The sequence below is a fragment of the Occallatibacter sp. genome (assembly GCF_036502485.1).
Classification (GTDB): Bacteria; Acidobacteriota; Terriglobia; order Terriglobales; family Acidobacteriaceae; genus Telmatobacter.
In genome coordinates this window covers 1-57,671 of sequence record NZ_DASXYM010000128.1, presented here as the reverse complement: position 1 = coordinate 57,671, position 57,671 = coordinate 1, and the positions used below count along the sequence as shown (strand labels likewise).

The 57,671-nt window shown below is 59.4% G+C and carries 32 protein-coding genes (1 of these 32 running past the window's edge); 13 read left to right on the top strand and 19 right to left on the bottom strand.

The window, feature by feature from the left end; all coding sequences use genetic code 11:
• Both VGL22_RS16815 and VGL22_RS16810 read left to right on the top strand, forming a co-directional pair.
• On the top strand, positions 1-220 hold the 3' end of the coding sequence (locus VGL22_RS16815) for an efflux RND transporter periplasmic adaptor subunit (RefSeq protein WP_465268108.1). Its footprint begins 1,073 nt before the window's first position; the window shows 220 of its 1,293 coding nt (coding positions 1,074-1,293); its start codon lies off the left edge, out of view; its stop codon occupies positions 218-220.
• Positions 220-3,318 carry an efflux RND transporter permease subunit gene (locus tag VGL22_RS16810; protein WP_465268100.1) on the top strand — a complete coding sequence of 1,033 codons (3,099 nt, stop codon included), beginning with the start codon at positions 220-222 and terminating at the stop codon, positions 3,316-3,318. Before VGL22_RS16815 ends, VGL22_RS16810 begins: the two co-directional genes overlap by 1 nt.
• A 161-nt stretch (positions 3,319-3,479) precedes the next feature.
• On the opposite strand, the gene VGL22_RS16805 is transcribed toward VGL22_RS16810, so the two are convergent.
• The 9 genes from VGL22_RS16805 to VGL22_RS16765 all read right to left on the bottom strand — a co-directional run bounded on the left by VGL22_RS16805 (position 3,480) and on the right by VGL22_RS16765 (position 12,292).
• Entirely contained in the window at positions 3,480-4,841 is a 1,362-nt protein-coding gene (locus VGL22_RS16805; RefSeq protein ID WP_465268099.1) for a mandelate racemase/muconate lactonizing enzyme family protein, read from the bottom strand.
• Between the two features lie 207 nt (positions 4,842-5,048).
• Positions 5,049-5,999, bottom strand: coding sequence for an RraA family protein (locus tag VGL22_RS16800; RefSeq protein ID WP_465268098.1), 951 nt, complete (start codon positions 5,997-5,999; stop codon positions 5,049-5,051).
• A 178-nt stretch (positions 6,000-6,177) separates the two neighbouring features.
• Positions 6,178-7,098: a hydroxypyruvate isomerase family protein gene (locus VGL22_RS16795; RefSeq protein ID WP_465268097.1), complete on the bottom strand. Its 921-nt coding sequence runs from the start codon at positions 7,096-7,098 to the stop codon at positions 6,178-6,180.
• 144 nt (positions 7,099-7,242) lie between these two features.
• Complete coding sequence (gene rpmB / locus VGL22_RS16790) at positions 7,243-7,431, bottom strand: 50S ribosomal protein L28 (RefSeq protein WP_465268096.1); 189 nt, start codon at positions 7,429-7,431, stop codon at positions 7,243-7,245.
• A 334-nt stretch (positions 7,432-7,765) separates the two neighbouring features.
• Entirely contained in the window at positions 7,766-8,122 is a 357-nt protein-coding gene (locus tag VGL22_RS16785; protein WP_465268095.1) for a hypothetical protein, read from the bottom strand.
• Positions 8,123-8,273: 151 nt separating this feature from the next.
• Positions 8,274-9,587, bottom strand: a complete 1,314-nt coding sequence (locus VGL22_RS16780) for an ATP-binding protein (protein ID WP_465268094.1) — start codon at positions 9,585-9,587, stop codon at positions 8,274-8,276.
• A gap of 3 nt (positions 9,588-9,590) precedes the next feature.
• Positions 9,591-10,292 carry a response regulator transcription factor gene (locus tag VGL22_RS16775; RefSeq protein ID WP_465268093.1) on the bottom strand — a complete coding sequence of 234 codons (702 nt, stop codon included), beginning with the start codon at positions 10,290-10,292 and terminating at the stop codon, positions 9,591-9,593.
• A gap of 199 nt (positions 10,293-10,491) precedes the next feature.
• A complete protein-coding gene (locus VGL22_RS16770) occupies positions 10,492-11,253 on the bottom strand; it encodes a LytR/AlgR family response regulator transcription factor (protein ID WP_465268092.1) in 762 nt (253 codons plus the stop codon).
• Positions 11,228-12,292, bottom strand: a complete 1,065-nt coding sequence (locus VGL22_RS16765) for a sensor histidine kinase (protein ID WP_465268091.1) — start codon at positions 12,290-12,292, stop codon at positions 11,228-11,230. The genes VGL22_RS16770 and VGL22_RS16765 overlap by 26 nt, the downstream gene beginning before the upstream one ends.
• Positions 12,293-12,706: 414 nt before the next feature.
• On the opposite strand from VGL22_RS16765, the gene VGL22_RS16760 reads away from it, so the two are divergent.
• Positions 12,707-15,139, top strand: coding sequence for an ABC transporter permease (locus VGL22_RS16760; protein WP_465268090.1), 2,433 nt, complete (start codon positions 12,707-12,709; stop codon positions 15,137-15,139).
• A gap of 32 nt (positions 15,140-15,171) precedes the next feature.
• On the opposite strand, the gene VGL22_RS16755 is transcribed toward VGL22_RS16760, so the two are convergent.
• The 5 genes from VGL22_RS16755 to VGL22_RS16735 form a co-directional block, all read right to left on the bottom strand.
• Positions 15,172-16,236 (bottom strand): SEL1-like repeat protein, encoded by a 1,065-nt coding sequence (locus tag VGL22_RS16755; RefSeq protein ID WP_465268089.1) that lies wholly within the window; start codon positions 16,234-16,236, stop codon positions 15,172-15,174.
• Positions 16,237-16,523: 287 nt separating this feature from the next.
• Entirely contained in the window at positions 16,524-17,045 is a 522-nt protein-coding gene (locus tag VGL22_RS16750; protein ID WP_465268107.1) for an SRPBCC domain-containing protein, read from the bottom strand.
• 109 nt (positions 17,046-17,154) lie between these two features.
• Positions 17,155-20,598, bottom strand: coding sequence for a TonB-dependent receptor (locus VGL22_RS16745; protein ID WP_465268088.1), 3,444 nt, complete (start codon positions 20,596-20,598; stop codon positions 17,155-17,157).
• Positions 20,599-21,032: 434 nt separating this feature from the next.
• The gene (locus VGL22_RS16740) at positions 21,033-22,625 is read right to left on the bottom strand and encodes a hypothetical protein (RefSeq protein ID WP_465268087.1); all 1,593 of its coding nucleotides are present in this window, start codon (positions 22,623-22,625) and stop codon (positions 21,033-21,035) included.
• Positions 22,626-23,443: 818 nt separating this feature from the next.
• Positions 23,444-24,232 (bottom strand): hypothetical protein, encoded by a 789-nt coding sequence (locus VGL22_RS16735; protein WP_465268086.1) that lies wholly within the window; start codon positions 24,230-24,232, stop codon positions 23,444-23,446.
• A 521-nt stretch (positions 24,233-24,753) separates the two neighbouring features.
• On the opposite strand from VGL22_RS16735, the gene VGL22_RS16730 reads away from it, so the two are divergent.
• Positions 24,754-26,700, top strand: coding sequence for a hypothetical protein (locus tag VGL22_RS16730; protein ID WP_465268085.1), 1,947 nt, complete (start codon positions 24,754-24,756; stop codon positions 26,698-26,700).
• A gap of 73 nt (positions 26,701-26,773) precedes the next feature.
• Here VGL22_RS16730 and VGL22_RS16725 read toward each other — a convergent pair whose 3' ends face one another.
• From VGL22_RS16725 to VGL22_RS16715, 3 genes are all read right to left on the bottom strand, one after another.
• The gene (locus tag VGL22_RS16725; RefSeq protein ID WP_465268084.1) at positions 26,774-28,984 is read right to left on the bottom strand and encodes a PP2C family protein-serine/threonine phosphatase; all 2,211 of its coding nucleotides are present in this window, start codon (positions 28,982-28,984) and stop codon (positions 26,774-26,776) included.
• A 10-nt stretch (positions 28,985-28,994) separates the two neighbouring features.
• The gene (locus tag VGL22_RS16720; protein WP_465268083.1) at positions 28,995-31,490 is read right to left on the bottom strand and encodes a glycogen/starch/alpha-glucan phosphorylase; all 2,496 of its coding nucleotides are present in this window, start codon (positions 31,488-31,490) and stop codon (positions 28,995-28,997) included.
• A gap of 385 nt (positions 31,491-31,875) precedes the next feature.
• Complete coding sequence (locus VGL22_RS16715) at positions 31,876-34,803, bottom strand: sensor histidine kinase (RefSeq protein WP_465268082.1); 2,928 nt, start codon at positions 34,801-34,803, stop codon at positions 31,876-31,878.
• A gap of 271 nt (positions 34,804-35,074) precedes the next feature.
• Between VGL22_RS16715 and VGL22_RS16710 the strand changes: the two genes are divergently transcribed.
• The 4 genes from VGL22_RS16710 (at position 35,075) to VGL22_RS16695 (ending at position 43,149) form a co-directional block, all read left to right on the top strand.
• Positions 35,075-37,597 carry a beta-galactosidase gene (locus VGL22_RS16710; protein ID WP_465268081.1) on the top strand — a complete coding sequence of 841 codons (2,523 nt, stop codon included), beginning with the start codon at positions 35,075-35,077 and terminating at the stop codon, positions 37,595-37,597.
• Between the two features lie 281 nt (positions 37,598-37,878).
• A complete protein-coding gene (locus VGL22_RS16705; protein WP_465268080.1) occupies positions 37,879-41,304 on the top strand; it encodes an outer membrane beta-barrel protein in 3,426 nt (1,141 codons plus the stop codon).
• A 93-nt stretch (positions 41,305-41,397) separates the two neighbouring features.
• Positions 41,398-42,450 (top strand): glycoside hydrolase family 53 protein, encoded by a 1,053-nt coding sequence (locus tag VGL22_RS16700; protein WP_465268079.1) that lies wholly within the window; start codon positions 41,398-41,400, stop codon positions 42,448-42,450.
• Positions 42,451-42,507: 57 nt separating this feature from the next.
• Positions 42,508-43,149, top strand: a complete 642-nt coding sequence (locus VGL22_RS16695) for a response regulator (protein ID WP_465268078.1) — start codon at positions 42,508-42,510, stop codon at positions 43,147-43,149.
• A gap of 15 nt (positions 43,150-43,164) precedes the next feature.
• On the opposite strand, the gene VGL22_RS16690 is transcribed toward VGL22_RS16695, so the two are convergent.
• Complete coding sequence (locus VGL22_RS16690; RefSeq protein ID WP_465268077.1) at positions 43,165-45,276, bottom strand: glycoside hydrolase family 2 protein; 2,112 nt, start codon at positions 45,274-45,276, stop codon at positions 43,165-43,167.
• A 106-nt stretch (positions 45,277-45,382) separates the two neighbouring features.
• Between VGL22_RS16690 and VGL22_RS16685 the strand changes: the two genes are divergently transcribed.
• The 3 genes from VGL22_RS16685 to VGL22_RS16675 all read left to right on the top strand — a co-directional run bounded on the left by VGL22_RS16685 (position 45,383) and on the right by VGL22_RS16675 (position 51,392).
• Positions 45,383-46,480 carry a LacI family DNA-binding transcriptional regulator gene (locus VGL22_RS16685; protein ID WP_465268076.1) on the top strand — a complete coding sequence of 366 codons (1,098 nt, stop codon included), beginning with the start codon at positions 45,383-45,385 and terminating at the stop codon, positions 46,478-46,480.
• A 72-nt stretch (positions 46,481-46,552) separates the two neighbouring features.
• Complete coding sequence (locus VGL22_RS16680) at positions 46,553-49,963, top strand: DUF5107 domain-containing protein (RefSeq protein WP_465268075.1); 3,411 nt, start codon at positions 46,553-46,555, stop codon at positions 49,961-49,963.
• 1 nt (position 49,964) lies between these two features.
• Positions 49,965-51,392, top strand: coding sequence for a sugar porter family MFS transporter (locus VGL22_RS16675; protein WP_465268074.1), 1,428 nt, complete (start codon positions 49,965-49,967; stop codon positions 51,390-51,392).
• A gap of 489 nt (positions 51,393-51,881) precedes the next feature.
• On the opposite strand, the gene VGL22_RS16670 is transcribed toward VGL22_RS16675, so the two are convergent.
• Positions 51,882-52,604: a GntR family transcriptional regulator gene (locus tag VGL22_RS16670; protein ID WP_465268073.1), complete on the bottom strand. Its 723-nt coding sequence runs from the start codon at positions 52,602-52,604 to the stop codon at positions 51,882-51,884.
• Positions 52,605-52,988: 384 nt separating this feature from the next.
• On the opposite strand from VGL22_RS16670, the gene VGL22_RS16665 reads away from it, so the two are divergent.
• Both VGL22_RS16665 and VGL22_RS16660 read left to right on the top strand, forming a co-directional pair.
• Positions 52,989-56,420, top strand: coding sequence for a TonB-dependent receptor (locus VGL22_RS16665; RefSeq protein ID WP_465268072.1), 3,432 nt, complete (start codon positions 52,989-52,991; stop codon positions 56,418-56,420).
• 267 nt (positions 56,421-56,687) lie between these two features.
• Positions 56,688-57,449, top strand: a complete 762-nt coding sequence (locus VGL22_RS16660; RefSeq protein WP_465268071.1) for a tetratricopeptide repeat protein — start codon at positions 56,688-56,690, stop codon at positions 57,447-57,449.
• Positions 57,450-57,671: the final 222 nt, after the last annotated feature.

Below are 57,671 nucleotides of genomic sequence, written 5' to 3'. Positions count from 1 at the left end.
CAAGTCAGTGATGGTTGTGGGAACCGATGCGGCGGCGCACAAGAAGGCGGTGACGCTGGGTATCAGCGATGGCGGCGATGTGCAGGTGCTGAGCGGGGTTGCGCCGGGCGATATGGTGATCACGGGCGGCGCTTACGGCCTGGATGAGGGAACGAAGGTGAAGGTCGGCAAAGCGGACGCGGATGACGATGCGAAGCCGAAGGCCGGAGGCGACAACTGATGTCGACGGTGACGACGGAGAAGCCGGCGGCAGACGAATCATTCTGGCTGGCGCGCAGTACGCGGACAATCTTTTTCTTTGCGGCGGTGCTGACGCTGGCGGGAATCTATCTTGCGACGCAGGTACCGATCTCGGTATTTCCTGAGACGAGTTTTCCGCGCGTGGTGATCGGCGTGGACAACGGCGTGATGCCGGTTGAGCAGATGGAAGTGACGATCACGCGTCCTATTGAGGATGCGGTGAATTCTGTGCCGGGCCTCGAGACGGTTCGTTCGATCACCAGCCGCGGGTCGGCTGAGGTGAGCCTGTTCTTCGACTGGAACGAGGACATGGTGCGGCAGCTGCAACTTGTGGACGCGGCGCTCAGCAAGGTGCGTCAGTCGCTGCCCTCGACTGCGGTGATTACGACCAATCGCCTGACGTTTGCGACGTTTCCCATCCTGGGTTACAGCCTGACCTCCGATACGGTTTCGCAGACGCAGTTGTGGGAGATTGCGACGTATGAGCTGAAGCCGCCGCTCAACCGGGTGGCCGGCGTAAGCACCGTAATTGTGCAGGGCGGACAGGTGCCGGAGTACCAGGTGCTGCCGAATCTTGCGCAACTGGCGCAGACGGGGATCACGGTCACGGATCTGGTGAACGCGATTCAAGCTTCGAACATTGTGGATTCGCCGGGCTTGTATGAGGCGAATCACCAGCTGATCCTGGGGCTGGTGGGCGCGCAGGTCCACGACGAGGATCAGTTACGGCAGTTGGTGGTGAAGACGACCGCAGCGGGTGCGCCGGTGCGCGTGGCAGACGTGGCCGCGGTGCAGAAGGCGACGCAGCCTGTGTATACGGCAGTCACGGCGAACGGCAAGGACGCGGTGCTGATCAACATTGCGCGCCAGCCATCGAGCAACACGGTGACCGTGGCGGACGGGGTAGCAGCGGAGGTGGCGCAACTCAAGAAGGCGCTGCCGCCGGCTGTGAAGCTGGAGCCGTTCTACGATCAGTCGCAACTGGTGCGGGACTCAATTTCGAGCGTGCGTGACGCCATCTTCATCGGGCTGATTCTGGCGTGCATCATCCTGTTCCTCTTCCTGCGCGACTGGTCGTCTTCGTTGATCGCGGGACTGGTGATTCCAGTAACGGTGGCGGCGACGGTGCTGGTGCTGTTTGTGCTGGGGCAGAGCTTTAACCTGATGACGCTGGGGGGGCTGGCCGCCGCCATCGGCCTGGTGATCGACGACGCGATTGTGGTTGTTGAGAACATCGTGATGCATCGCGACAACGGCGAAACGCGGGTGGAAGCGGTGCGCAAGGCGCTGCACGAGATCACGGTGCCGCTGGTGGGGTCGACGATTACACCGGTGGTTGTGTTTCTTCCGCTGATTGGAACGACGGGCGTAACGGGCAGCTTTTTCCGCGCACTGGCGATCACGATGGCCTCGTCGCTGCTGACGTCTCTGCTGCTGGCGCTGACGTGGACACCGGGGCTAAGCATGGTGCTGCTGCATCAGCGGCGCAATACGAACCACGATCACGGCGCGGGCAAGTTTCTGCAGAAGGTGCTCGATGTGCACAGGCGGGTGCTGGACTGGTCGCTGGCGAAGCCGATGTGGCTAGGGGTGATCTGCCTGCTGTTGGTGGCGGCCACGTGGTTTGGATACACGAAGCTAGGATCGGACCTGCTGCCGGAGATGGATGAGGGCGGATTCGTGCTGGACTACATCATGCCGGCGGGTAGTTCGCTTACGGAGACCAATCGCGTGCTCCAGCATGTGGAGCGGATTCTGCGATCGATGCCCGAGGTGGAGAGCACGTCACGGCGCACCGGCCTGCAGATGGGACTCGCGGCTGTCACCGAGGCAAACACCGGTGATTTCACGGTGAAGTTGAAAGGCGGGCACCGGCGCCCGATCGACGATGTGATGTCCGATGTGCGCGCGGAGATCAAGCGCAGGGAGCCTGAGCTCGACATCGAAATGATCCAGGTGCTGCAGGACATGATCGGCGATCTCTCCAACGCGCCGGAGCCCATCCAGATCAAGATTTTTTCGCCGGACGAGAAGCTGTTGACGGAGCTGGGGCCTCGGGTAGGCGACGCGATCGGCAAGATCGAGGGCGTGGTGGATGTCGAGAACGGCATCGAGAACACCATCAGCGGTCCGGCAACGAACTTCCAGGTGAATCCGACGATCGCGGCGCGGTTCGGATTTACGCCGACGGAAGTGGCTGAGGATGCGACGTCGATTCTGGACGGATTGCCGACAACGGATCCGCTGATTGCAAACGGGCGGCCGTATACGATTCGGGTGCGGCTGAGCGATGAGCACCGCGCGTCACTGGACGCGATCGAGAACACGGTGTTCACCAGCGGTTCAGGACACACGGCTTCCCTGGGGTCGTTGGCGGCGATTGAGCAACTGCCGCCGCAGAATGAGATTCGCCGCGAGAATCTGCAGCGCATGGTGGCGGTCACCGGCAGGCTGGAAGGATCGGATCTGGGCACGGCAATGGCGAAGGTGAGGCAGACGGTGGACTCGCTGCATTTGCCGCCCAGCGTGCGCGTGACCTATGGCGGCACCTACGAGGAGCAGCAGAAATCGTTTCACGATTTACTCAAGGTGCTGTTGCTGGCGCTGGCGCTGGTGTTTGGCGTACTGCTGACGGAGTTCCGGAACTTCCCTGCGCCTGCGGCGATTCTTACATCGTCGATATTATCGATTTCGGGCGTGATCCTGGCGCTGGGGATCACGAGAACCACATTCAATGTGGCGTCGTTCATGGGGATCATCATGGTCATCGGCATCGTGGCCAAGAATGGGATTCTGCTGCTGGATGCGGATGAGCGCTATCGCGCCGAGGGCATGGCGGCTGCGGACGCGATGATCCATGCGGCGCAGCGCCGGCTGCGGCCGATTGTGATGACGGCGATTGCGGCGGTGTGCGGGATGCTGCCGCTGGCGTTCGCGCTGGGAGCGGGATCGCAGATGCTGCAGCCGCTGGCGATTGCGGTGATCGGCGGGCTGATGATCTCGATGGTGCTGAGCCTGGTGGTGACGCCGGTGGTTTATTTTCTGTTGACGAAGAACCGGGCGGAGGCGGCGGGTTAACAGGTTCGGGTTCGCGGGAGCCCAGGTCTCCAACAACGGGAGACCCTTCGGCGCCCGCGCATGAACGGGGTCCTTCGCTGCGCTCAGGATGGCAAACCTGCGGGCGAGGGGAAAAGCAGATTCCCTTCGGGAATGACAGACCAGAAAAGCGACTGCAAGACCTAGCTGAATACCGCATCATCCCACGATTGCGCCTCGTCCCACCGCGGTGTGGGGGCGAAGTATTCGGTGCCGGGCCTGAGGTGTTTTTTGCACTCATCGTCGTTGAGGGTGACGCCGAGGCCGGGCGCGTCAGGCACTTTGATGTAGCCCTGGTTGACGATGGGCTTTTCGGGGCCGGTGACGAGGTCCTGCCACCAGGGGACATCGAGGGAGTGGTTTTCCAGCGCGAGGAAGTTGCGTGTGGCGGCGGCGCAGTGCACGTTGGCCATGCAACTGACGGGCGTGCCGGCGAAGTGCATGGCCATGGGAACGCCATATTTGAAGGCCATGTCGCCGATGCGGTGGGTTTGGAGGATGCCGCCTGAAGTAGCAAGGTCGGGATGGATTTTATCGACGGCGTGCTCGCGGCAGAGGGTCTCGAAGTCCTCAAAGCGGTAGATGTCTTCGCCGGTAAGCGTGGGCGTGGGGCTCTCCTGCGTGATCTCCTTCAGAAGATCGGTGTAGAACCAGGGGATGACGTCTTCCATCCATTCGAGATTGAACTTTTCGTAGGCTTTGCCGAGGCGGATGGCGGATTTGACGCCGACGTGGCCGAGGTGATCCATGGACAGGGGCATGTCATAGCCGATGTTTTCGCGCACCGCAGCGACGTACTCGCAGAGGCGGTCGATGCCTTTGTCGGTGACCTCGATGGCGGTGAAGGGGTGCGGCTGTTCGCGCTGCTCCCACTTGCTCATGCCGGAGGGATGCATGACGGCGCCGGGAATGTTGTCGAGCACATTGATGCCGAGGTCCATCTTCATCCAGGTGAGGCCCATGGCTTTGCGCTCTTTGGCGCGGCGGCCGTATTCGGCGGGGTCGTCGGACTCCGTCGTGTCCGCGTAGATGCGGATGGTGTCGCGCCACTTGCCGCCGAGCATCTGGTAGACGGGGATGTTGTAGACCTTGCCGGCGATGTCCCAGAGGGCCATTTCAACGGCGCAGACGCCGCCCGCCTGGCGCGCGTCGCCGCCGAACTGCTGGATTTTCTGGAAGAGATAGTCGATGCGGAGGGGATTCTCCCCCAGCAGGCGGCTCTTGAGCACCATGGCATATTGCGGGCCGGCGACGTCGCGCACTTCGCCGAGGCCGTAGACGCCCTGGTTGGTGTCAATGCGGATGAGCACGCAGGGGCTGGGACCGGGTTTGACGATGACGGCGTAGCGCATGTCCGTGATCTTGAGTGTGGAGGGGCTGGATGCCGTGTTGACGTTCTTGATTTCGGCTTCGAGGGGCGCTGCGGAGGCGAGTGCGCCGCCGGCGAGAAGCGCGGCGGAGGATTTGAGGAGGTTGCGGCGATTCAGAGGGCGAGAGTCGGACATTTAATTTGGTCCCCGGAGTTGGAGTTAGCGGGTTAGCGGGTTGGCGTGCGACGGTTCGTGGTTTCCCACCCTGTTGTCGCCGACAAAAGGCGACAGGATGGGGCACGGGAGGTTCGTGGCGGATGCTCAGCGGGGGGTTGGGGTTGGTGGTTTCCCGGGTCTCAGAATCGAGACCTGGGGCACCCGCAGAGTTGGCGAGGCCGAGTTTCATTTCTCGGCGCGTTGTTTGGCTTTGGTTAGCAGATCGTCGAATTCGGTGCGCGCCATTTTGAGTTTGTCCGGGTGGTCGTCGATCCATTTGGCGAAGGCGTCGTACTTGGCGGTGGTCCAGCCGCCTTCGAATTGCGCGCCGTTTTTGCCCTGCTTGTTGAGCTCGAAGTTGAAGTCGTCGGTGAGGGCGGTGAACTCGGCGTGGGCGACGGCTTCTTCCGCGAGGATGGCGGGGATGAAGAGCACGCCTTCGGGCTTGGCGAGGACCAGGTCACCGGGGAGCACCACGGCGCGGCCGATGCGCAGGGGGACGTTAATGCCGGTCATTGTCATGTCGGCCCAGGCGGAGGGGTCGTAGCCGCGGTATAAGCCGTTGAAGTTGGGGATTTCGCGATTCTCGGCCTGGTCGCGGATGCCGGCGTCGAAGACGAAGCCGGTGTGGGTGTGGGCGGCAACGGCGTTGCCGAGATTGGAGCCGATGAGGGTGCCCTCGATGATTTTGCCGAAGCCGTCGGCCACGTAGACGTCGCCGCTCTGGAGCTCGGCGATAGGCCAGGAGTTGGTGTCGCCCACGCGGCCCTCCTGCTTGCCTTCCGCGAGAATGGCCTGCCGCATGTCAGGGCGGGTGGGCATGTACTGCGCGGTGAGAGCGCGGCCGGCGAAGGGCTTATCGGCGTGGAGAGCCTGCCAGCCGGCCTCGAACTGGTTGCGGTAGCCATGCTCGCGGAGGTATTCCCATACGTCCTCGACGGTCATGTCGACAGCGCGCTGCAGCAGCGAGTCAGGGAGTTTGGGACGGCCGTCCGGGAAGCGATCGCCCGTCCACTGTGACGTGTAGAAGAGGACCTGGTCGCGGGTCATTTTGACTTGCGCGTGGATGGGGATGGTGAGGAGGGTGGCAAATGCGAGCAGCGCGGGTGCAAGCAGGATGGCGAGGGACTTGCGCAACGGGGCCTCCGGTTGGTGAGCCGGGAAATGGGATTTCGAAGAGCAGGGAAATTGTAGTACGTGGGGCAGCGGAGATAGCGGAGTCAGGGCGGGCGGGGATTGTGGTTTCCCATCCTGTCGCCAGAAAGAAGGCAACAGGATGGGGCACGGGAGAGTCGTGGGGGATGCTCAGCGGGTGTCAGGCACGGATAGAGGAAAGGACCTCTTCTCGGGCGGTGCGGAGGGCGGCGACCGGGTCACCGTTGGGCTTGAATTCCATCGCTACCACGCCCTTGTAATGAAGCTCGGCGAGCTTGCGGTAAACGCTGGCGAAATTGATTTCGCCGGTGCCGGGCTGGTGGCGGCCGGGGACGTCGGCAATGTGGAGAAGATCGATATAGTCGATGTTCTTCTCGAGCTTTTCGATGAGATTGCCCTCGGCGATCTGCTCGTGGAAGAGGTCGTAAAGGAAGCGGACCTGGGGATGGTTGACGGCGCGGACAATCTCAAGGGCTTCAGCCGCGGAGGTGAGGAAGTATTTGGGATTCTCTTCGGGGTCAATGCATTCGAGGAGCAGCTTCACGGGCTTGCCGTCGATCTGGCGGCCCTCGACCATGGCGGCGGCGCGCTTGAGGCCGTCGATGCAGGATTGGTGCTGCGCTTCGCGGGAGAGGCCGGGGACCACGTTGCCGGAGAGGACGATCATGGCCGGGCAGGCGAGGGTCTGCATGGGAGTAAGGGCCTCCTTGAAGCCGGCGAGCAAGGCGTCCCGGTCGGCAGGATTGCCGAGGCCGTGGCGGAGGCCGGCAGTGGCGTCGAAGCTGATGCCGAGGCGCTTGCGGGCGGCGTTGGCGCGGTCGAAATCGGCCGGGGACCACTTGGCGTACTCGCCCACCAGCTCCACATTGGTGTAGCCGGCCTCGGTGATCTTCTCCAGGCGCTGCTCGAAGGGCAGATCGTTGAAGACGGTCCAGAGCATGACGGAGAGCGGGAAGGGAGCACTGCCTGAGGAGGGGGCGGGCGAGTGGACGGGGGGCTGGGCAGCGGAGCGGAGCGGGGAGCCTGCGGCCGCGGTGATTGCGGAAGCAGCGAACGCCTGGGCGAAGGTGCGGCGGTTCATGGGGAACTCCTTCAGAGAATCTCCGCCATGCTAAATGGTCGCCTGCCGGCATAACAAAACCCCGCCTGTGGGGGCGGGGTTTTGGTGGATCGGGGAGCCGGGAGTTGAAGCGGGGCCCGTACGAGACCTGAGGGGGCTGTGCGCCTAGCCCTTGGTGACTTTGCCGCTCTTGATGCAGCTGGTGCAGACGCGAATGCGCTTGGACGCTCCGTTGACGAGGGCCTTGACGCCCTGCAGGTTCGGGTTCCAGCGGCGGCGGGTCACGTTGTGGGCGTGAGAAATGTTGTTACCGAACTGCGGACCCTTGCCGCAAATGTCGCATACCTGTGCCATATCGTTGCTCCAAATCTCAGATTTTCCTGGTCGCCGCGGCCTGAACCAAAGAGGATGCGAGTCACTCGCGGGTTCGAGGAGATGCCAGTCCGCCTCCAATCAAGAGGCCTGTTCTGCAGAGGCGCGCACACGTGCGCAATCCCCACGGCTTGCCGAATTCTCAGTATACCTGAGCCGCGGGTTTCAGCCAAGCCGGCGGCAACTCCCGGTGGTGTTGAAGAGGCCAACTCACGGCGGCGGAGCAAAAAAAGAACCCCTTCCACGAAGGAAGGGGATGGAAGGTACACAGTCAATGAACAGGAGAGGTCCAGAAAGGGAGCCGGCCGGGCAGCGATTACTGGCCGGAAGCAGGTGTGCTGGTGAAGGTCAGGGTGGCGTCCTTCAGCTGAACAGCCTCGAGGGTATTGGCGCCAGCATTGCTGGTGGTGGTGAGCTGCGTACGGTCGTGCTTCTCCGAGATGAACTTGGCGGGAGCTGTGACGGTGACAGGCTTGCCGGCGTTCTTCTGCTCGAGCGTGACCTGAACATCGGGAGCGGTGCCGGTCCATGTGAGCTTGTATTCACCGGCGGGCAGCTTGGTGTTGCCTACCGTGGTGGTTTCAGCCAGGGTGATGTTCTGAGAGCTCTTGGCTGCAAACGAAGGGATGGACAACGCGGAAAGGATAAGGGCAAGGCCGAAGAAACGCTTCATGTATGCACATTCCCAGTGCCCCAGGAATTCTCTTGCGAGAGAGGCACAACTCGATTACACGCCTTTGGAGATGATTTCGACCTTAAGAAGTGTTAACTGCTCTGCTGGGTCCGGTAATCAGGAATGTATTGCAGGGAAACTCACGCGGCCTTTAGGGATTGACTTCGGGGACGAGCGGAATGACGATGCGCACGCGCAAGCCGGGCGAAGCATTCTCAGCGGAGATGGAGCCGTGGTGGGCCTGCACCGCGCGTTTGGCGATGGAGAGGCCGAGTCCGGAGCCGCCGCCGTTGACATTGCGTGCTTCTTCCACACGGAAAAACGGATCGAAGAGGCGGGTGAAGGTGTCTTCCGGGACGCCCGGGCCGTGGTCGCGCACCACGATGATGGCGTTCGTCTCCTCACGTTCAAGCGACACCTGGATGGTGGATTTATCGGGAGAGTAGCGGATCGCATTGCGCAGCACGTTCTCAACCGCGCGGCGCAACAATTCGCGACTGCCGAGAGCCTCGCCGTCGAGCTTTTCTGTCACCTCAATCCGGCAGCAACGCGCCTCTGCTTCCACCGTGCAGTCACACACCACGTTGCGCACCACTTGTGTGATGGGCACGGCTTCGGCTCCGCGCAGAGCGGGATCGCCTTCAACGAAGGTGATTTCGACAATGTCGGAGACCAGCGAGGCGATGCGATTCACGTCGCGCTCGATGCGATCGAGAGCGGCGTTGCTGTCTTCTGAGGTGCGGGCCAGTTTGATGGCGAATTTGAGCCTCGCCAGTGGGGAGCGCAGTTCGTGGGATATATCGCCAAGCAGGCGGCGCTCACTGACGATGAGGCGCTCCAGGCGCTCCGCCATCACATTGAACGATCGCCCCAGCTGGCCTATTTCGTCGGGCCGCCGGGTGCTGATGCGCACGGACAGATCGCCGTGGCCGAACTGCGCAATGCTCGCCGCGACGCGGCGGATGGGCAGGATTACGCCCACAGCCGCAATCCAGAAGATGACAGCGATGGTTCCGATGACGAGGAAGTAATAGGGGAGGAAATCCCACACGTGGAGCCGGCCGAGGGGTCCAACGGCGGCGAACCAGTATTTGCCGTCGGGGGCGCGGTGCGCGATTGTCCAGTAACCCTGATGGCGAATGCGCGCGATGGTTTCAGGGGGCTTTGGCAGGAACCCGGATCGGTCGTCACCGGTCACCAGGTCAATTCCGCGGGAGTCGAGCAGGTAATGCGAGCCGTGGAACGTATGGTCAAGGCGCCCCATGTAGTCCTGCAGCGCCTGCCTGCCGTGTTGCTCGTATTCTTCCCGCGCGCTGTCGAGCTGGAGCTGATCGAAGCGATTGAAGGTGGGATCGATGGTGAGCCTCTGCATGCGGTCGGAGATGGCGCGGAAGACGAGGAACGAGACCCCGAGTATGCAGAGCATGGAGAGCAGAGTGGCGATGAAGAGGGACTTGAGCCGCACGGATCAGTTGCCCCCCGTGAACATGTAGCCAACGCCGCGGATGGTCCGAATGAGACGAGGGCCGCCGTCGAGCTTTTTGCGGAGATGGCTGATATGAACGTCGAGAAACCGATCGTAGGGCGTGGCTTCGCGCTCAAACAGCGCGGCGGTGATCTCATCGCGGGAGACGATGCGCCCGGCGGAGCGAATGAGCATCTCCAGCAAATCAAATTCAGTGGAAGTGAGATCGATGGGACGGTCGCCGCTAAAGGCCTCGCGCGTGGATGGGTTCACGCGGACTGAGGCGACAACGATGGATTCTGCCAGGGGCTGAAGATTCAATTCGGTACGGCGCAGCACGGCGCGGACGCGCGCCAGGAGCTCGTCGGGATCGAAGGGCTTGGGCAGATAGTCGTCCGCGCCCGCGTCGAGGCCCTGGATCCGATCCTGCTGCTGCACGCGGGCGGTGAGCATGATGACGGGAGTCTGCCTGCGGCGGCGTAACTGACGAAGGACCTCAAAGCCGTCGAGGACCGGGAGCATGACATCGAGGATGACCAGATCGAAGGCGCCGTTGAGTGCGGACGCCAGGCCTTCGCGGCCGTTGTGGAGACACTCGAGGCGATGGCCGGCCTGGGCGAAGAATTCGCGCATCATGCCGCAGAGTTCGGCGTCGTCGTCAACCAGAAGCAGTGACAGGGATTTCGATCTCTCCTGAGGGTCCATGATGCGTTTAATTCGTGCTCCGGTCCCAAGTCTCGCATACTCTGCGGGGGCGGTTCTCTATTTAACAAAACTTAAGGTGGGCGCGCGCGAGGTCAAAGGAGCGCGAGCGCGGGCGGAAGCGGCCACGAAAGAGGAAATTCCGTGCGGCGGCGGCAGACTCGCTGCGCCGAAGGCCGTGCGGTTCCCGGGGCGTGCCGACTTAGAGCTCGCCCACCAGTGCTGTAAGCCTTGGCCTGTAGGTACGGCTCATCACAACCGCGTGTCCATCGCGCAGTATCAACTGATAATTGCCGCTGAGGCTGGGGCGAATTTCGCGAATGCGGGCAATGTTCACAATCGTGCAGCGGTGAACGCGAACAAACGCCTGCTGATCGAGTCTCTGTTCGAAGTCCGACATCGTCTCGCGGATCATGTAGCCGTCTTTTCCGGCATGAACCTTGACGTAGTTGCCGGCTGATTCGATCCAGTCGATCTCCGCCTGGCGAATGAGCAGCGCATTTCCATCCACCTTAAGCATGATGGGCCGGGTGCGTTCCACCTGCCCCTTGATGGAGCGCACCAGCTCGGCAATCTGGGGATCGATCTGTCCTGTCCTATGCGCGAGTTTGCGACGCACGCGGTTGAGAGCCAAATCGAGGCGATCGGAACTGAAAGGTTTGAGAAGGTAGTCAACCGCGTGTACATCGAATGCTTTCAGCGCAAACTGGTCGTAGGCGGTGACAAAGATGATTTCCGGTACGTCTTGCTCGCCCAGCCTGCCCACCACGGCGAACCCATCCTGCTCAGGCATCTGCACATCGAGAAAGACGAGGTCAGGCTTCCTTGTCTGGATAGCGTGGACCGCCTCGTCGCCGTTGGCACACTCTGCGATGATCTCTATGTCCGGGTGACGGCTCAACTGGCGAACAAGCCTTTTGCGCGCCAGTTCCATATCGTCAACGATAACTGCACGAAGGTCCATCCGTTAGTACCTCCCGGTAGGGGATAACTATAGAGACGATGAAACCGGCATCAGGATAGGCGGTGATGCGCATGGAGTGATCTCCTGCGTATAACTGGTTCAACCGGGCGCGCAGGTTGTTCAATCCAATTCCGCCTGATGCGCTGAGTTCCGCGACCTGTCGGCCAGTGCCATCCCGGGCCGCGCCTTTCCCGTTGTCCTTGATGATGATCTCCACGTAATCGTTATCGCGCCGCGCATACACTGAAACTTTTCCGCCCTCGGTCCGATTTCCTATTCCATGTTTGATCGCATTTTCAACCAGCGGCTGAATCAGCATGGAGGGGACCATCGCAGGGAGCGCCTCCGGATCAACGTCGTAACTGACCTGAAGCCGGTCCTTCAGCAGTTCCTTCTGGATGTCGACATAGTGGCGGACGAACTTGAGATCGTCGGCCAGGCAGGCTGTAGGCGAGTCCTGGCGGAGTGAACTGCGCAGCAACTCGCTCAGATTTGTCAGCACACGGTCGGCGGCCTCGGGCCTGTCATAGACCAGCTCCGTGACGGCGTTGAGGGTATTGAAGAGGAAATGCGGCTGCAGTTGCCCCTTGAGCATCTGCAGTTGCGCCTCGGTGAGCCGATGCTCCTGTTCTTCGGCCTCGCGGAAGTACCGGATTCCCTGCCCGACGCCCACGATGGACCAGTACACCAGCAGATCGAAGCAACCCGCGAATGCGAGGGTCAGATAGAACGGCGCAAGTTCCTTGGCCAGGCCGGACCATAGATAGAGTGCGCGAAGCAGAATGACTTCAAGCACCGCAATCGGCAGGCTCGCAACCAGGTGAATGGCAAGGTTGCGCGGCCAGAGATTGCGCGTGAAGGGATACCGCTTGCATAGCCACAGGACCAGCGGCGAGATCAGGATCCAGGGATAAAACGCCAGGACATTCTCGATGAAGGCCTGGGGGATAGTGATGTGCCGGCGGGGTGAAGAAAAGTAAGTCTGAGGAATGAAGACGACCGCGAAGAATGTCCAGACGATGAGTTGCAACAAGGCCATCCGCCAAAAGTCAGTCGCCTGCCGAGCTTTGAAGATGCCGCGGGGAGGGGCGCTGGTACGGTCGAGAGCCGGGACGGACGCTAGCATGACTGGGACCGATTCTACAGAGGCAGGGACCGATTGCGGCGGGAGAATCGACGCCTCAAGGACGGCGGCGCACTGCCAGTCCTGTGGCGCAATGCGTTCGTCCCTTTTTCGCGTTGTTTCGTCACAAGTTTCCCTCGCCGGCAATTACAAGCGCAAGAATGACAGAACCAGAGCGCGGCCGCCGCTTCCGGCTCCTTTTGGGAGCCTGTGATGGAATTATGCGTTCCAGCATTGCTGCTGATAGATTTACCTCACTCTGCTCCTGTGGGAGCTCACGCTTGATTGAAAGCAGCTCCAACCCAAGGACCAAGCCGCCAGGCTCAGGACATGATGACCAACTTAGGACGCGATCTCAGGTATTCTCTGCGCCAGTTGCTGCGCGCGCGGGTATTCACATTGGTGGCTGTACTTACCTTATGCCTTGGAATCGGATGTAATACGGCTATCTTCAGTGTGGTTTATGCGGTCCTGATCAGGCCGCTTCCCTTTCGCAACGCGGACCGCCTGGTGTTCATCTCCGAACGCGCGGCCAAACTGGGCGCCTTGTCTGTATCCTTCCAGAATTATCGCGACTGGAAAGCGCAGAGCACGTCCTTCCAGGAATTCGGCGCGGTGCGACCCGTCACCATGTCTCTGACCGGCATGGGGGACGCGGAACAGATTCCCGGCGAGATGGTGAGCGGAGATCTGCTGCATCTTCTTGGAGTGAACGTAATTGCCGGACGAAGCATCTCCGCGGGAGACGATACACCAGGGTCGGCCCAGGTGGCGCTGCTCGGATACGGAATGTGGCAGCGGAAGTTTGGATCGTCGCCGGGCGTGGTGGGGCAAACCGTCATGCTCGACGGGAAGAGCTACACCATCATCGGTGTGCTTCCCAAAGAGTATGAAATGTTGCAGCAGCGTCCGGATGCTGTGATCGCCATGGCGCCGTGGGCTACGACGCTGCCGGATGATCGCTCGTGGCATCCGGGCATTTACCCGGTAGCACGTCTGCGCGATGGTGTTTCGATTCAGGCCGCGCAGGCCGAGATGACCAGCATCGCCAAACGCTTATTGAAGCAATACCCGGACACGGAAATCGCGCTGGATGCAGTGGTAACCGGAATGCATGAGCAACTGGTCAGCTCGTCGCGCGCCGTGCTGCTGATGCTTTCCGTAGCGGTGGGGTTTGTGCTCCTGATCGCCTGCGGGAATGTGGCCAACCTGTTGCTCACGCGCGCCACGGCGCGGCGGCGTGAGATCTCCATCCGCCGATCGCTGGGTGCAACCACGTGGGCCATTGTGCGCCAGCTCATGGTGGAAGGAGTTCTGCTGTCAGGCCTGGGCGCTATCGCGGGAGTTGCACTTGCATACCTCCTGCTGCCGTGGCTCATTCGACAGGCCGCGAGCGCGTTGCCTCCGAATGCCCACGTTCAGATCAGTGTCCCTGTGCTGATCTGCACGGCTGCGGTTTCCATGCTCGCGGGGATACTGTTCGGCCTCGCCCCTGCGGGGCAGATACAAGGCGCGGACCTTCGCACGGTGTTGAACGAAACCGACCGAGGCGCGGTGAGCCCCGGCGCCAAGGCGCTGCGTGACGCCCTCGTGATTGCCGAGATCTCAATGGCGCTGCTGTTGTTGATGGGCGCCGGGCTGTTTCTGCGGACGCTGTCGCGGCTTTCCGATGTGAGCCTCGGATTCTCAGAGGATCACCTGCTCGTCGCAGATCTCCCGGTCACGTCGCAGTTGACGGCCGGACCCGCACAGACGGTCAACTTCTACGAGAACACCCTTCGCCAGCTTGGGTCGGTTCCCGGCGTAACTGCCGTGGGAGCTGCATCGTTTCTGCCGGTAAGTGGCAATGGATCGATGCTGCACTTCAACATCCATGGGCGGCCGCCGCATAACTCGTCGGAATACATTCTTGCGAACTATCGCGCGGTGAGTGCCGGATATCGCGAGGCGCTGCGCATACCCCTGATCGAGGGTCGCTGGATCAGCGATGATGATCGCGAAGGAACCCAGCCGGTATTGGTGATCAACCAGGCGATGGCGCATGCATTTTTCCCCAACGAGGATGCGGTGGGCAAGACCATGCAGGTGGGTGCGATTCCGGATGACTCCGTGCCCTGGATGACGATTGTGGGCGTGGTGGGCGACATGAAGCAATCGCTCGTGTCCGACTCAACCAGCGAAATGTATGTTCCGTTTCGGCAGGCCAATGTGGTGCTTCCAGTACGCGCCATGAGCGTGGTCCTGCGCACGGCGTACGATCCGCATGCGGTTGCCCAGGCGCTCACAGAGGCTGTGCATCGCGTCAATCGCAACCAGCCGGTGGTGCGGGTGAGGACCATGGAAGAGAACGTGGCGCAGAATTATGCGCAGCCGAAGTTCCGCAGCCTGTTGCTGACGATCTTTGCGGGAATTGCTCTCGTCATCGCCGCGGTGGGAATCTATGGCGTGATGGCGTATTCCACGGTTCAGCGCTCCACAGAAATGGCGATCCGCATGGCACTCGGATGCAGCACGCACCGCATCTTTCTGATCGTGATAAAGGACGGCATGCGGAAGATTGCGTATGGCCTGGGGATAGGACTTGCTCTTGGCCTCTTACTCGCGCGGTCGGTCAAGTCGCTGCTGTTCGGCGTCTCGTCTGCGGACCCGGCAACGCTGGCGTTATCGGCTGCGGTGATTGTCGCGGTGGGCCTGCTGGCGTGCATCGTGCCCGCTGTCCGTGCAGCCAGCCTCCCGATTGTGGAGACAATCCGCGAGAACTGATCACACCCAACCAACGCGCCGGAGGAAAGCCTTCAAACCCTGGGCGGGTGACCACCAGCCGGCTGGGGCGCGGCAGCTTCGGGCGAGTCCGGGTTGCCGAGAGAGCCGCCGATCGTCATGTCTCCCGTTGCGCTGTTCACTATAAGGAAGAGCGGTGGGTGACTCTTCGCCCACGCAACCGCGGTATCTGCGATCTGACCCGCTCTCTCCGGAGATATCCTGGCAGCAAGCACCTTCAGGTCCGGCCCGAGCAGCTTCAGTGCACTGTCTCCGCCTTGCGCGACGGCCAGCCTGAAGTAATAGAGCGCCTTCTCCGGATCTTTGGCTACACCGTCTCCATCACGGCTCAGAATCCCGAGTACCGCGTCCGCTTTCCAAAAGCCGGCCTCTGAGGCGGCGTCAAGCCATGTGCGCGCCTCGTCGGATGTTCCGAAATCCGGATGACGCGCAATGAGAAGCCCCAGACAGTATTCAGCCGGTACATAGTTCACCTTGGCCGCCTTCCGCAACATGTCCGCAGCCCTGGGCAGGTCCGGTTTGTGACCATACTCGCCCGTGTTGAGAATTCCGAGATCATAGGCGGAGACGGGGTCATGCTTCTTCATTCCCTTCGTAAACCAGTCTTCCGCCGCCTTGCGGTCGCGCGCCACACCGGTTCCCGCGAAATACATCTCGCCCAGATAGGCTGCAGCGGCACCATAGCCCATTTCGAATGCCTGGTGAAACATCTGCAGCGCCATGGCGGAATCCCGAGGAACGCCGTTGCCTCTTGCGTACAAGGTTGCCATGTTTACCTTGGCGGCCAGACCGCCGGATGCGGCGGCGAGCTGATACCAGTGCATAGCCAGACTGAAATCCCGGGAAACGCCAGTGCCCGTCTGATACATCATGCCAAGGCGCGTCTGCGCTTCCGGCACGCCTGCTTCCGCCGCTTGTTGCAAGAACTGCGCAGCGCGGACGGGATCGCGAGGCACGTTGTGGCCAGTCAGGTAATCGAGGCCCAGCTCCAGCGCCTGACTCGGGCGTACCTTCGAAGTGTGCGTTTCCCGATCGGGAACAACGGGATCAGGAGTAGCTGCGTGAGGTGCACCGTACATCGTCGTACTTACAAGCAAGCACCCGGTTGCGAAACTATGACCTAAGAGAGAACGCATGAGAGACAGCATGATTGCTCCTTTCGGCGCGGGACAAGGCGAATGTCAACCTGGAGTGCCGCGGGGAAACCGGGAGTTACATATCTCACGTAGAATGTAGCGCGATTTCAACGGGAACGCAGCTCGACGGGAGGGACTTCATCACGGCTGCGACAGGGTTTGCCCGGATATTGACGGCGCCTGCACCCCGCTGTGCGCATCTCGTCACAAAGGTAGAGATGTTATCTAAGCTAAGCGCTCGGGCTGCACCGAGCCGGGGAAGCCCCGCAATTTTTGACTCTGCAGCCTTCGACCAGGGATTTCAAGCGCATTATCGAAAGATCCCAGAGGTCTCGCAACCAGCAGTATTCGGGATCTGTCATGACTCCGGTGTGAGTGAGGATCAGTGTCGTGAAAGCAAAGTTCCCGTTAAGCTTGATGGCTACGACGCTTTGACGTGTCGAGTGGAAGCTTCCTCTGCGCCAGGTTAAGACTACTTTGTCGCGGGATGATGCCCGAAACACACCTTCAATGGTTATGGTCTTTCCGGACAAGTCGACATACTCAATTGCATAAGCGGTGCCGCATCGCATCGCAACCCGCTCACCCGCATCGGCGTCGCCATCGGCGGGTGTTATCCACGCCTCCAGGTATTCTGGGAGGGTGAGCGCGTAGAGTAATTGTCTTCTATCGGCCAGAATGTCTGCCGAAACCGAAATCACGCGCTCCCTCGATTTGCGACCCGGGTTCTCGGGGAAAGTACGGTTACACATCGAGCTAGGGACTAGAGACGCCGTCATGATTTTGCCCCCGAGTGGGATGGAGCGATGTGGAATGCCGGCCAACGCACAGTTTGTTGGCCGGCTGCTGGTATGTGGGCGCTTAGAACCGTATCTTCCCGCCTAGCTCAATGCGCCGGCGATCGATTCCGGAAAAGACTGAGTTAGTTTGTCCCGCGCCGCTGGAATTGAAGAGCGTGTTTCCAAATGTGCCGCCCGCGTCGGCGAAGTTGCCTCCATCGATGTCGGCGCCCGGAACCCCGCGGTACTGACGGTTCAGCACGTTGTAGGCTGTGCCGCGCATCTCGACAGACAGCCGATCGTTCAGCTTGAAGGTCTTCAGAATTGCAAGATTCGCGTTGTTGATGGTCTGTCCGCGCTGCTGATTCCTGCCACCGCCGGCAAAGGGTGTTCCATAGTACTGGGCGGAGACGTTGTCATTTCGGATCCAGTGGACTGAATTGGCCGCAACCGGCTGCCCGGTGTAGTAGTTCACCATGCCGCAGCCCGCGGCGCGCGGATCGGTGCATTGACCTACGGTGTCAATGGGCGCATGCCTGTTGTTGATGATGGGGCGGCAGGTGGTGGAACCGGACACCTGGGTGGGATCGCAAAGCAGATTGTCTGCTCCGGCGCTCTCGATAACCGTGTAGGGCTGTCCACTCGTGTAGCGCCACACCGGGTTGATCTGCCACCCGCCAAGCAGCCTATTCGCGAACGAGCTAGTTCCGCCGAAGCGCGGTAACTCGAAGAGTACGTAGACCGAAGCTAACTGCGGGTAATCCAGGCCGCTGGTTCCGCGCTCCCCATTCACCAGTTCGAAGGGGCTTTGCGAGTAGTTCGTTGTATTGCCGCCGGTCAGCGTTGCATAGATCTCGCTGACGTTGTCAATGTTTTTGCTCCAGGTGTAACTCACACCGGAAGTGACGCCATGCCAGTGCTCGATGCTGAGGCGCGACTGCAGTGAGTTGTAGTTCGAGAATCCTGTGTTCCCCAGGGTGGTGAGGTTCGTTCGGCTGCAGTCCGCATAGCCGGCTGTAGCGCCGGGCGCGCCGGGCGTCGTACACGGACTAAGTCCTGCGGGAATGACATTTGCGAATCCAGCGTCGATCAGCGGCTGCAGAGCAGGGTTGCCATTTCGGTTTTCCAGCAGGCCCACGCCATGATTCCCCACGTAGCGTATCTCGCTCACTACGTGAGGCGTAATTGCCTGCTGCACGCCCAGCGACCATTGCTCCGTGTAAGGGTTGTAGAGATTTGGATCCGTATTGGATTGGGCGCGGAAGCCAGGATCGCCTCCCAGCGGCAGCTGCGGGTTCACAAGCTGGCGCATCGAGGCCGCCGAGCCATCCGACGGAATGCAATTGTTGCATTGCTGCAGCTCGGCGAAATTTACCATGGGCGTGCTCTGGGCGATGTTGGCGAAGGGATTGTTGAACGTCGCGTCGTAACCGATGTGGAACCCGCCGCGAATGATAGTGCTGCTGTGGCCGTGAAACTCCGGCTGCCATGAGAATCCCGCGACCGGGCCGAAGTTTCTACGCACGATGGGCAGAGACTGCACGGTGCGGGCGCTCAGAGGGAGAGAGGTATCCCACAGAGCGGTGTCCGGATTGGACTCGCGTTTCACCGTGAAGTCGTGGAGCCCGTTGATCGGCTGGCTTTGAATTTCATATCTAAGTCCCACAGACAGGGTCAGGTGCGGTGTCGCCTTGAAATCGTCCTGGGCGTACAACGCGCCGGCCTGGTAGGTGAGCCCGTAGACGGGATCCCCATCGGCATAGACGCTGAGCGCTGGAGTTCCCTGGATGAACTGGTCAAAGCTTGTGAAGATGAACTCGCCGTTGATGTAAGGAATTCCGTAGTCCGTCTCTGGAAAATGATTGAACTCGCCGCCGAACTTAATGGTGTGCCGGCCGCGTTGCCATGTCGCGTTGTCCTGAATCTGCGAGCTCTCAATCACCCTTCCCTGAGGCCACGCCGCATTCCCTCCAATTGACAGGTTCGTGCCATCCACAAAGGCGATACGAATTGGACATCCAGTAGCGATGGCGTCCGTCGTGCAATCGGAGAAGCCGCCGCCGCCAAAGGTGATGGAAGAGTGTGAAAAGCTGTATCGCACCTGGTTGAAAAAGTGGTCGCTGAAGGTGTGCGTCCAGTCCGCGCCAATGTAGTGGCTGGGCCCGCCCACGTTAACAAAGCCTCCGGTGACCGCTTCAGCCTGCGAGAAGTAGTTGTAGTCATAGGTAAAGTTTGTCTGGTAGATATACCTCGCGAAAAAGTGGTCATGTTCGCGCGGTTGGTAGTCAACGCGTCCCATCCACTCGGCATCGTTGAACGGAGACTTGATAGTCCTGCGAGCCGTCGCGAACTCAATGGGCACACCCAGCACGTCCATCGTGGTAGGCGGGCCGAACGTCAGGTCACCAGTGTTGATGCTGGCCGGCCCAACCGCGGCAAGGGTGCCGACCGATGGATTATTGGGGAACGCACTCTGCAGTTCCGCAATGCCGTTGGCCGTAGGGGTGACCAGCGGATTCGAAAACGACGGCGCTGCGCCGGTGCGCGCATGCTCGTAGTTCGCGCTGGCAAAAAACCAAAGCTTGTCTTTCAGAACAGGTCCGCCAACCGTGCCGCCCCAACGATTATCGACATACCTTGGGAGGGTAGGCTTGATACAGCCCGAGGCGGGATCCTGGCCGGGCGTGCAGTATCCGAAGAGCGGACTCTTTTCCTGGTTAGCAAGCGAGTCGGCCCAGCTGCCGTTGTAGAACTCGTAGGCCGTTCCATGCAGGTCATTGGTGCCGGCCTTGGTGACGTAATTCACCACTGCGCCACTGTTGCGGCCGTACTCTGCGCTTTCCTGTGTGATGATCTGAACTTCGGCAATGGCGTCGGCGTTGCCAAAGAAGATGGATGGCCCGCCGATGTTGGTGTCGTTATTAGCCTGGCCATCCAACTGAAAGTTGTTATTGCGGTCACGTACGCCGTTGGATGAAAACTCCGCGCCATTGTTGTTGGTGAATTGGTTGCCGCCGGATGGAGCCACGCCCGGGGTAAGAAGCGCCACCACGTCAAACCCATTGCCAATGGGAAGGTTGGCGGTCTTCTCCGTGTCAAACTCCTGGCTGATCTGAACGGAATCGGGCTGCAGCAGTGCCGTTGCCGCTTCCACAGTCACAGCCTCGGTTGCCCCGATCTTCAAGACCAGAGTTCCCAAGGGCGTGGTCTTCCCAGCCTGGACCAGAACGTTGGTAATGGTGAGAGGAACAAACCCCGGACCCGTGATTACCACTGTGAAAGTTCCAATCGGCAGACCCGGAATGGAGAAAGTGCCATCGCCGCCGGTCGCGGCATGCGTTGTGGTGTTTGTTCCGTTCTGCGTAACGGTGACCGCAGCAGCCTGCACCACGGCCGAGCTCGTATCCTGGACGGCGCCTGCGAGGGTGCCTGTGACAATGCCCTGGCAGTAAGCTCGAGTTCCCACGGCGGCTATCAGCGCAGGTACAAGCAACAACGCAACGAGGAAGAGCTTTCCTGATCTCATGATTGGCTCCTGGTCCGGAATCGGAACGAGACTTGCCATGCAGTTAACCTGCCGTAAGCCGTTCAGGGGTCATGGATGTGACGATCCCCTGCCATCCCGGGATGAGTTGTCATGAACTGCGGATGAAGCTCGGTTGCATCCGCCACCAGCCGGAGGAGGCGCGCCGGATTCTACATGGGTCCATATCTTCGTTGCCATGTAGTATGCGAATCTGCTTCCGATGATGAAGGGCCGGCATGCGGGGTCAGATTCACCGTTTCTGGGGGTGAATTGCGGATGGAGGGGAGTTTCGCACTTTAGTTGACTTCTAAATTTTGTATATTTCCTTGAGGGGGTCGTCTGAAAGCGTCTCAACTTATGACCGGAAAACATTTAGCCGCGCCCGCGTATTGCTTGCGGGCGCGGCTAACATACATCCCTGGATGGGTAGATGGTTATGGATTGGTTGCGCAGTAGCCCTGGACTGATCCATAGCCGAATGCGGCCGCCAGCGTATCCGGTTCAAAGGCCAGCACCAGGCCATTGAAGAGGGTCTTGGAGACAGCCTGGGTTTCAAAGTAGCGCTGGAAAGTGAGGTGGGCGAGCGGCATGAACTTGGCACCGGCTGCGGGATGGTTCGACTTGCATTGTGGCAGCAGCGCATATTCGGTAACGTCGCCTTTTTTGCTCAACAGGTTGGCGGCAGTTCCGAAGTCGAGGGAGATTTCGCGATTCAGGTGGCACGAACGGCAGGTGGGGCCGACGACTTCCAGATAGAGGTGCTCCGAACCTGCCGGCGCCGTTCCATAGGGAGCTTCACGCCAACCCGGCGGGATCCACGCATCGTTTTGGGTTGTTCCGGACATGGACTGATCGTCCGAGTAGTTGCCGCCGGGCGCGTACCAGCCATGGATAAGTTGTGCAACGTGCGGCGGCCTCTTCACCTGGCCATCGCTCTCGGCTCCCTGGCTTACGGTCATCAACACGTCCTGGTTATATCTTTTGATCTGCGGCTCCTGAGCGGCCAGTGAGAGAGGGCCGTCGCCGAAGAGCATGTTGGCCGTGTCAATGGGCAGGAAGCGGAAGCCGCTGATCTTGCCGCCATTGGGATAAGCACCGGCGCTGAGCGACTTGATTGGTGCGCCGCCATGGCAGATCAGGCAGAGTCCGGGCATCGGCTTGAATCCGAGGCCGTCGAGGTTGGGTGGAAACTTATCGCCGGCCACGATGGTCGACATGGTTTTGGTGCTGTAGTCGACAATCGGCTTTCCAATTTGCGGAGGGGTGGCGTTGATGGTCTCGGTAATCCCGCTGCCATCGTGGAAGAAGACGTACGCGTAGAGCTGCCCATAACGGCTGGTGGAGGTTGGATTGGTCTCGGCAGGCGCCCACTCGAACGCCACGTCGGCGATGCGCTCAATACACATCGCGGACCCATTGCACGGGCTGGCACCATCTCCGCCCAGAACTCCCAGGGGACGGGTAATAGCGGAGGCCATTGCAGCCGCAGCTTCAGCGTCCGTGGGATAGGCGTCGCCGCCAGATCCGAAGTTGGAGCCACCCACTGCGAAAGGAGCGACTGGATAGTTTTCGAGGTACGTGTAGATGGTCGGATTCTTGGCCGAGCAACTCGGTTTACAACGGATGAACTGGTTGCGGACGAAGCCGAGGTCGGCTGCATTCAAAACGATCACGTGCGTGTCGGCATTGACGACGTTGTCGCCATACACGCCGGCTGGCTGACCGGTGACTATATTCTGCGTCCCGTTGGTGTGCCACTGGCTGGCGTCGCCGATAAATCCAGCATTGACCAGCCACTGCGGGAAGCTCGTTTTCGACCCCGAAGGGTTGATGGCCTTGTAATAGGCCGTGGCTGAAGCGGCATTTTCTCCGCTCCCGCCGGGAAATGCGAGGAAGTGCGTCTCGTGCTGAAATTCCGTCTCATTGGGGTTGAATACATTCGGAACTCCCGGCTGCGCCGTCAAGGCGATAGGCATGAGCAAGCTGGCAAGCCCCAGGGCTAACTTCGCCATTTGTTGGATTCGCATCGATCGATCTCCTGTTGACACGTACCGGCGCAATCACTTTGGGAGCTGATCTCGCGGGTACAACCGCACATTGCGGCGCTTTGGGCCGCGCGCACGCAGCCCGGTTGTTCTGGCCCCTTGTGGGCGCAGCAGGTGACTGCGACTCCTCACATGGCTTTGTGATTGAGACGCAGCTGGATGCAGTTATGCGCGCGCATGTCCGCGAAAGCAGATCGTGGTACACCTTATGGACTTGCACCACGCAAGCTGACACCTAGGTTCGGGATAAGTGGCCCTGGAGTTACCGGTTCATTGCGATGTGACCGAGGCACTAGCCACGTGTGAGAAAGGCTCAACGGCACGGTGGCTAAATTGGCGAGCCTTGCATTCCGGTCGTCCGCAGGGCGCGCAACAGCTGGACATCCTGAGCCCTCAACGGCCGGATTGGTTGGGCGGGGAAGTAAACAACCTGGATCGAGCCAGATCCAAGACCCACAGAGACGGCTGAGAGTACCTATTACCCAGCTCTACTGTCTCCTTTGCTCCGTTTGATTGCTGACGTTAGCACGCTCACGGCACAGATGCAAAACTGAATTCATCAATTCTGGTTGAGCGGAACCAAAACCGGATGTTTGTTTGCGAGTTGAATGATTGCTTGGGTCGTGGGCTGGTTGTGCCCATGTTATATGACGATTTGTTCATGCACAGCTAAGGTCGACCGTTCCTGATAAGAAACAGATCTTTAGAGGTACCTTAGTCAGAGAAACACGACTGGGCATGCGCAAACACCTCGGCGGCTTCCGTTTCGTAACTTGGTTAGTTACTCCTGGAAGAGTTTGTCACTGTTTAATACAAGGCGCTTCGACACTCCAGCCACTTGGATCCTTCTGAGTACACATGGCTGAACTTCCGTCGGGCTTCACATGGATGCGGGTTACCGCCACAACCGCACCATCTCGCTTGTAAGTCTCTTCGAGGGTGCTCTTGTCCACCAGCTTCACCATCACGGTGCTTGCCCCTATGTTCCCCGTGACTGGCGCTTCGGGCCCATTCACCTTTGCTCTGTAAGACGAGCCCCTGGAGCTAGCAGAGGAAAGCTCAGTCCCATTGAGATTGAAGGTCCAGCTCTCCGGCTTGGTTGGAAGTTCATGCAGGGCCGACCCTCCCCACGTTCCGGCTATCAAATGCGCCCCGAAGGTTTTCTTCCCGATTCTCCTTAGCTGATTGCTGGCATGGAGTGGCGCGCCATTGGCTGGATAGATCGTAAACGTGCGGTTCAGCATATTGCCATCAGAGGAAACGGTCGAGGTTCCCTCGAAGACTACCTTCCCATCTTTCTTGATCGTCTCAGCGACCTCGTGCTCATCTACCACTTTGATAGCGATAGAGTCCGCGTCTTTCCGGCCGGTAACAGGCTGATCCTTGCCATCGGCATCTACCTTCAAAATGGGATTACAGGAAAGGCACTGAAATACCCCGAATCTCAACGTGAACACTTCCGGCTTCGCGGTCACGATGGCGTGTTGCACGTCCATCTTCCAGGTGCCGTTGAAGACGCTTTGTGCCGCTAACCCGGGCACGGACATCACAAGCGGAAGGCCCAGCAGGATGCCAGCTAGTTTCCTCATTACCAACCTCCAGGGAGTCTACCTTGGAGCTTACGAGCGAAATCGGCCGTGCGGAAGCAGAAATCTTGCTTCTGAATGTCTGCTCTTTGATTTGGGGACTAAGTCGGGCGACCGCCGGTATCTCTACTTCCGCTCATTTTGATGAATTACACCCCTCGGTTGTGAGTACCGACATTTATGCAGTGAATGTCTGCTTTGCGCGGTAAGTCATGCCTCATGAACTGATGACAGATATGTGATTGCACCTCGATCACCACCTGGACTTCACTGTCAGGAGAATTCGATTGACAGACTCTCCCGGGCAACTCAGAATCGCAACACCACGCAGCTGTCGTTCGATGCCGAACGCGTATGCCTGCCGAAATCTGTTCACCTGTATGTGTCCTCCCCATCCGCATTCCCCTGGGCAATAAGGTCGAAGCGGAATAAGCTGCAACAACCCACATCCATCAGAGGTTTGGCCCATGATTTCAAGACTCTGTTCAATTTCCCTTGCTCTGGCCGGTTGTTTCGCCACTCTTGTGCCTGCTCTCGCTGCTCAAACGTCCACTGAGTTGTATTCGCCGGTAAGAGTTCGCGGCTCACTCACATCTGCCGGCTACGGAACCCCAATCGATACGCGCGCGCCAAATATCTTCACCACCCTGACGCTCGAACTCGCATGCCCGGCGGCCAACATATCGGCCGTTTTGTCCGGGCCTCTCTCTTCCGGCAATTCCGGTGGCAACCTGCTGGTGGACAACAACGTTCTGGTCACGGTGACACCTCTGGGCGGAACGCCCGGGCTGCCCGTGAATGTCTGCAGCGGAGGCGCCTCCTCAGGGTCCGCGTATGGTTTGTATAACCAGAACTGCTTCCAGAGTTCCTACAGTTCTCAGGCGGGCAATCTGTTAGGAGTCGAGCCGGATTCGCTCGTCGCCAGCAGCGGGGTCCCTCCCATCGACATCGGAAACCTGCTTATACCCGGCGAAAAACAGATGGTCAAGATAGACCTGACGGATGAAGGCGGTTATCTCGCCACGTCGACTGTCTTCCTGAACAGCAACTGCACTGAGGTCGGCGTAACTGGACCGACACACCTGAACGGGAACCCGGTGACCATTGAAAATGCGCCGTCTTTGACGCAGAGCTTCAACTTCGATCGCAACCCGGGAACACAGGTGACCTTCACGTACGACCTTAGCCGGACCGCGAACGACGCCGGTGGCACGCTCACCGTTCCCGCGGGGAGCACCCCCTGGGTGAACAACGCGGCAATTTCGCCGGCTATCTTCAACGCACAGTTTCGCCCATACACGTCTTTTGCCACCTCGCGATGTCTCATTCACTACGGCGAGGTGGATGCGCAGGGCAATCCCGCCTGCAAGCTCTACACTCTGGAGTGCGTGCTCGGATCGAACCCCGCAGCGGCCGGCGCGAACTGCCCTGTATCATCGCTGCCCAACGAAAGAATGACGGACACATTCGATGGCCCGGATTTCTACCTGAGCAATATCCACACTCCAAATGATGGAACCTTCTCTGAAGGTTTTGGGTTCCTGATGGCCAACGACGTGTGGGCGGGCGGAGCCTGCGCCTTCGCGCCCGCGGCCAATCTGAACGAGCCCTGTCCGCAGAATTTGATGGACAGCTTTGTCGGTCCGGGACTCACCACCGGCCGCGGCACCACAACTCATCCCAATTCCACGTTCATCAGTGTGTCCGGCGTTCCGGAGCCTCGCACATCCCTGCGCATGAAACGCGGACACGACGACGAAGGAGAGGACGACGATGATGCGCAGACGATGTGGATCAACTCAACCACTCTTCCGGTGAGTTTCCACAGCGTCTCGCCTTACCTGTACGACCTTCGCGGCAAGCTGACCGGCGCCGACACTTACATCGCGCAACCCATTCGCAGCATCACCTTCGGAATCTCACCCGCAGGGCAGGTGCCGGATCCAGCGGATAACCCGATCTCCAACGACAGAACTCTCGCGAACGGAAGCTGCCCAGTGCCAACGCCATCCAGTCCGGGATCCCCAGCCCTGCGACAGCCAGCGTTTGATCCACCCGCAGTTGGCGTCGCATTCCCGGGCGACGGCCTCTTTGCGCTGCACTATTTCGCGCAGGACTGTGCGGGGACCAAGGAACTGCAATTTAGAAAGGTAAAAGGAAGCTGGACGACCAGCTTTCGAACTCGGATCATCGGGGTGGATACGACCGCGCCCGCGGTTTCTATCGCCGGTTCACCCAGCACGCATTACTCCATCGGGTCTCACGCCGCCCTGAGTTACAACTGCTCGGATAGTACCCCGGGGTCCGGGATCGTGCGCTGCGGATCGCAACACTTCGCCGGCAAATCCTCCACGGGCAATCTCTCCCTCAACCTCGACACCAAAGCGCACGGCACGCATCACATCACGCTTTGGGCAGAGGACGCCGCCGGAAACAAATCCTCCACGCAGTTCACCTACACGGTTCAGTGATGTCTGGTGGAATGCGCGGCCGCCGTCATTCAGCGGCCGCGCGTCCGGTCATTCCCGCGGCGCCATCCATTCATCACTTTATCGATGCATCTTCAAAGACAGGAGCAGTCACCGACATGGACGCTGTTTCTCCGGCTGCAAGGCGGGTCAGCGTCAGCACCGTGATATCGTCCTGCTGGCCGTAATCCACGGCACGCTGCGCCGCTGCACGCGCTGCCGGCTTGAGCGCCATCAACACGCGAAGGCGATCGAATCCATACATCTGCTTGTTCTCGTCCTGGGCTTCAACGAGCCCATCGGTGTAGAACAACAGTTCATCTCCCGGATGAATACGCAGCGTGCTTTCCGAATAGAAGATATCGGGGACCATCCCCAGCGGCAGCGAGGGGTCGATGGGATGTTCCTGCCCATTCAGAAAGGGAGGCAGATGCCCGGCATTCGCGAGGGTGATGGTCCCATCAGGGTCCAGCCGCAGCAGGATCGCAGTCGCGAATCCTCCGTTCATGCGCCCCAGCAGGCAGCGGTTGACTCCGTCCAGAATCGCGGCGGGTCCTGAAGTGGTTGCCGACTGAGCTCGCAACGCGCCCACAATCATTGACACACTCATGGCGGCCTTGAGCCCCTTGCCGCTCACATCGCCGATTGCAATGATGGACGAACCGTCGGGATGCGGAAGGATCTGAAAGAAGTCTCCTCCTACTTCCTGCGCTGGTATATAGGCGCTGCTTATGGCGAACCCGTCAATGGCCGGCAGAGTCTCCGGCATCAGCACGCGCTGAATCTCGCGGGCGCTCTGCATTTCCTGTTCCAGCGTTGTGCGTCGCGCCTGCTGCTCAAGCAAGTAGCGGAAGACGGCAAACAGGATGATGGCGAAGAGCGCCAGCGATCCCACCTTGTCGATCGTGAATTCCACGCCCTGGATGGAGAGAATGGGCGCGTCCATGACCTTGTCGTAAAGGCTCCAGTGCGTGAATCGCTGTCCCACGGCGCTGATCGACGCGACAGATTCGAACATCTTGAGCGCGAATGCGGCCAGAGCCACGGCCCAACGGGAGATATGATGCTTCCGCCTCAATCCCAGGCCGACGAGCACCAGTGGATACATCTCCAGCAGAAGCATGGAGCCCACCAGAATGCCGTCTGCCCATTGCATTGCGGGTCCTGCGTGAGCCCATTGACTGGCCAGCACAGCATCCGCAGACGCCAGGCCCAGGCCGATCCAGGCCAGGCGCTTTGTCAGCCTGCGCAGGCCGGCGTTCTCGTTCAGTTCCAAGAGGTGCAGCAGCAAAAACCACAGCGAAACGGAGTACAGCATGTATACCGGCTGGTTGATAAAACGTGCCAGCGGGTACGGGAATGGGATGAGGAACAAATGCTCAAGCATCTCCAGTGCAATCGGAGTGACGGTAAAAAGCGCGAGCCACACGAAGAGCTGTTCGCGGATCCGCCGCCACAGCAGCAAGCACAATGTCGCAATGAAAACGCGCAGCAGTACCAGCGAATAGTCGAACAGCTGCGCGCGCACCACTTGCCATGTTACAGAGTCCTGGTTGAGCTGAATGACCTCTGGCGCTCCCAGAAGAGGGGTCGCATACAAGCCCCCCAGTTCATCTGTGCTGAAGGTTTCAAGCGGCGCCTTCCAAAAGCGGATCGAAAGCACACCGGCTCGCTCGCCGCTCAGCGCAAAAGATCGCGGGAAGGTGCTGTAGTACCAGGAGGGACGAGGTGGCAGCTTGCCATAGCTCCCAATCAGCTTGCAGTTCCAGTAGAGCTCGTACGCATCATCGGCCGCAGGTATCAAGAGGCGGTACTGACGGTGTTGGTTCTGAGACGGCTCGATGGTGATGTGTTTCCGGTACCAGGCGTAGCCGGTGTAAGAGGGGTACCCCTGAGAGCCCCAGGATTGGTCCGGCTGGATGACATCCCAGGCGGTGTCGGAAAGTTCGGGGCGGCACCAGTCGGAGTTGTCGCCCGTATGAAACCGCCAGCCGCCATCCAGCTCTATCGCGCCTTCTCCTACTACATCGACGACCAGATTCGCGGAGACACGACCTCTCGCCGGCTCGCTGCCAACAGCGCACGCGAACTGCAAGACAGCCGCCACTAGGCAGGCTTTGACGAGGAAGCCGCGGAACACGAGCACAGCATACCATTTTGTGAGTCGCTCGCAGAGACTTTGCGCTGCGATTGCGGGCCACTCCGCACTATCGGTGGCCAGGAGGCTTCCGAGGCGCCTGCGCAGCCGCGATCGTTCCGGCGCATTCAGCGGCCGGAGCAGGCACACCGCCCAGCCCTCAGGACTCGGCCAGCGAAGGCGCTTTGAAGCCGTCCACATGCCAGATCAGCCGGCTGTAGTCACGGATCGAACGGTCCGATGAGAACTTGCCCGATCTCGCCGTGTTCAGGATCGACATGCGGCTCCAGCGGTCGACGTCGAGATATGCCTCGCTGACGCGTGCCTGGCAGTCCACATAGGGCTGAAAATCGGCGAAGAGCATGTATTCGTCGCGGTCAAGCAGAGAACGGAGCAGGGGTTGAAACATCGCGTTGTCGCCACGCGAGAAGACGCCGTTCGACACTGCGTCGATAACCTCACGCAGTATGCCGTTGGAGTGGTAATAGTCAGACGGAGAATATCCCGCCGCTTTCCTGGCCATCACTTCCTGCGTCGTCATTCCGAAGAGGAAGAAGTTTTCAGGCCCCACTTCCTCGCGAATCTCGACGTTGGCGCCATCGAGTGTCCCAATCGTCACCGCGCCATTCATGGCGAACTTCATGTTGCCTGTGCCCGAAGCCTCTTTACCCGCGAGCGAAATCTGCTCTGATAGATCAGCCGCCGGGTACACCCGTTGCCCGAGCGAGACGTTGTAATCGGGGAGGAACACCACCTTCAACCGGTCCCGCACCTCGGGATCGTTGTCTATGGTTTCTCCGACTGAGGTGATCAGCTTGATGATGAGCTTGGCCATGTAGTAGCCAGGCGCCGCCTTGCCGCCGAACAGGAATGTACGCGGCGCGATGGCCAGCCCTGGATTCCGCTTCAGATGAAAATACAGAGCGGCGATGTGCAGGACATTGAGATGCTGGCGCTTGTACTCGTGAATGCGCTTCACCAGAACGTCAAACATGGTTGCCGGATTGACCAGCGCGCTTGTCTTCTCGCGAATGTAAGCTGCCAGGCGAACCTTTGTGGCGTACTGAACTTTCATCCAGTCGGAGCGGAACTCGGCATCGTCGACATGTTGTTCAAGATCCCGCAGCCTTTCCAGGTCGCCGATCCACTTAGCCCCGATCCGGCTTGAGATAAGCGCGGTGAGATCCGGATTGCTGAGCGCGACCCATCGGCGCGGGGTCACGCCGTTGGTCACATTGACGAATTTTTCCGGCCAGAGAGTATTGAAATCGTGAAGCACCTCGGTCTTCAGCAATTGGCTGTGCAACGCCGCGACGCCGTTGATATGGTGGCTGCCCACACACGCCAGCTTGGCCATCTGGACGTAACGCTCCCCCCTCTCGTCAATCAGCGACACGCGTTGAATCAGTCCTTCGTCGCCGGGAAACCGGCTGCGCACCTCTTGCAGGAACCGGGCATTGATCTCGTTGATGATTTCCATGTGCCTTGGCAGCAACTCGGAAAAGAGCGGGAGAGGCCATCTTTCCAAAGCCTCGGGGAGCAGTGTGTGATTGGTGTAAGCCAGGGCCTGGCGGGTGATTTCCCACGCCGCCTCCCAGCCCATGCCGTGCTCATCCATCAGGAGCCGCATCAGCTCCGCCACCGCGATTGAAGGATGGGTGTCATTCATCTGTATGGTCCACTTCTGGTGGAAGGTATCGAGGCTACGTCCCTGGCGGAGGTGGACCCGGATCATGTCCTGCAACGAGCAAGACACGAAGAAGTATTGCTGCTGGAGCCTCAACTGCTTGCCTTGAATGCCCTCGTCGTTTGGATACAGGACCTTGGTGATGTTTTCAGAGAACACCTTCTCGGCGACCGCGCCCTGATAATCGCCGGTATTGAAGCGGTCGAACTGGAACGATTCAGCCGCTTCGGAGGCCCACAGGCGGAGGTTTCCCGCGGAACGCCCCTCGTACCCGAGCACGGGGGTGTCATAGGGGACACCCTTGATTTCTACAGCGGGAATCCATCGCACGCGGTACTTGCCGTCGACGCCCGTGCCCGCTTCGGTATGGCCGGCGAAGCCGACCTTCACTGCCGATTGCGGACGCCGGATCTCCCACGGATTTCCCAAGCGAAGCCACTTGTCCGTGATCTCCACCTGCCATCCGTCGCGAATCTCCTGATCGAAGATACCGAATTCGTAACGGATTCCGTAGCCCACGGAGGGGATGCCCAGGGTCGCAAGCGAATCCAAATAGCACGCGGCCAGACGTCCCAATCCCCCATTGCCCAACCCCGGTTCTTCCTCCTGGCTGCTGATCTCGTCCAGATCGAGGCCCAATTCCGTGAGCGCCTGTTCCAGTGGCTCGCCGATCCCGAGGTTCAGGATATTGTTCTTCAGGTGAGGCCCCATGAGGAACTCGGCCGAGAGGTAACAGACCACGCGGGCATCGCGGTCCAGGTTGTTCTCGAGGGTTTCAAGCCATCGGCGCAGAAGCCGGTCGCGCACCGTGTAGGCCAGCGCCGTGTAGTAATCGAGCGAAGTGGCGTTTGCCGGGAACCTGCCGGCGATGTAAAAGAGGTTATCCAGGATGGCGCGCTTGAGGGTCTCCACGTGCGTGCCGGTACGGTCGTCCTCCACGATGATTTGCTGCTGCAGGACATCGCTCATAGTCTTCTCCTTATCGGGCAGACCGCCGGCAGGTTGTTCTTCAACTCAGGTGGATGAGCGCGCGCGGGAAGTATCCTTTGAAACCTCGTGCGTCCCCACTGTTTCCGGGGCCGCCGCCCTCGGCGGTTCGCAGCAGCTCGTAACTGCCGTCGGACTTCATGACCCAAGCTAGCCGCTGGTCACGGAGGTTCGCATCTAGCACTTCCCACAGTCCTGTCTTCAGCGGGGATCCCAACAGGAGTGACGATCTCAACGCAGCTGGAGAGATTCTTTGCATCCAGTCCGCGAGGCGACGAAGAACTCGCGAATGACTAACTGCTGATTCTGCCAGGGATGGCAATTTGATGACGACAGGTCCGTCTCTTTCGAGCCAAAACCACACGGTTTACTGAGCTTCGCGGTGTTTACGAGGAAATTGCGCCTTGATGACGACCCCTTTGGCGGGCGCGGTCTCGAGGAAGAACTTCCCCCCTGATCGCTCGATTCTCTCTCGCATCCCTCGTACTCCGAAATGATGAGCCTGACGATCGACGTGAGAGTCGGGCTCGAAACCGCAGCCATCGTCGATGACGCGCAGATTGAAATCGTTGGGCCCGTAAATCAGCGAGACCTCCACGCGCAACGGGTTGCCGTGGTTGAGCGCATTGAAGACCGCTTCGCGGGCCACCATGAGAACGTCGTGAGCCCGCGGATGGGTGAGCGCGAAAGGCATGCCGGTCACGGTGAAGGTAACGGGCACATTGAACTCTCTGCTCAAGTGCTCGGTCATGCGTCTGATCTTTGCGTCGACATCGGAGGCGTCACCATTAGATTCGCGCAGGTTCCAGATCGCCTCCCGGGCTTCGTTGATGGTGGAGCGCAATTCGGTGCCGGCGAATTCAAGTATGCCGGCACGATCTGCTGTCCCATCCATCGAAGCGGCTTCAAGGAGCGCGGAGACGCCGGTGCACCCCTGAATGACGGTGTCGTGCATCTCGCGCGCAAGCCGGCTGCGCTCTTCGAGCACGGCTTCAAAGCGGGAACGCATCTGACGGATGCGATAGCGATACACGCCGAACACGGCCAGCGCAATCAGCAGCAGGCTAGCGGAGATGAACCACCAGGTGCGATAGAAATGAGGCTTCTGTATCACCTCCATGGCGGTTTCGCCGAGGGAATCCGGGTTGCCGATTTCAAACACCTGTACGCGGAAGAGGTATTTGCCTGGCGGGAGATTGGTGTAGTCCGCGGTGCGAGCAGAGGTGGGAGGGCTCCAGCTTTTGTCGAACCCATCAAGGCGGTAGTGGAATCGCAAGCCGTCCTGAGAACGCAGGCGAATGGGCGCAAAGCTGAAAGCGAGGCGGCTGTTGCCGGGCGCCAGCACGATTGGACCGGTGGTCACGGAGGTGCGGCCTTCGGCAAAGGTCGCCTGAAGCTGCAGGGGAGGAGGCGATAGAAGAGAACGCCGGACCGGCAGAACGTGGATGGCTCCCCGGCTGCTGGGAAACCACGCGTCGCCTTGCGCAGTCATGGCGCCGGACGACTGCGTTCCTCCGTAGATCTCAGTGTTGCCTTCCATCTCAAAGACGGAATGGAATGTCAATGCGAGACGCGAGTTAGGAGAGATTGCCTTAGCATCGAGATCTTTGCGGTTGAGGAGGGATATGCCATTGGGACCACTCATCCATAAATGGCCGTCGCGATCTTCAAGAATGGCGTAGACAGCGTTGCCGGCGAGCCCATCGTCCGTAGTGAAGTGGGTGAGCTTGCCGTCCCGAAAACGATAGAGGCCGCTGTCGCGGGTACCAAACCAGAGTCCGCCGTCCGCGTCCTCATGAATGGCCCAGATCTTCATTTCTGCAAGGGGCGCGAGAACCGGGTCATGCAGGAAGCTGGTACCGCGCATGTGGCTCAGGCCTCGTTCGGTCCCGACCCATTGATCTCCCCGCCGATCGATCAGCAAGGCACGAATACTCTGGTACACCAGGCCGTCCGCAACAGAATAGGCCTGGACGGAGAAGCGGCCGTGGTCGACGACCAGGTGATTCAGCCCTCCGTCCGTACCGACCCACATGCTGCCATCGGGAGCCTGAACGATAGCACGGATATAGTTATTGGCGAGGGATGTGATGTGCGTGATCTGCCCGTCCGCGATGCGGAAGAGCCCGTCGCCGTCGGTCCCGATCCATAGCGCGCCGGAGCGGTCGCGGAACACGTTGCGCACATGCTCGCCGCGCGTGCCGGGCAAGCTTTCGGGCACAATCACGCCGTCGCGCAGATGAAACAACTGCGCCGAGGCAATCCAGAAGCTTCCGTCGCGATCCTCATAGATGGTGCCGAAATCGGCGTCGTTCTGAACGGGGAATGGGACGATGCTGACGGGGGAGCGCGTGAGACGGAGCATCCCGGTCTGAGTGCCGATCCAGAAGTTCTTCTCGCTGTCTTCATAGAAATTCAAGACCGTGTTGCTGGGCAATTGCGCCGGGGCGGTGATATGGGTCAGTTGGCCGCCGCTCAGCTGAAACACACCCTGCCCGATGGTTCCCACCCAGAGGACACCATCCGGAGTCTGGCGAAGCACGCGGACGGTGCTGGAGATGCCGCGCACCGGCTCGAAGTGGTCCTTACCTGGAGGCATGGCATTCAGGCCCACCACCGTACCAACCCAGAGGGTTCCGTCCTGTGTCTGGGTGATGGACTTAACCATGTTCTGGCTGAGCTCCGGGCCCAGAGGAATGCGGCGCGCAACCATGTGATCGATACAGACGAGAGGGAAACCGCCAACCCATAAACGTCCGTCGCGATCCTGGTAGATGGAGTGGACGGAGATGTTGGGAATGGCCGCGGTGCCGTCGACGCGTCCGAAGCGGCCTTGGCTGAACCGCATCAGTCCGTTATCGGTGCCGGCCCAGATTGTTCCCGCGGCGTCCTGAAAGATGGCACGGACGAAATCGTTGCTCAATCCGTCCTTCGTGCTCCAGGAGCGGAACTGGCCGTGGTCATAGCGGACCACGCCTCCGCCCTCGGTCCCGATCCACAGCGCGCCGTCGCGCGCAACGGTAAGGCAAAAGATGCTGTTCTCATGCAATTCCGGGGTGTTCTGGCGACTGAACACAGCGAAGTGTGCGCCATCGAAGCGGACAAGGCCCCCGGTGGTGCCGATCCACAGGTATCCGTCGCCGGTTTGGGCAAACGCCTGAACCGTCTGCTCCGGCAGCCCTTCGAATCCCTGCCAAACCCGCCGCGTGTAGCTGTTGAAAGCCTGACTGCAAGCGATTGCGCAGAGGACTGAACAAAGGATGACTGACGCGGCAATGCTGCGGAACCTTGGCATGGAATCGCTCAGTATACGCTGGGGGATGCTCCTGTCGAACTCTTCCCGGCCGAAAGGTGCGCAGGGAGACCATTTTTGGTTCTAGTCCGACTTTGGTCGGATTCGCCACAAGGCGAGGAGGCATAAGGTTATCTTTCTTGTCCTGGAGAGATACGCAATGTTTTTTGTGTGCCGAACGAAATCTATAGGCCTGCGCGCAGCGGTCCGCAGTGTGTGCATCAGGTTTTTCGCCTTTGCTGTGGTTGGCCTGTTTTTGCTTCAGGTTACCCGTTTGTCTGCCCAGGTGGCCACTCCCATTGCGATCGACGCCAGCCAGCCCTACACCGAGCCGGGGCCAGCACGCTATGACGGAGGCACCGCGAAATCACCTTCCGGCAGCACTTTGGCCGTAAACAGCCGTTATCTCCTGCGCGACGGCAAGCCCTGGCTGCCCGTGGTCGGCGAGTTTCATTTCTCCCGCTATCCGGAATCGCTGTGGGAGGAGGAGATCCTCAAGATGAAGGCGGCGGGCATCAATGTGGTCGCCACCTACGTATTCTGGATCCATCACGAAGAGATCGAAGGGCAATTCGATTGGCAGGGACGGCGCGACCTGCGCCGGTTTGTTCAGCTATGCGCCAGGCACAAGATGTATGTTGAGGTCCGCATTGGCCCCTGGGACCATGGCGAGGTGCGCAACGGAGGATTCCCCGACTGGCTGCTCAAAAAGAGTGTGAAGACCCGCGCGAACGACCCGGTGTATCTCTCGTACGTGCGTCGGTGGTACGGGCAGATTGCTGAGCAGGTGAAGGGCCTGTTGTGGAAGGACGGCGGCCCAATCATCGCGATCCAACTCGAAAACGAGTACGGCTATCGCAGCCCCGGGACCGGGGAAGCGCACATCCTGGAGCTCAAGAAGCTTGCGGTCGACGTCGGCTTCGATGTGCCGTTCTACTTTGTCACGGGGTGGGACCACGCCGTGGTTCCAGCGGGCGCGGTCATCCCGGTTTACGGCGGCTATCCTGACGCCCCGTGGGACGCTTCGACGACGAAACTGCCGCCGTCGGAAGTGTATGCGTTTCGCTTCCACAGCCGCGTGGCTTCGAATATGGGAGTGATTGGCGCAGCGGCCGGGGACGGCGAGGATACGTCGGCGACAGCGCATTTGCCGTACTTCACTGCGGAGATCGGCGGCGGCCTTCAGAATACGTATCACCGCCGGCTGGTGGTTCATGCCGACGATATCGCAGCGATGTTCCCGGTGATGCTGGGCTCGGGTGTCAATCTGTACGGCACGTACATGTTTCAGGGAGGAGAGAATCCGGATGGGAAACTCTCCACGCTCCAGGAGTCGCAGGCGACCGGATATCCCAATGACCTCCCCATCAAGTCCTACGATTTCCAGGCGCCGCTGAGCGAGTTTGGCGAGGAGCGCGAGTCGTTCCGGAAGATGAAGGTGTTCCAATATTTCCTGAACGACTTCGGCGATTATCTTGCCCCGATGGTGGTGCACGCTCCCGACCGTCAGCCGGATAATCCACGTGATTTGTCTGTGCCTCGTGCCGCGGTCCGCTCGCGCGGAGATTCAGGGTTCATCTTCTTCAACAACCACGTGCGCAACTACGAGATGCCGGCGCGGGCTGCGACGCAGTTTGAAGTTCGTCTTCCGCAAGGAATCCTCCGCGTTCCGAACCATCCCATAGACATTCCCACCGGCAGCTATTTCATCTGGCCGTTCAACCTGCACGCGGGTGGAGTCAACATCCGCTACAGCACTGCGCAATTGTTTACGCGCATTGCGCGCGAGGGGGAGGACACGCTCTATTTCGTCGCCATCCCGGGCTTGCCGGTTGAGTTTGCCTTCGATTCGAATACCGTGAAATCGCTGCGCTCCACTAGCGGCGACGCAAGCCGGGACCAAGGCATCCTCGTGGTGAGTGGCCTGAAGCCGGGTGTGGATTCGTCTATCGACGCGCTGGACGCGAAGGGTGGCAAGGTTCACCTTGTGGTGCTCACGCGGACGGAGGCGGAAGACGCCTGGAAGGTGGAGCTTGGCGGCAATTCAGCAGGCATTGGCGCGAGTCAACACCTGCTCATCACGGCGCAGGATTTCTTTGCCGACCCGGGAGGGGGGCAGGAGCGAATTCTCCTTCGTTCCCGCGGAAGCGCGGATTTCGCATTTACGATCACGCCGCCCGTCGACTCGACTCCGCAAGGCAGCCTTCCGGTGATGCGAGGTGAAGCAACGCCGCAGTCGGCTCGCTTCACCGCAGACGCCGGAGCGCGCAATCCGGAACTGAGATACACCTTAGTTCAGCCCGCGAGCGAGGCCCCGCCGGTGAAACTCGGACCTCCACCCGGGTGGCGCTCCCAGGGGGTGGCCGAGGCGCCGGGGCCCGACGATCCGCCGTATGCCGGCCGCTGGTCCATCGAGGTTCCGCCCGATTCGCTCCAAGGGCTAAGCAATATATATATGGAGGTAACATACCAGGGAGATCTGGCCCGCCTTGACGCGAGCAAGACACTACTTACAGATAACTTCTACAACGGTCAGACATGGTCGATCGGGCTGCGTGAATTCCTTGCATCAAACGCTCATTCCTTTGGGTTGACCATTATGCCCTTGCGACGGGATGCTCCTGTCTATTTCGAGTTGCAACACGCTCCCGCTTTCGGATCGAACGGCCAGGCTGCCGGCATCGAAAGGATGCGTCTCGTGCCCGAGTACCAACTCGTTCTTACAGACGGAGGGGCTAGCCGGTCAGGCAAAACGAAAACGTCAGATCGCCAACGAAACACATCTGACGGGCGCTGACGGCAGCGGCAGCGCGGCTTCGCGGAAGTCGTCGGTCGGCTCACCGCAGCGCTAGCTCTCTAAGCATGCCTCCGTTGCAGAGGGAGCGCAAATTATTTTGCGGCCAATCCGACTTTAGTCGGATTCAAGTCGCACAACGGCGGGACTACTATCCGATCCGATCATCCGGGGAGCCGCGACATACGCGTGAAAGTTCTTATGGCGATCTCATTGCGCCTTCGGACTAGAAGAATCGAACGACAAAAGCCGTGAATTTGGGAGTGCCAGAGGAAGGTTCAAAGATGAAACAGGTAATTCGCATCGCCATCGTCATTACGATGGCTGTGCTGCTGGTGGGTGGCATGGCCACAGCCGACGCACAGAGCAACACCGCCACCCTGACGGGCACCGTCAACGACAAGAGCGGCGCGCTGATTCCCCATGCAACCGTGGTCATCACCGATGCGGCTTCGGGGATAAAGCGCACCACGAGCAGCGACGATCGCGGGTACTTTTCGCTCGTCGGCATTCCGGTGGGCACGTACGATGTGGCGGTGTCGGCACCAGGTTTCAACACGCTGGTGCGACAAGGGGTCGAAGTTCATATCAGCGACCAGATCGAGTTGAAGGGGATCTCTCTGCCCGTGGCCGCGGCCAACCAATCCGTGACCGTGACCGCGGAGAGTGCTGAACTGACCCCGGCCACGACCGGCGAAGTGAGCTACACGATCAGCGATACCCAGATCCATAACATGAACATTGAGGGACGGAGCGCGATTGAATTGCTTGGCCTGATCCCCGGATCGGGCAACACTGGCAATTTCAATGGCGTCTACAACGGCGCTTCCGCCGGCTTCACCCAGAACGCCAGCGCGTTTACCGTGAACGGGAACCGCTTCGACCAGGTGTCAGTGGTGAGCGACGGCGCGTCGGTTTCAGACTTGAATACCGCAGGAGCAGCGGCGGTTACGCCGAACGTGGACATGATCGCCGAGCTGAAGGTGCAGTCGGCGGCCTATTCGGCGGCGGAGCCGAACGGGCCGGTGGTAGTCTCCACCGAGACTAAGTCGGGCGGGCGGGAAATACATGGGCTGGCGGAGATCACGGTCCGTCACCATGCACTGAACGCTTCGGACTGGCAGGAGAAGGCTAACGGCTTGCCGGCTCCGAACACTTCGCTTTACTACCCGGCATTTCAGATCGGCGGACCGCTGAAGATTCCGCACGCGAAGAGCCTGCAGGACAAGCTGTTCTTCTTTGCGGCTACCGAGATTTCGCAACAGCACGTGGACCTGGTGCCGCGTTCAGCCGTGGTGCCCACGGCTGACATGCGCAATGGCGATTTCAGCGATTCGGCTTATCTCACTGCGCTCTCGGGGCCGGAGAACAACTGGCTGAACTGGATGGTGGGCAGCAACCCGTGCGACAAGATCTGGACCCAGTGCGGCAATGGAGCGCATGGATGGGGGCAGATCAACGCCGACGTGATCGATCCCGGCGGCAAGATTCTTATGAACGCGTTGCCCTTGCCGAACGTGGATCCTGCCACGCACGGCGGGTTCAATCTCATCACCGACTTCGTGGTGTCGCAGCCGCGCAATCAGGAAATCCTCAAGCTTGATTTCGCCGCAAGCGAGAAGACGCATGCCTACGTACGCTACAACCACGAGAACGAGAGCGTGCCTTCTCCATACGGACCTTGGAACCAGTGGAACCAGGCTCCCTATCCGGTTCCCCAGAACCAGAAGAACGCCTCAAATTCAGTGAACACCACGCTCACAAACGTGCTTAGCTCGACGCTCACCAATGAGGCTTCGCTGGGGTACACAAGATTCTCTCTGTTCACGGTGATCGACAATGTCGAGGCGGTTTCGCGCACGGCGACGAATTACCCCTACGCGAATCTCTACGACACGAATAACGATCTTCTGCCCAACGTGAGCTTCGAGAAAAATCTCGGCGGAATGTATATTGCGGGCGGCGAGGCGCCTCCGTACCTCGGCGCGCAGAACAACTATACCTTCAATGAGGGTCTGACGAAGCTGAAGGGCGTACACCTGATCAAGGTGGGCTTCTTCTGGCAGACGGGGCGCTTCAACAACCGCACCACTGGTAACGACAACGGCTCGGTGACCACGCAGAATTACACGACGGTGACAGGCAACGACTGGGCCGACCTGTTGCTGGGATACGTTTCCAACTATAGCCAGTCGAGCAACAACATCGAAGCAGCCATGCAGCTGAACCGCTTCGACTTTTACGGTGAGGATGCGTGGAAGATCGACTCGCACCTGACCCTCAACTATGGCCTGCGCGTGGATCACATCGGCTGGTGGTACGACCGTGGCGGCCACATCGCGGTCTTCAATCCGGCGGCCTACGATGCCAACTCGAGCTACACCGATTACACCGGCTTGCAATCGCATCGCACGAATTCCTCGGTGCCGCTGTCGGGCTCCAAGCCGCTGGGCTTCCAATGGGCGCCGCAGCTGGGCTTCGCCTACGACCTGTCCAGTCAGGGCAGGACGATCATCCGCGGCGGCTTCGGCACGAACTATTACAGCGATCCGGGTATAAACGCCTACTCGGCAATCATGGCGCCCCCGAACTTCCAGACCGTGAGCCTGTGGGCGGGATCGACTCCGTACACCCTAAGCGGTCTCTCGAACCTGGACGTCTCTACCACGCTTCCCAGTGTGTGGGGAACCGCTAACCCGAGCGATCATCACGCGCCGGTCACTTACTCGTGGAACCTTGCCGTGTCGCATCAGTTCTGGGGTGCCAACAAGGTGGAAGCCAATTACGTGGCTAACTCCAGCCACGACCTCGTCGGCTACGGCGTTCTCAATCCCGTACCCGAGGGCTGCGAAACAGGTCCATGGTATGGAACCTGGTACGACCAGCAGTGCCGCCCGTATAAGAACTACGGCGACATTTCAGTCCATAAGCACAACCTGAACTCGAATTACAACGCGCTGCAGTTGACGATCGCGCGCCAAAGGGGTTGGCTCAACTACTGGGGCAGTTACACATTCGGAAAGACCCTGGCCTACAACGCCGAAGACGCATTCGACATGACGCGCTGGTACGGCCCGGCTCCGTTCGATCGCACGCACATACTGAGCCTCTCGTATTACCTGAATCTTCCCAGCGTGAGCAAGAGCCATCTTGGCAATTCGCGACTCGGCAATGCGGCGCTGGACGGCTGGCACTTCTCCGGAATCTTCCAGGAGATGTCGGGCGGTCCGATCGGCAACAACTTCGGCTCGGAATACGCGGTGAATCAGAACACCATTGGCATCTGGGGACCCGGCAATTACGGCGCGTTCGCGACCGGCACTCCCAACGAGGTCGCCGTTCCCAAGCTGATCTGCGATCCGCGCAAGGGGCTGGGTAAGGACCAGTATTTCAACCCTGCCTGTTTTGCCGGTCCGACGCAGCTCTCCAACGGTCAGTATCGCCTGCCGTACATTCACGGCCCCGCGTACATCAACGATTCGACCGGCGTGTTCAAGACGTTCAAGGTGGCAGAGAGGAAGACGCTCGAATTCCGCGCGGAGGCATTCAACTTGTTCAACCATCCATGGAACTGGTTCAAGCCGTACGATCCGAACATGTACATGGGTTTTGACACGGACGGCAAGATGGTTAGCACCAACCCAGCGGGCACGATCGATAACAAGACGGGACACCGCGAGTTCTCGCTAGCGGCGAAGTTCAACTTCTGAAATCATTTGAACTACATCGGTTGAAACTGCCGGCAACGAGAAAAGCGCAAACCGCTCTCGTTGCCGGAACTTTGTGCACCTCACTCATTCAGCATGCGCATTCTTCGTAATCTTGTTTTCCTGTGCTGCATCACTGCAGTGCTCGTGCGGTACCTGCCGGCGCAGACCTACGCGGTCGGGGCCGATATCTCGTTTCTCGCCAAGTGCGAGAAGGACGGGGCTGTATTCAAGGAGAACGGCCAGCCCTCCGATGTGCTCGCCATGCTGCGCGAGCACCATTACAACTGGGTGCGGCTGCGCGTGTTTCACGACCCCTCGGTTGATGGGGACAAGTTGCCGAACGACCTTGCTTACACGATCGCGCTCGCTCAGCGTGCCAAGGCGCAGAATTTCCATCTTCTGCTCTCCATCCACTACGCGGATGGATGGGCAGATCCGGGCAAGCAGCCCACGCCCGCGGCGTGGCGCGAATTGAAGCACAAGCAACTTGTACAGCAAGTCTTTGAGTACTCTCGCGACGTCATCGGATCGATGGCCAGGGCGGGAGTCATGCCCGACATGGTGCAGGTTGGAAACGAGGTCACGGCGGGCATGCTCTGGCCCGATGGCAAGCTGCCCAATAACTGGGACAACTTCGCGGACTTGCTCCAAGCCGGCATCCGCGGCATCGATGCGGGCCGCGGTCCTTTCCGAATGCCACGCATTATGATCCACATCGAACGCAGCGGTGACTACGATGCGGCGACGTGGTTTTTCGACAACCTGATTGCACACCACGTACGCTTCGATTTGATAGGACTGTCGTACTATCCTTTCTGGCACGGCAGTATTGCGAAGCTGCGCGGTAATCTGCACGATCTGGCGCTACGCTACCGCCGCCCCATCATCGTCGTCGAGACAGCTTCGAATTGGACATCGATGGCTGCAGCAGAGAAGAAGTATGATTTTGCCGAGAGCCCCGCCGGGCAAAGGGCCTTTCTGCAGGCGGTGGATGCCGCCGTTCGCGCCGTTCCCTACGGATTGGGCCAGGGCGTCTTCTGGTGGGAACCCGCGGCCGAGGGCCCGCTGCGGGGGCGCAGCTTCTTCGATGAGAATGGCAATGTGTTGCCTGTGATTTCGGCTTTCGATGATACATCGGGCCGCTGAGCGGCATCGGAGGTTTCAGGGCTGCTCGCCCCTGGCGCGGCTCAGAGGACGATGAATATGCAGCGAATGGTAAAGGAAATCGGGAAGATCAGGGTCTTGGTGGTGGACGATCATCCGATTATGCGTTTCGGCATTGCCACCATCATCGACGCCACGCCGGATATGGAAACCGTAGCGCAGGCGGGAAGTGCGGAAGAAGCGATTGAACTCTACGAACAATTCCTTCCTGACATCACCCTGATGGATCTGCAACTGCCAGCCATGAGCGGAGTAGATGCCATACGCAACATCATTGCCCGCCATCATGACGCGCGCTTCGTTGTGCTTACTACCTACGAAGGAGACGAGGACATTCACCAGGCTCTGGAGGCGGGCGCGCGCAGCTACATTATCAAGGGCATGCCGCACGACGCGCTGGTGAGCGCTTTGCGCCGGGTGAATTCAGGAGGCAGATTCCTGCCGCCGCCGGTATCGCGCGCGCTTTCATCGCGCACGCCGAATTCCGACCTGAGTGCTCGTGAACGTGAAGTGCTCAAGCTGATCGTGAAAGGCAAAAACAACAAAGAAATTGCAAAAGACCTCGGCATTACCGAAGCCACAGTGAAATGCCACGTCGGCGTGATCCTGTCGCGGCTGAACGTATCCGACAGGACGCAGGCCGCTGTTGCCGCGCTGCAGCGAGGACTGGTTCACCTGTAGCGCCGGACGAGCGCATCAGTGTCGGCCCGCCTTATCCAGACACTCCACGGTGATGATTGAAAACCCAGTGGGCCGCAACAGGTCCACAACCATCCGTCTGACTGCCGGAATGGAAGGCTTGATCTTGTATGTCTGGGAGGAGCCGGGATGAAGGTCCGGCAGCTCCGTCTTGCCCCCCTCCATGGGCAGATCGTCATAGCCATAAACCAGCCATCGCAGGCTATAGCCGCGCAGCGTGTAACCGGGAAGCTGCTGCCGTGTGCCAATTTCGAACTCATAGCCGCCTTCAGCGGATTCGCGCAGAATTGCGCGCTCAACGGGACTTGCTTGCAGACGCAGCGCCTCAAAGGATGGCTTTCTCCTCCCGTACAGATCCACCACGCCGTGCACTCTCTGCCGCAGGGCGCCTGCACCCTTGTCGCCAACAAGCGTGCGGTAATCGTCGTAGTCGAAGTAGATGGCACCCGCTACCTCTGGAAATTTGCGGAAGACCTCCGTGTGCGAGTTCACGATGAAAACTCGATTCTCATCGCCCGGCATGATCGCCGGCTGGCATTCGCACCAGCCATATTCAGAAACCACAATAGGTTTGCCTGGGAACGCCTTCCGAATCCTGTCGAGATGGGATTCGACATCAGCCGGCCCACCGGGTGTCCAGCTGCCGTAGTACTCGTTGGTAGAGACGAAATCGAACTCGCCGGCCATATCGCTCGCTGGATCGGTGGCCAAGGTATGGGAAGCATAGGTTTGCAGACGCGAAGCATCGAGGCGCCGCGCTTCCGCGCTGATGGTTCGGGCGAATTGCCGGGTGCGCGGGTTTTTTCCGTCCACTTCATTGCAGAGGCCCCACACCACAATGCAGGGATGATTGCGGTCGCGCTGAATCATCTCGCGGAGCTGATCGAGTCCGTTCTGCTCGAGTGCGTGCTGAACTTCGTTGGAAGTCTTCCAGAATGTTTCAGGACCCCATGCCGGCACTTCCTGCTGCATGAGAATCCCGTGCCTGTCGCAGAAGTCAAGCACGCGGCGATCCTGCGGCCAGTGCACGCGGGTAAAGACGCAGTTCAGCTCCTTCATGTCCCGGTGATTGCTGTCGATCCACTCCGTGGTTTCCGCAAAGCCCATCTCAGGATGGCTCCCCGCCATGCGCTCCACGCCGATAAGTGAGACCTTCTCTCCGTTGAGGTAGAACGCCGAGCCGCGCACCTCGAATTTGCGAATGCCGAAGTGTTCCGCGAACTCCTGGATTTCAGACGCGCTCTTCAACTCGACGCGTGCCTGGTATAGATGAGGCGTATCAAAGTGCCACAGCGCGGGATTGCGCAGTGCCACGGGACCGAGGTCGACGAGCTTGCAGCCATCAGGTTCGAGAGATGCGGATAGCGGGCCGAGGCGCAACTCTTCACCGGCGCTGCCATCCTGGCGAATGCCGGCGTGGAGAGTCGTTGCCTGGCGTTGCTGAGAGGTGTTGCGCACGAGGGCTCGAATTCGGATCTCGGCTGAAACGCCGGTAGGGTCAGGTACTGCATCAATCTCGACTCGCTCAATGAAGACGCGTGGTGTGATGAGCAGGTTGACGGGCCGGATGATGCCGCCATCGTCGGGCCAATCGTAGCTTTTGTTGCGCGGAAGCATGCGATCCTGAGGTCGATTGTCGACGCGCACCAGCAAAGTGTTTTCGTCTGCAGGCTTCAGTTGAGGGAGGTCGAAGGTAAAGGCGGTGTATCCCTTGCCGACGTGCTCGCCGATCGGCTTTCCGTTCAGAAAAACGTGCGCCGTATGGTTCACGGCTTCGAACTCGATCCGCACATGCCGCGAGGACCACTCAGCCAGCGCCTGAAAACGAAGCCGGTACCACGCCACCCCGCTATACTCCGGCGATCTGCCTAGAGATTGCCATGTATGCGGCACCTGGATGGAAGACCATCCAGACATTTGCGGGAGAAGATCGGAAGGCTGCTGCGCCGCAGAGGGGTCCATCCGGAATTCCCAGCCGTCCCGGAGTGAAATCGTGTAAGGCGTCAGCGGTTCATCGGAGTTGGCCAGCGTTTTCGCCGTAAGGCGTTCCGCCGCCGCCAGGCAGCCTCCCGCGGAAATGGCATGAAGGAACTGGCGCCTGCTTTGCACATTCACCTCGAAGCGTGGGTATACTTACGGGTACGTACACGGAAGCATAGCCACAGTATGCAATGCGCTGCGGCAATGTCAACCTGAATAGCAATACCGGAATGATATGAAGAAGCAGGAGTCCAACGGCCCCGCCGGCATTCGGCAGATTGCTCAGGCGCTCGGTGTCTCCATCGGTACCGTCGACCGGGCTCTGCATGGGCGAGACGGCGTGAGCCCCAAGACCCGGGAGCGGGTGCTGAAGCTGGCGCAGAAGCTAAACTACACGCCCAATCTCGCCGCCCGGAATCTCAAACTGAACCGCCATTACCGCATTGGCGTTTTTCTGCCGGAACAGATCGAATGCTTCTTCGACCCGTTGCGGGCCGGCATACAGGCTGCCGCACGCGACGCCAGAGGCGCAAACCTGGAGGTGGTCTTCCATTCCTACATCCGGCTGGGCGAGGGCGATACAGCGGCCATGGAGCGGCACAACTGGCGCGCGTACGATGGGATCATTCTTGCGCCCGGGCTCGCTGGGAAGCTGATCTCCGCCTGCCAGGCGGCAGAGATGGAGAACAAACCGGTCGTATTCGTGGCCACCGATGCGGCCCGCGTGCCCAGGCTCGGGTCCGTCTCGGTGGAATCGGCGATTAGCGGCGGTATTGCGGCGGAACTGCTGGGCCGGCTGATTTCAACCCGTCGCGAGGTGGTGGTGATTACCGGCGACCTGCGAATCCAGGATCATGCGGACAAGCTTCGCGGCTTTGCGGGCGCCCTGGCCACTCTTGCCCCTCATCTGGCTATGCTGCCCGCCGTCCAATCGCACGAATCAGCACGCGAGGCCCGGAAGGCCACATTGCGGTTGTTGGAGAAACATCCAGATCTGGGCGGCATCTATATCAACACCGCAAACAGCGCGCCGGTGATCGGCGCACTTGCTGATTCCCGCAAGCCCGGACAGGTCCAGGTCATCGCGACAGACTTGTTCGCGGCAATGGCTCAGTGGATCGAATCCGGGCAGGTGTTTGCGACGCTGCATCAACGTCCCTTTACACAGGGCAGAATGGCTTTTGAAATGCTTCGCCATTACCTGCTCCAGGGCAGTGCGCCCGAGTCCTCGGTTCGGTTGGCGCCCCACCTGGTTCTCCGCAGCAATCTGCCACTGTTTCTGGATGCGTACAACTCGGGTAGCAGCAGGCGGAAATCTGAACAAGCGATCTGAATGACGACACTTGACATAGGTACCTTGGGCGCGTAGCTTTTGCGTGTACGTTAACGTTAACGGGAGCTAAAAATGTCGAGCACTGGGGCACTTCCAGCAGCGTCTGCCACGCGCCACATCACCCTGCCGGATGCCCCCGCTGACCAGCATGGACCGGTAAAGGCATGGCAGCAGGATGTGGAGATCCTGACTTATCTTCCCGAGGGGCCGGATCGCAATCCAATGTTCCTGGAAAAACGTGTGTATCAGGGCAGCAGCGGAAGAATCTACCCGCTTCCCTTTATCGACCGCATTGCGACCGAGCCTGCGCCGAAGATGTGGAAAGCCATTCATATTGAAAATAAGTTCCTGCGCCTCATGATCCTGCCTGAGATCGGAGGTCGAATTCATGTTGGTTACGACAAGACGACCGGCTACGATTTCTTTTACCGGCAGAACGTCATTAAGCCAGCGCTGGTGGGTCTGGCGGGTCCGTGGATCTCGGGTGGGGTCGAATTCAACTGGCCTCAGCACCATCGGCCGGCTACGTTCATGGCTGTGTCGACGCAGATCGAACGGGCAGATGACGGGTCCGTGACGATCTGGTGCAGCGATCACGATCCGATGCTGCGAATGAAAGGGATGCATGGAGTTTGTTTGCGGCCCGGTCACGCCGCGGTGGACCTGCGAGTTCGCCTGTACAACCGGACGCCCTTCACGCAGACGTTTCTCTGGTGGGCGAATGTCGCTACGCGGGTGCACGAAAGGTATCAGTCCTTTTTCCCACGAGACGTGCGGTTCGTCGCTGACCATGCCAAACGTGCGGTGACGTCGTTTCCACTGAGCGGCGGCCTCTATTACGGTGTGAATTACGGGGAGCGCGCGCGAACGGGAGTTCCCGTGAACGAGAGGCCGCAGCACTTCGTGCCGGACGAGAGCTATCCGCCGAACGACCTCAGCTGGTACGCCAACATTCCCGTTCCCACGAGCTACATGATCACCGGAACTGAACAGGATTTCTTCGGCGGCTACGATCATCGGGCGGCAGCCGGCATAGTGCATGTCGCCAACCATCACTTTGCTCCCGGAAAGAAGCAGTGGACGTGGGGCAACCACGAATTTGGATATGCCTGGGACCGCAATCTTACGGACCATGACGGCCCTTACATCGAGTTGATGGCAGGCGTGTATACCGACAACCAGCCGGACTTTTCTTACCTTGGCCCGTGGGAGACCAAGAGCTTTACACAGAGCTGGTACCCGATTCAGGCCATCGGTACTCCCATGGCGGCTAACGTGAACGCCGCGCTGAGCCTCAGCACGGAAGGCGGTACTGCACGAATTGGCGTATGCGTGACGAGTCCTCTCGACTCCGCAACCGTTGTCCTGACGAGGAGCGGCATTGAGGTTGCGCGATGGGAGACACCCATCGGCGTTGCCCATCCCGCTCTGATTGAATCGCCCCTGCCGCCCGGTAGCAATGACGCGGAGTGGGCGGTGGCCGTGTACGCAGGCAGCCGGCTGCTCATCGAATACGATCCTGCACGCGTACAGCCCGCCGTTCCGCCGATCGTGGCAAAGGAACCGAAGCTGCCCCAGGAGATCGAAACCGTCGAGGAACTCTATCTCACGGGATTGCACCTTGAACAGTATCGCCATGCGACCCGCATGCCCGAGCTCTACTGGGCCGAAGGACTGCGGCGTGATCCCAGGAACGCTCGCATCCGCAATGCCATGGGACTGCGGCATCTCCGCCGCGGCGAGTTTGAAGCGGCAGCCACGCACTTCCAGGCCGCCATTGCCCGGCTCACGGCGTTGAACCCCAATCCGCGGGAGGGGGAGCCGTATTACAACCTGGGCCTTGCGCGCAGGTACCAGGGCCGTAACAAGGAGGCATACGATGCTTTCTACAAGGCAGCCTGGAACGCGCCCTCGCGCGCAGCGGCATATCTTGCGCTCGCCGAACTCGACGCGGCACAGCATGACTGGCAGAGCGCCCTCGCTCACGTGCAGCGCAGTCTGCGAGCAGATGCAGACAACCTGAATGCCTTGAATCTGCACGCCAAAGTACTGCGCCGCATGGGAGAAGGTCTGGCCGCGGACCGCGCCATCGACGAATGCCTTCGCCTCGATCCACTCGACATCGGGGCTCGTTGGCAAAAGGGAATTCCGCCAGCAAGCGGCCAGGAATGTCTTGACCTCGCGTTCGATCTCGTGCGCGCCGGCTTCCTCCAGGATGCGCAAGAAGTGCTGCATTCTGCGGACGTCAACGCTCAGGACGGCTCTGTACCGATGATCCTTCTTACGCTGGCCTGGGTCGAGGAGAACCTAGGCACTTCAGGCGCGGTTCAAACCCTCGCCAAAGCCACTGATGCCTCTCTTGACTACTGCTTCCCCAGTCGCCTGGAAGAGCTTCTGGTACTCGAGTGGGCTCTCGCCAGGAGCCTTCACTGGGCGCCGTCTTACCTGCTCGGCATACTGCTTTACGACCGCAGGCGGTACGACGAAGCAATCGGGCAATGGGAGAAGGCAGCCGAAGCAAACCCATCATTCGCAACTACCCACCGCAACCTGGGCATTGCTTACTTCAACGTCCGCCATGACGCTGCCCGGGCATTGTGCAGTTTCGAATCCGCTTTTGCAGCCAATCCGCAGGACGCCCGCGTGCTCTACGAGCGGGATCAGCTCTGGAAGCGAGTAGGACGCGCGCCAGAAGAGCGGCTGAGCGAGTTCCGGAAATTCCCGCGGCAGGTCGAAGCCCGCGATGATCTATCGGTGGAGTTGGCGACCCTCTTCAACCACGTGGGCCGCTCCGACGAAGCCTTGAAGGTCCTGTTGAATCGCCGTTTCCAGCCTTGGGAGGGTGGCGAGGGTCTTGTGCTTGGCCAGTACGTGCGCGCTCGCCTTCTTCTGGGTGAACGCGCTCTCGACCTCTGCAATTTCTCTGCAGCGCGACGCGAGTTCTTCGCCGCCCTGGAACCACCCGAGAACCTCGGCGAAGCGAAGCACCTGCTCACCAACCAAAGCGATATCTTCTATTGGATCGGTGAATCATTCCACCGCGATGGGCACAGCGAAGAAGGCCGGAGTTGGTGGGTCCGGGCAGCCCAGCAGAAAGGCGACTTTCAGCAGATGTCTGTTCGGGACATCTCCGAGATGACCTTCTGGACCGCGCTCTCTCTCGAACGTCTGGGGAGGCAGGCAGAAGCGACGGATTTGTTCAGCCGCATGATCCAATACTCCGCGGAACTAGAGCAGAGAGAACCGACGATTGACTACTTTGCTACGTCGCTGCCTGCCATGCTGCTCTTCAACGACGACCTAGCGCGGCGGAATCGAATCGAAGCCCTCTTTATTCGCGCGCAGGCTTCGGCTGGACTTGGACGCGATGAGGAGGCTCTCGAATTGCTGCGGAGCGTGCTCTCGATGGATAGCAACCACTCTGGGGCTCGCGACCTGCAGCAGCGATTGAGCCAAATCAACAAGAGGGCGGCGGTGCGCTGACATGTATACGCCATCGTCTGCTTCCCTGCCCCAGTCTCTCGATCGTACCGATCTTCATCTCGGCTATCTCTGGACCATCGCATTCGTTGCCGCGCTGGGAGGATTGCTCTTCGGCTACGACTGGGTGGTGATCGGCGGAGCCAAGCCGTTCTACGAAGTCTACTTTCAGCTCAGATCAGAGGCCCTGATCGGCTGGGCCAACAGCTGCGCACTGCTCGGCTGCTTCGCCGGGTCCATTCTCGCCGGGCCTGCAGCCGACCGGTTTGGACGCAAGAAAGCCCTCGTCTGCTGTGCCCTGCTGTTCGCCATCTCTTCCGTTCTCACCGGATGGGCCCATACATTCAGTGCGTTCATTGTGTGGCGAATCACGGGGGGAGTCGCCATCGGCCTCGCTTCGAATGTGTCTCCGATGTACATCGCCGAGATCAGCCCAGCGGAATGGCGGGGCCGGCTCGTCAGCCTCAACCAGCTTGCCATCGTCATTGGAATTCTGGCAGCGCAGTTGGCAAACTGGCGCATCGCCGAAATCATCCCATCCGATCTGCATGGACAGGTGCTCGCTTCGTCTTGGAACGCGCTGTTCGGCTGGCGATGGATGTTTACCGCCGTGGCAGTACCTGCAATCCTCTTCCTCTGCTCGGCTCCGTTCATCCCTGAAAGTCCGCGTTGGCTCGCCGCACGGCAGAAGAGCGATGCCGCACTGCTCGTGTTACGCAGAATCGGCGGCAAGGGGTATGCGCACTCCGAGTTGCAGGCCATTCAGGCGTCGCTCGCTGGTTCGCATGAGCGCGCGGGCTGGCGCGAGTTGCTTGTATCACCCGGACGCAAGCTGCTCGCCATCGGCGCCGCCCTGGCGATCCTTCAACAGTGGAGCGGCATCAACATTCTTTTCAACTACGCTCAGGAGATCTATCGGAGCGCCGGATATGGCGTGAGCGAAATTCTCTTCAACATCGTGATTACGGGGGCCATCAATCTGGTCTTCACCCTCGTTGCCATGCTGCTAGTCGACCGCTTTGGCCGTCGCCGGCTCATGATCTTCGGGTGCATCGCTATTGGCATTTCTCACCTTGCCGCCAGCCTCGCATATCGCGCTCACATGCATGGCACATGGGTACTCGTTCTCACTCTCTGCGCGATTGCGAGCTACGCCATGTCGCTCGCCCCGGTCACTTGGGTTCTCATCACGGAGATTTTTCCCAATCGAATGCGCGCATCGGCCGTATCGGTGTCGATCGCCACGCTGTGGGTGGCTTCCTTCGTTCTCACCTACACGTTTCCTCTTCTCAATCAGTCGCTCGGGACCTCGGGTACATTCTTCCTGTACACTCTCATCTGTTTTGCCGGGGCCGTATTCGTGTCGTTCGCTGTACGCGAAACAAAAGGACGCTCCCTCGACTTGCTGGATCAGACTGCTACCAGGCCATGAGATTTCCCCGGTCCTTTAAGTGCTTTCGTTTTTGTGGGCGAAGCACGAAAGCAACTCTTAGACAAATGATTCTTCTGGCCCAGCATGGAGATCGCATCGTTGGAAGTTGTCCGCTCATCCCCCTTGAAACCCTCGAATGCCTCCCGCACGATCGCCTCGCTCGAAGTCACTTCGGTGTCAGTCAGCTCGGCAAACTCACCCTTTGACGGGGGCTCGGCTGAGACATGCGTGACTACGTTCGAATCCGAGGAGGCTCTGATCTACCGCAATGGTGAAGCAGACAAAGCGGGTCATTGTCGTCACGGTGGCAAGCACATTTCGTAACGTGAGTCCGGCCTCCATCTGGTCAGCAAAGAAGATATCGACGGTTATGACGAGTCTCGGTCTTTCGTCAGACCTGGTGGTCGCGTTCGGAAGACAAGGACTAGCCATCATCCAACGCTTGAAGGTCTAGATCTGGGCGGACCTACGGAGGTCGCTTACTCACAGTCAACGAAATCGGCGGATGAAGAGGGAGTGGCGATCTGATCGATAAAGACCGAGCACGTATAACCCAGGCTTGCCCGTTGTGGAGTAAATCTTTTGGCGAATCCGAAGAACTGCGCCACCCAGGGGAATATCCAGAAGCCGAGCCGTGTGAGCATCCGCTGTGGTCGCGTCTACTTCTTCGTCTGCATGCGCGATCTGGATCCCGTAGTCGTGTTCCAGCACGGAGAACAGCGAGAGTCGGTCGAGCCGAGCTTGCGTGATGCCCGCACAGTCATCGGCAGATAGGTAGCAGGTCTCGATCGCACACGGTTCATCGCCGCTGAGCCTCAGGCGTTCGAGCTTAACAAGAGGGCCAGTCGCAGGCAGCGCAAGTCGCGCAGCAATCTCATGCTCCGTATGAACGATGCTGAACGAGAGCACTTTTGAAGATACAGCCAAGCCGCGGCCGGACATCTGCTCCGTGTAACTCATCAATTTGTTGAAATGGATCTTTGGTGGAGCGACAAAGGTCCCGGCGCCTCGGCGTCGTACCACCAGGCCCTCGCGTTCGAGAGCGGTGAGGGCATGCCGCGCAGTCATCAGACTGACGCCGTTAGTCCGCGCCAGCTCGCGCTCGGAGTCCACAAGATCACCTGGCTTCAACAGGCCGAGCTCCAGCCGTTTCACAATTGCACCCTGGATCTGCTTGTACGCGGGCAGCCCGTTCTTTCGGACTTCTGCCATTACGAAATGCTCCCTACGCAGATGCACCTTACTACAAAGTGCTCTAGTGCTTCAAAGACAATCGTACCTGCGTGCCGCCAGCCGCCCCGATCTGGATACGCAGCACGGAGAAACTAAGAGGGAAGCGGGCTTGCGGAGCAAGCCAATCTGGGGGAGTATGACAATTAGATAAGTAATCGATAGAAAATACACGTGTTACGGGATATTACATCTCGAACAATTGAGATCCAGGCCTCTTTCCACCAACCTGGGCGCAACCGTCGAAGCGCTAAATCGCTAAAGCTGCTCACGAGAGGTTGCAGTGCAGTTTTTGCTTGACTCGCGGGCTCAATCCGCTATATAGCATCGGCTATGACGTTTTGTTGAATTTCCAGGAGGCATGTGATGGGGAGTTTTTCCGCGTTGTCGCGTTCGCTCCTACTATTTGCGGCTGTAGCCGGAATTTGTCATTACGGCTGGAGCCAAGAGGTAACGGCTTCCATTACCGGCACAGTGACCGACCCAGGGGGAGCAGCAGTGCCTGGCGCTCAGGTGACGGCAACTTCACAGGAGCGTGGTCAAACGTACACCACCCTCACGAACGACACCGGTCTCTATCGGATCGCTCAACTTCCCGTTGGCGCATATAGCGTTAAGGTGGAAAAAAGCGGATTCGCTTTGTCCTCCTACCCAGCGTTCGTGTTGACCTTGAACCAGGTGGCTCGCGTCGACGTGTCGATGAAAGTCGGTCAGGCGAGTGAGACAGTGGAGGTAACCGGCGCCACCCCTGTGCTTGCAACAGAAACGACACAGGTCGACACCGTCATGAACGCCGTAACCAACGACAATCTTCCTCTGGCTTCGCGTAATTACGTGCAACTGACGTTACTTGCGCCGGGCGCGGTTTCGACCGATCCAAGCAGTTTCAACAATGGCAACAACACTGGGGGTTACGGTGGCCGCCCCCTGATCAACGGCAATCGCGAGCAGGCGAATAACTTCATGCTCGACGGAATGGACAACAATCAGGTATCGGATAACTTGCTAGGCTATACGCCGGCCCCGGACGCGATTCAGGAGTTCAACCTGATTACGAATAACGCACCGGCAGAGTTTGGCAATTTTGAAGGCGGAATCGTCAATGCGACGATCAAGTCCGGCACCAACGCCTTTCACGGCGATATTTGGGAGTTTTTCCGCAACGACGTTCTAAACGCGAACAGCTGGTCGAATAAGCTGGTTAGTCCTGCGCTTCCTACGGCTAAGCTGCGCTGGAATATGTTTGGCGGTACCGTAGGCGGGCCGATCATCAGAAACCGGCTCTTCTTCTTCGCCGACTACCAGGGCCAGCGATTCGATATTCCAAGTTCATCGAGCGAGACCACGGTCTTCACCGCTGCTGAGCGCGGCGGTGACTTTGGTGCTCTTTGTCAGGGCGGATTCGCGAACGGCGTGTGCAAAGGAGCAGGCCAGTTATACAACCCGTGCGCATCGTTCACGGCGCCGTGCACTTCTTCATCAACGCCCGCGGCGAAGCGCCAGCCATTTCCAAACAATGTAATTCCAACGGTGATGATCAGTCCCGTAGCGACCGCGCTATTCCAGTCAAGTCTGTATCCAGCCGCCGTCAACACCTCGCTGCAGCACAATGCAGTGAATACGAGTAACTCAGCGCAAAACGTGGACCAGGGCGATCTGAAGGTAGACTACAAGGCTTCGCAAAAGGACAACATCTCCTATCGCTTCACCAGGGCTTATCAAAACAACCCGTCTTTTAATTCGCAGGTCTTGTTGTCCAATGGCTTCTCAACAACGCCAATTTACAACACAGTCGGCGATTGGACTCGCGTGATAGGAACCAATCTGGTGAATGACGCCCGCATCGGCTGGAGCCACGTCACCCTGAACACTGGCAATTCCTGGGACTCGAGTGTTGGGCAGTTTGGCAACACGCTGGGCATCGGGAACGGCAATCCTGGAACTCTCGATGGCTTGCTTGCGCTCAACTTCAGCAATTCGGCGCTTAACAACATAGGGACGCAGGAGTCGACCCAAAGTTTCGATGACCACGTCTGGCAGTTCGAGGACGGGTTGAGCTGGAATCACGGGCGGCATAACTTCAAGTTTGGCGGTCAGATGTGGCGCCAGATTATCAAGACCTTCTATGCCGGCAACAACGGTCAACTTGGCCTCATGGACTTCGACGGAAGGTATACCAGTCCCAGCGTCGGAGGTTCTGGAGGGGATGGTGGCGCTGATTTTGTTCTCGGCCTGAATTTTCAATATGGCCGCGGCGTGAGTACCGGTAAAACGTGGCAGCAATCCAGCAACGTTTTCGGGTTTTATGCGGAAGACACATGGCGCGTGACGGATAGCCTGACCTTGAATCTAGGTCTGCGTTACGACGCGCACGCCCCCTGGGTTGAAGCCAACGACCAGCAAGCGAATTACAACATCGCCACCGGCAACATTGACCTCGCAGGCAAGAACGGGGCAAGTCGCGCTCTCTACAACGGCTTCTATGGAGGCAGGGATTTCCAACCCCGCATCGGGTTCGCGTGGACTCCGAGAGTATTGGGCGGTCGCACCGTGATCCGCGGCGCCTTCACTATCTCGTCGTACATGGAAGGAACCGGGACGAACCTCCGCTTGACACTCAACCCACCCTTTACCCCGGCAGAAATCAACGCAATTTATAACAACACGGCGCTTCCTCTAACCGATACAACGGATGGCATCGCGGGTTCGGCGTCGTCCGCCTCTTGTGACCCACCCGCTTATGCTTGCTACGCTCAGGCCTACCTGCGGGTTTGGGATCCCAACGTGCAGCCTGCGATTGCTGATCAATGGAACGCGACGGTTCAACACCAATTCGCCGGCAATACAACGGTTCAGGTGGGATACGTCGGGCAGAAGGGGACTCATCTGATGGTGCCCTTTGATTTCGCCCAGAGACAACTGATGTCGGATGGCTCTACTGCCCCGAGCCCCTACTTCGCAAAGAACATGGCCCTCTACGACGTGTTGGGCGACCCTGCTCAAGGCGGCGAAGGCGCAACTGTATCGGGCACCAAGTCCAATGGCAACATGACATACAACTCATTGCAAGCCGTGCTGCAGCAGACGGCCAATCATGGTTTGCAGTATCAGGTCTCGTACACCTTCTCCAAGTGCATGTCTGACAGCACCGGGTATTATGGCGCGTGGAACAACGCCCTGAGCGCTTCAGCGTACTGGCAGAACGTCTACGATCAGCGATCGGAATGGGCCCCCTGCTACTACGATGCCACACACGTCCTGTCATCCTACGCGGTTTACGATCTTCCCGTTGGACGCGGGAAGATGTTGGCGAAGAACGTCAATGGTGTAGTCAATCAAGTGATCGGAGGATGGGCGGTTAGCCCGATCGTCTCCTTCCGTACCGGCTGGCCCTTGCCGGTTTATGGAGCCCAGGATGTCTCTGGTACATTTGGCCGCGGAGCGCGAGCAAACTGCAGCGGCATCCCGCCGATCACGAAGACAGCCATACCCGGAATTGGCGTTCAGTGGTTCACCAATACTGGACAGTTCACCAACCCAGCGGTCGGCACCTTCGGTAACTGCTCACCTCAACTCGACAACCTGCGTTCGCCTCGTTACACCGACATCGATATGAGTGTGCACAAGGACTTCCCGGTCACCGAACGATTCCGTTTGCAGTTCCGAACCGACTTCATCAACGCTTTCAACCATGTCCAGTGGAACGCACCCAACATGAGTTTGGGGGCCACCATGGGCCAGATTACCGGCGCACAACCACCAAGGAACATACAGTTAGCGCTGAAACTCTACTATTGAAAATGGCGCGCGTATAGTGACGCAGGCGAGGAAATCGCCTGCGTCACTTTACATCAAAAGGATTTCGACATCCATTTCCAGATGCGCAGACACTTGGCGAAGGCCGCGGCAATTCCCGCTCTACTGGGATGTTTCTGGCACGGGTCGATTCTGACCGCTCAGCAATCCCAGGTTCACAGTTCTCGAACCCTTTTAACTCCCGAAAAAGCAATCAGTCTCGCGGAGCAGGGACGCTGTGGTGAAAGCATCTCTGCACTGAAACATGCAATGGCAGCGACCGTCCCCGCTGAGCTGCGCAAGCAGGCTGGCGTGCTGGGCATTCGCTGTTCGCTGGCCGTTGACGACCGTGATTCGACGAATGAGTTCATCCACTTATTGACACGACAATTTCGCGAAGACCCGGATGTCCTCTTTGTAATCATTCACGCTTATTCCGACCTTTCCACGCGAACAGCACAGGATCTTGGCCGCGAGGCTCCGCAATCCACTGCCGCCCATAAATTGAACGCCGAAGCCCTCGAAATGCAGGGTAAGTGGGAACCAGCTCAGCATGAATACGAGACGATCATCGAAAAAGACCCCAACGCTCGCGGGATTCACTTCTTATTGGGCAGGCTGCTTCTCTCCCGGCCGGACGCGGGACCCGAGGCCGCAGAACGTGCGAAACAAGAGTTCCTGAAGGAGATTGCTATCGATCCGAGTAATGCCGGCGCGCACTACATTCTGGGGGAACTTGCACGTAGAGTTGAAAAATGCCAGGAGGCAATTCCGGAATTTTCTGAAGCAATCAAGTACAACCGCAACTTTGCGGAGGCCTATCTCGGCGAGGGGCTGTGTCTCGTAAATTTGAAAAGATATGATGAGGCAGTCCCCCCCCTGCGCGCTGCGGAACGCCTCACGCCTGGAAATCCGGAGATCCACCACACGCTCGCTACGGCACTCGAGAGATCCGGGCACAAAGAGGAAGCAGAGAAGGAATTCTCCATCCACCGCAGTCTCACTTCTGGGCAAGGACCTGAAAGCCAATGACGGAAACAGGGCACATTGCCCAGCAGACTGACCGGCTTGCTGTTGGATGCCTGCGGCAAATCTGATTCGGCTGCCACTTCGTTCGTACGCGTCCAACGAACCACAGTCTTTCGGATTTCTTGTTCGCGTGATGGACTCAGTGGATGAGCGAGTCGATCAGTGGAAGGGTTCGCCGGAGCCGTGCAGAGGCGGACCGGCTTGTATTGGAGTACGAACAGAGCG

Coding starts and splice junctions, on each gene's coding strand:
- VGL22_RS16810 (WP_465268100.1), top strand. CDS start 220: ATGTCGACGGTGACGACGGAGAAGCCGGCGGCAGACGAATCATTCTGG.
- VGL22_RS16805 (WP_465268099.1), bottom strand. CDS start 4,841: ATGTCCGACTCTCGCCCTCTGAATCGCCGCAACCTCCTCAAATCCTCC.
- VGL22_RS16795 (WP_465268097.1), bottom strand. CDS start 7,098: ATGAACCGCCGCACCTTCGCCCAGGCGTTCGCTGCTTCCGCAATCACC.
- rpmB (WP_465268096.1), bottom strand. CDS start 7,431: ATGGCACAGGTATGCGACATTTGCGGCAAGGGTCCGCAGTTCGGTAAC.
- VGL22_RS16785 (WP_465268095.1), bottom strand. CDS start 8,122: ATGAAGCGTTTCTTCGGCCTTGCCCTTATCCTTTCCGCGTTGTCCATC.
- VGL22_RS16775 (WP_465268093.1), bottom strand. CDS start 10,292: ATGGACCCTCAGGAGAGATCGAAATCCCTGTCACTGCTTCTGGTTGAC.
- VGL22_RS16770 (WP_465268092.1), bottom strand. CDS start 11,253: ATGGACCTTCGTGCAGTTATCGTTGACGATATGGAACTGGCGCGCAAA.
- VGL22_RS16765 (WP_465268091.1), bottom strand. CDS start 12,292: ATGGCCTTGTTGCAACTCATCGTCTGGACATTCTTCGCGGTCGTCTTC.
- VGL22_RS16760 (WP_465268090.1), top strand. CDS start 12,707: ATGATGACCAACTTAGGACGCGATCTCAGGTATTCTCTGCGCCAGTTG.
- VGL22_RS16755 (WP_465268089.1), bottom strand. CDS start 16,236: ATGTACGGTGCACCTCACGCAGCTACTCCTGATCCCGTTGTTCCCGAT.
- VGL22_RS16750 (WP_465268107.1), bottom strand. CDS start 17,045: ATGTGTAACCGTACTTTCCCCGAGAACCCGGGTCGCAAATCGAGGGAG.
- VGL22_RS16745 (WP_465268088.1), bottom strand. CDS start 20,598: ATGAGATCAGGAAAGCTCTTCCTCGTTGCGTTGTTGCTTGTACCTGCG.
- VGL22_RS16740 (WP_465268087.1), bottom strand. CDS start 22,625: ATGCGAATCCAACAAATGGCGAAGTTAGCCCTGGGGCTTGCCAGCTTG.
- VGL22_RS16735 (WP_465268086.1), bottom strand. CDS start 24,232: ATGAGGAAACTAGCTGGCATCCTGCTGGGCCTTCCGCTTGTGATGTCC.
- VGL22_RS16720 (WP_465268083.1), bottom strand. CDS start 31,490: ATGAGCGATGTCCTGCAGCAGCAAATCATCGTGGAGGACGACCGTACC.
- VGL22_RS16715 (WP_465268082.1), bottom strand. CDS start 34,803: ATGCCAAGGTTCCGCAGCATTGCCGCGTCAGTCATCCTTTGTTCAGTC.
- VGL22_RS16705 (WP_465268080.1), top strand. CDS start 37,879: ATGAAACAGGTAATTCGCATCGCCATCGTCATTACGATGGCTGTGCTG.
- VGL22_RS16700 (WP_465268079.1), top strand. CDS start 41,398: ATGCGCATTCTTCGTAATCTTGTTTTCCTGTGCTGCATCACTGCAGTG.
- VGL22_RS16695 (WP_465268078.1), top strand. CDS start 42,508: ATGCAGCGAATGGTAAAGGAAATCGGGAAGATCAGGGTCTTGGTGGTG.
- VGL22_RS16685 (WP_465268076.1), top strand. CDS start 45,383: ATGAAGAAGCAGGAGTCCAACGGCCCCGCCGGCATTCGGCAGATTGCT.
- VGL22_RS16680 (WP_465268075.1), top strand. CDS start 46,553: ATGTCGAGCACTGGGGCACTTCCAGCAGCGTCTGCCACGCGCCACATC.
- VGL22_RS16675 (WP_465268074.1), top strand. CDS start 49,965: ATGTATACGCCATCGTCTGCTTCCCTGCCCCAGTCTCTCGATCGTACC.
- VGL22_RS16670 (WP_465268073.1), bottom strand. CDS start 52,604: ATGGCAGAAGTCCGAAAGAACGGGCTGCCCGCGTACAAGCAGATCCAG.
- VGL22_RS16665 (WP_465268072.1), top strand. CDS start 52,989: ATGGGGAGTTTTTCCGCGTTGTCGCGTTCGCTCCTACTATTTGCGGCT.
- VGL22_RS16660 (WP_465268071.1), top strand. CDS start 56,688: ATGGCAGCGACCGTCCCCGCTGAGCTGCGCAAGCAGGCTGGCGTGCTG.